Consider the following 45,209-nt stretch of genomic DNA (forward strand, 5'->3'; position numbering starts at 1 on the left):
CGGGTACGCGTGTCGGCCGGTGCGTGCCGCGAATTCCGCGGAACCCGCGGCGCCCGGCGACGGTCGGACTAGCATCTGCGCGACCGCCGCCAAAAGGAGCACCGTGACCGACGAACAGACCCGGCCCTACCCGCCGCAGGCGCCCAGCACGCCTGGTCAGCGGGTCGTCGCGGGCCGCTACCTCCTGCTCGGCGAGCTCGGCCGGGGCGGCATGGGCGTCGTGTGGCGGGCGCAGGACCAGGTCATCGGGCGGCAGGTCGCCGTCAAGGAGCTGCGGCTGCCCGACCCCGAGTCCGCCGCCGTCTTCTCCGAACGCGCCCTGCGCGAGGTGCGCACCGGCGGGCGGCTCAACGACCCGGCCATCGTCACCGTCTACGACGTCGTCACCGACGGCGGAACCACCTTCATCGTCATGGAGCTCGTCGAAGCCCCGAGCCTGGCCGACCTCGTCCGGCAGCGCGGCCCGATGCCCGCCGCGCAGGCCGCGCAGCTGGGGGAGCGGGTGCTCGCCGCGCTGCAGGCCGCCCACGCGGCCGGGATCGTGCACCGGGACGTCAAGCCGGCGAACATCCTCGTCGCGCCGGACGGCCGCGTGAAGCTCACCGACTTCGGCATCGCCCACGCCGTCGACGACCCGCGCCTGACGACCAGCGGCATGATCGTCGGCTCGCCCGCCTTCATGGCGCCCGAGCGCGTCGAGGGCCGGGAAGCGATGCCCGCGTCCGACCTGTGGTCCCTCGGCGCGACGCTGTTCTTCGCCGTCGAAGGCTCGATCCCGTTCGAGCGGGCGACCACCGCCGCGACGCTGCACGCGATCATGACCGAGATCCCGTACCTCACCCGCGGCCAGGGCCCGATCGCCGCGGCCATCCTCGGCCTGCTCGTCACCAACCCGGACGCGCGGCTGACCGCCGCCCAGGCCCAGAACCTGCTGACCACGGCGCAGGGCATCCGGCCCACCCCGCCCCACGGCACGGCGATGCTCGGCGCCCCCGCGCCGCAGCCGCCCGCGAAGAAGACCCACCGCGCGCTGTGGCTCACGGCCGCCGCGGTGCTGGTCGTCGCCGCCCTGATCGGTGGCTTCTTCGCCGGCAAGGCGTACGAGACGCCGGCTGCCGACAAGCAGAAGCTGGCGACCATGACCTACGGCGTCGGCGGGCAGCTGCGCGTGGACATCTCCGACTACAACCGCTGCTACAACGGGCCGGTCCAGGACGGCGCGCTCATCAGCCAGAAGGACAACCAGGCCGAGTGCGACAAGGGCCACACGCTCGAGGTCTACGAGATCGGTGACCTGCTGTCGGTCGAGAACTGGAGCTCCGACGGCGCCAAGATCGCGGCCTACCCGGGCCAGCCCGCCCTCACGGCGAGCGCCGAGGCCGCGTGCGCGACCGCGTTCCGGTCGTCGATCGTGCCCGACGCCAAGCGGCCGGACCTCACCTACCGCGCGCTCGTCCCCACCCAGGCGGAGTGGGAAGCCACGCCGACGGAATCCGGCGAGCAGCCCGCGCGCGAGTTCTACTGCGTGCTGGCCCGGGCCGACGGTGGCCCCATCACCGCCCCGATCGTGACCAAGGTCAAGTAGAAGTTCCGCGACGAACGGCCTGCCCCGGGAAATCCTCCGCACTTGACGCTGCCGACCAGGTCGACGCGGTTTTCGTCGGACCGGCGAGGTACCGTCTCCCCATGTCCAACCCACCTACCGCAGCGCCCGGACGGCCGTTCGGGCGCGTGCTCACCGCGATGGCCACCCCGTTCGACGCCGACGGCGCGCTGGACCTGAAGCGGGCGCAGGAGCTGGCCGAGCACCTCGTGGAGCTGGGGAACGACGGCCTCGTGGTCAACGGCACCACCGGCGAGAGCCCGACCACGAGCGACGCGGAGAAGCAGGACCTGATCCGCGCCGTGGTCGAGGCCGTCGGCGACCGCGCGACCGTCGTGGCCGGCGCGGGCACCAACAACACCGCGCACAGCATCGAGCAGGCCAAGCAGGCCGAAGCAGCGGGGGCGCACGGCCTGCTCGTCGTCACCCCGTACTACTCGCGGCCCAGCCAGGCCGGGCTGTACGCGCACTTCACCACGGTCGCCGACAGCACCGGGCTGCCCGTGCTGCTCTACGACATCCCGCCGCGCTCGGTCGTCCCGATCGAGGTCGACACGCTGCTGCGGCTGGCCGAGCACCCCCGGATCGTCGCGGTCAAGGACGCCAAGGGCGACCTCATCGCCGGCTCCGAGGTCATCGCCAACACCCACCTCGCCTACTACTCCGGCGACGACGGCCTGAACCTGCCGTGGATCTCCGTCGGCGGGGTCGGCGTGGTGAGTGTGATCGGTCACGTCGTCGCGGGCCGGATCCGCGCGATGATCGACGCCTACGAGAACGGCGACACCTCCACCGCGCGCACCAACCACCGCGGCATGCTGCCGGTGCTGCGCGCGATGTCCCGGGTCGGCGGGGTCGCGTTCAGCAAGGCGGCGCTGCGGCTGCGCGGCTTCGACATCGGCGACCCGCGGCTCCCGATCGTCGCGCCGACCACCGAACAGACGGCCCTGATCGCCGGTGATCTTGCCCAGGGCGGCGTGCCGCTGGGCGACACGGCGGCCAAGGACTGGCATGGTGAGCGGGTGGCACAAGCAGATTCGCGAGCGGCCTACATCGCGCCGACCTCGCACACCAGCGTTGGGACCCTGCCTCGGTGAGCTCACTTCCCCCAGGTCCAGGCCCCACCAACGCCCCGCCCGCACTGCCCGAGGGAGCCCTGCGCGTCGTCGCGCTGGGCGGCATCGGCGAGGTCGGGCGCAACATGACCGTCTTCGAGTTCGGCGGCCGCCTGCTCATCGTCGACTGCGGGGTGCTCTTCCCCGAAGACGACCAGCCCGGCGTCGACCTGATCCTGCCCGACTTCCGCGCGATCGAGGACCGCCTCGACGACATCGACGGCCTGGTGCTCACCCACGGGCACGAAGACCACATCGGTGCCGTTCCGTTCCTCTTGCGCCTGCGGCCGGACCTGCCGATCTACGGCTCGAAGTTCACCAACGCCCTGCTCGCGGCCAAGGCCAAGGAGCACCGGCAGCGGCCGAACCTGATCCAGGTCCGCGAGGGCGAGCGCCGCGACGTCGGCGCGTTCAACCTCGAGTTCTTCGCGGTCAACCACTCCATCCCGGACGCGCTGGCGGTGGCGATCCGCACGCCGGCGGGCGTGGTGCTGCACACCGGCGACATCAAGCTCGACCAGCTCCCGCTCGACGGGCGCCTCACCGACCTGGCCGGCTTCTCCCGCCTCGGCGACGAGGGCGTCGACCTGTTCTGCGTCGACTCGACCAACGCCGAGGTCCCCGGGTTCGTCATGCCCGAGCGCGACATCGGCCCGGTGCTCGACGACGTCATCCGGCGCGTGGACCAGCGCGTGATCGTGGCGTGCTTCGCCAGCCACGTCCACCGCGTCCAGCAGGTGCTCGACGCCGCCGAGCGGCACGGCCGCCGGATCGCGTTCGTCGGCCGGTCGATGGTCCGGAACATGGGGATCGCGGCCGAGCTCGGCCTGCTGAACGTGCCGGACGGCCTGCTCGTGGACCTCGACCAGGCGAGCAACCTGCCGGAGAGCAAGGTCCTGTTCGTCTCGACGGGTTCGCAGGGAGAGCCGCTCTCGGCGCTGTCGCGGATGGCGCGCGGCGAGCACCGGCAGATCTCCATCCGCGCGGGCGACACGGTCGTGCTGGCCAGCTCGATGATCCCGGGCAACGAGACAGCGGTGTTCGGCGTGGTGAACGGCCTGACCCGGCTCGGCGCGAACGTCGTCCACCAGGGCAACGCGAAGGTCCACGTGTCCGGCCACGCGTCGGCGGGGGAGCTGCTCTACCTGTACAACGCGGTGCGCCCGAGCAACGTGATGCCGGTCCACGGCGAGTGGAAGCACCTGCGCGCGAACGGCGAGCTGGCGATCCGCACGGGTGTCGCGCCGGAGAACGTGGTCATCGCCGAGGACGGCGTGGTCGTGGACCTGGTCGACGGCAAGGCGTCCCGCACCGGCCGCGTCGAGGTGGGGCACGTGTACGTCGACGGCCTTTCGGTCGGCGACGTCGGCGAGTCGACGCTGTCGGACCGGCTGGTCCTCGGCGAGGGCGGGTTCATCTCGATCAGCGTCGCGGTGGACTCCAGCACCGGCCGCGCGGTCAGCAGCCCCACGGTGTCCGGCCGCGGCTTCTCCGACGACCCGAAGGCGCTCGCCGCCGTCGTGCCGCTGGTGGAGATGGAGCTGGCGCGCACGGAGGCCGAGGGCATCACCGACACGCACCGGATCGCGCAGGCGGTCCGCCGCGTGGTGGGCCGCTGGGTGGCCGACACGTACCGCCGCCGCCCGATGATCGTCCCGACGGTCATCCCGGTCTAGACCTGATCCGTCCGTGTGGGCCGCATCGAGGGACTTCCTCGGTGCGGCCCGCACGGTTTGTTAGGCCGTCCGGCGCACGTGTGGGTGGTTCGCTGCGGGATAACCTTGATCCCACCCCGCCTCGCGCAGAGAGGCCGCGCCGATGGGACGTCATTCGGACGGTAGACGACGCAGGCTGCTCGTGCCCGCCCTCGCGACCGGTCTCGTGCTCCTGTTCGGAGCCGCCGCGTGGGCGACGGTGACGACCGTGCGTGCCCGGCCGTCGTGCGAGCAGCCCGCGAAGGTGCTCGTCACCGCGTCGCCGGACATCGCGCCGGCGCTGTCGCTCGTCGCGCGCGGTCTGAACCTGCAGTGCGGCAGCGTCGAAATCCAGACGCGCGAAGCGACGCAGGCGGCCGAGCGGCTCGCCATCTCGGACGGCGGCCCGCGCCCGCAGATCTGGGTGCCGGACTCCACGCTGGCGCTGCGCCGCGCCCGCCAGCTCGGCGCCGCCGACGTCCCCGAAACCGGGGCGTCGGTGGCGAGCTCGCCGGTGGTGCTCGCGGTCGCCGCGGACGTCGTCAAGGGCCTCGGCTGGCCCGAGCGGGTGCCCTCCTGGGCCGACGTGCTGGCCGCGCCCGGAACCGTCCCGGGGATGTCCGACCCGGCCCGTGACGCGGTCGGCACGCTGGCGCTGTTCGGGCTGCGGGACAGCACCCAGGCGGCCCCCGAGCCCTCGGCCGCGTACGTGGCGACGCTGCGGCGCTTCTCGGCCAACACGCTCGGCGCGGAGACGGAGCTGATCGCCCGGCTGCCGGGCTCGAGCGACGGCGGCGGCACGGCCGCGGTGACGGCGTTCCCCGCGTCGGAGAACTCCCTGCTGCGCCACAACGTCGAGGACTCGAAGTCCCCGCTCGTCGCCGTCTACTCGACGGCGGTGCCCACCTTGGACTACCCGTTCGCGCAGCTGGGCGGGATCACCCCGCAGCAGCAGCCGATCGTCGAGGCGCTGCGCGAGGCGGTGCTCGGCGACGCGGGAGCGGACGCGATCGCCCGCACCGGCCTGCGCGCGGCGGGCGGCCAGGCCCTGCGCGACCACCCCGACGACCCGAGGGTGCTGCCGCAGGGCATCCGCGCGGCGAACCTCCCGCCCGCGCCGGAGGTCGACGAGCTGCTCAACCAGTGGGCGGGCGTCAACCTGAGCGCGCGGGTGCAGGTGCTGGTCGACGTGTCGGGCTCGATGAACGCGCAGGTGCCGGGAACGGGCCTGGACCGCATGCAGGTGACGATGCAGGCGGCGGCGAAGGCGATGCACCTGTTCAAACCCGCGACCCAGCTGCGGATGCTGGCGTTCTCGACCCGGTTGGACGGCGACAAGGACTACCGCGAGCTGCTCCCGATGGCCTCGGTCGCCCAGCACCTGGCGAGCGGAGCCCTGGAGAAGCTGGACCAGGTGAAGGCCACCCCGGACGGCGGAACAGGGCTCTACGACAGCGTCCTCGACACGTACCGGACGGCCCGCCGGGAGTGGGAGCCGGGCCGGTTGAACCTGGTGATCGTGATGACGGACGGCCGCAACGAGGACCCGCACGGCATTTCCCGCGAGGAGCTGCTGGGCGAGCTGGCCAAGCTGCAGGACCCCCGCCGCCCGATCCCCCTGATCGGCGTGGGCATCGGCCCGGACGCGGACAAGACAGAACTGGACCAGCTGACGGCGGCGACCGGCGGCCAGGCGTTCGTGGCCCCGGACCCGGCGAAGATCACGGACGTGTTTTTCGGGGCCCTGTCCCGGATCGCCGGCGGATGAGGGCGTAGACGCCGAGGATCACCGCGAGACTGACCAAGCTCAGGTACAGCTGCGCCCGCGCGTCGGCGTCCACGAACAGCATCGATGCCACCACCGCGAGCGTCAGCCCCAGTGTGAGCCAGCTCAGCCACGGGTAGCCCCACATCCGCAGCTTCAGCTTCTCCGGCGCCGAGGCTTCGAGAGAACGTCGCATCCGGAGCTGGGAACCGCAGATGATCGCGTACACGAACAGGGCCACCGCGCCCGCCGAATTGATGATGAAGTAGAAGATCTTGTCCGGGGACACGTAACTCATCACCACCGCCACGTACCCGACCGACGTCGAGGCCAGGATGGCCTTCCACGGCACGCCGCGCCCGTTCGTGTCCGCGATCCACGCCGGGGCCCAGCCGTGGCGCCGCAGGGCGAACAGCATCCGGGATGCCGTGTACAGCCCCGAATTCAGCACCGACAGCGCCGCCGTCAGGACCACCGCCGAGACGATCGTCGACGCCGCCGGGACGCCGAACCGGCCGAAGGCCGCCGCGAACGGGCTCGTCTCGCTCGGGATCTCGCGCCACGGCGTGATCATCACCAGCAGGGCCACCGATCCCACGTAGAACACGATCACGCGCCAGACGATCGTCGAAGTCGCCTTGCGGACCGCCGTCTCCGGCTGGTCGGACTCCGCCGCCGCGATCGTAACGATCTCCGCGCCGAAGTACGAAAAGATCACGATGACCACGCCGTGCACCACCGAAAACGGGCCGTTCGCGACGAAGCCGTCGAGGCCGATGTTGCCCACCGAGAAGTGCGCGTCCGGCCACAGCCCGAGCACGAACAGCGTCCCGAGCAGCAGGAACACCACGATGGTGGCGACCTTGACCGACGCCAGCCAGAACTCCGTCTCGCCGAAGGAGCGCGCCGACGCCAGGTTCGTCGCCGTCAGCAGCAGCATCAGCGCCAGCGAGAACACCCACTGCGGCACGCCCGGGATCCAGCCCTGCAGGATCTTCGCGCCCGCGACCGCCTCGAACGCGACCACGCCGACCCAGAAGTACCAGTACAGCCAGCCGATCGTGAAGCCCGCCCAGCCGCCGAGCGCGTCGCGTGCGTACTCCATGAACGAGCCCAGCGACGGCGCCGCCGTCGCCATCTCGCCGAGCATCCGCATCACCAGCACGACGAGCAGCCCGCCGATGGCGTAGGAGAGAACGGCGGCCGGGCCGACGGTGTGGATCACCGCGCCGCTGCCGATGAACAGGCTCGCGCCGATGATGCCGCCGAGGGCGATCATCCGGACGTGCCGCTGCCGCAGGTCGGGCCGCAGCCCGGACTCGGTCGTCAAGGTGCTTCCTCCCCGGGGGAACGTGGATCGCGGAATTTTCTCACCCACGGACCGCCGGGTGCAGGATTTGCGCAAGCTCAGTGGGTGAGGAGCGCCGAGTTCCGCTGCACGACGTAAGCACCGCCCAGCAGGATCGCCGACCCGAGCAGCTGCGGCCAGGCGAGCTGCTCGCCCAGCAGCAGCCACGCCGCGGCCGTCGTGATCACCGGTTCGACCAGCCCGAGCACGCTCGCCACCGAGGCGGGCAGGTGGCGCAGCGACGAAATGCCGCAGACGTACGCGAGGACCGTCGCGACCAGCACCAGCAGGGTCAGCAGCAGCCACACCGGCGGGTGCCAGGCCCCGAACTCGACCGGCACGCCCAGGAGCCCGGCCGGCCACGTCCACGGCGGCGCGACGAAGCTGATCGCGACCGCGCCGATCACCATGCCCCAGGTGACCAGGCCGAGCGGGTCGATGTCGGCCACCGCGCGTTCGCCGAGCAGGAAGTACCCGGCCGAGCACAGCGCCGCGCCGAAGCCGGCCAGCAGGCCGAGCCCGTCGAGCGTGACGCCCTCCCAGACCTGGGCGACCAGCGCGAGCCCGGCCATGGCCAGCGCGATACCGCCCCAGACCGCCCGCGGCAGCCGGTGCCGCCGCACGAACCGCACCCACAGCGCGATGAGCACCGGCGAGACGAACTCCAGCAGGATGGCGATCCCGACCGGGATCCGCCCGGCGGCGACGAAGTAGAGCAGCTGCACGCCGGCCACGCCGAGCAGGCCGTACCCGGCCAGCACGGGCAGCTCCGCCCGGCGCACCCGCAGCTTCCGCGGCGCCACCAGCGCCACCCCGCCGAGCAGCACGGCACCGGCCAGCGCGATCCGCGCCGCGGCGACCTGTTCCGGGGTGATCCCGGCGGACATCGCTGATTTGCCGAGCGTGCCGGAGGTGCTGAAGAACAGCGCGGCGAGCAGGACGTAGACGGTCCCGCGGCCCCGGTGGGCAACGCGGGGCGGCGCGAGGACGGGGAGTTCAGTGGTCACCGTCGCGACTTTAGATGGCCCCGGGGTCACCACCGAAGCTGTTTTTCCGGTTACCCGGGCCGCGGGGGTGCCGAGTCTGTTTCGTTACTTTCGGGTGGCAACCGGGTCTGCGGGTGGACGTCTTCCGGATGTCGCAAGAAACAGGGGGCCCCGCGGTTGATCCGGCGGGGAATGAGTTTCTTCTTAATTCGCACACCTCTTCGTCGTGCGAAGAATCCTGGAGGGAAAAAAATGTTGCGTGTAATTGCTGCTGCCGCGGGTGCTGCCGCCGGTTTCGTGCTGCTGTCGCCGGTCGTGGCGTCGGCTGCGGAAGTGCCCACGGGAAATGTGGCATCGGTGAATGTTGCCGTGTCGGGAAGTACGGTGACGGTCACCGCCACGTGTGTCGCCAGCGGTGTCCCGGCTGAAGCGCAATACTACGCCCGCTCGGGTGACGCGGTGCTCGGCGGTGGGTTCATGGCGACGAACGGAAACAAGCATTCCATCACGTTCAAGGGCGTGCGGCCGGGGGACTACCGCGCTGAGGTCTATTGCGACACGGCCGACAAGGACTTCGCCGCCGTCAATCGGTTCTTCACCGTCGGCAAGCCCGCGCAGCCCGGCAAGCCCGCCCCGTCGACCCAGCCGGCGGTGAAGCCCGCGCCGCAGGTCGGGGTGAAGCCGCAGGGTGCGCCGCAGACCGGTGGTGGCCCGGCCGAGGACGGGTCCGGCGCCGCGCCGCTCGTCGCGGGTGGTGCGGTCGCCCTGGTGGGTGCGGCCGGTGCCGGTGCGTTGGTGTTGCGCCGTCGGCGCGCCCGCGATTGATCTGGCGTAGAAATTCTATTCGCGCACGTATTCATCGTGCGACAAATTCTGGAGGGGAAAATGCTGGGGAGAATTTCTGCTGCTGTCGGTGTGGCCGCCGGGTTGGCGCTGCTGTCGCCGGTAGTGGCGTCGGCCGCGGAAACGCCCACGGGCACGCCGACGTCGATGAAGGTCGCTGTCTCGGGGAGCACGGTGACCATCACGGGGACGTGCGTTGCCAGCGGTGTTCAGGCCGAAGCGGGTTATGGCGTGCACAATGGGCACGAGCCGCTCGACTGGAATGTCATGAAGGCGGACGGGAAGAGCTACTCCCTCACGTTCAAAGGGGTGCGGCCGGGGAACTACGAAGCCGTGATGTTCTGCCAGGAAGGCGGACCCGGCGACCACCCGGGCGGCATCCGGCCCTTCACCGTCGGGAAGCCCGCCAAACCGGCTCCGTCGACCCGACCGGCCCAGCCGGCGGTGAAGCCCGCGCCGCAGGTCGGGGTGAAGCCGCAGGGTGCGCCGCAGACCGGTGGTGGCCCGGCCGACGACGACTCCGGCGCCACGCCGCTCGTCGCGGGCGGTGCGGTTGCCCTCGTGGGTGCGGCCGGTGCCGGGGCCTGGGTGCTGCGCCGCCGCGCGGCCCGACGCTGAACCGAAGTCCGGGTTTCTTGAGGTGGGGGTCCGGGGGCCCCGCGATTTGTTCAATTCGCGCACGTATTCGGCGTGCGATGAATCCTGGGAGGGGAAAGTCATGCGAAGAATTGCTGCCGCCGTGGGTGTGGCTGCCGGGTTGGCGCTGCTGTCGCCGGTCGCGGCTTCGGCTGCGGAAGCGCGGATGATGGGCGACCCGACATCCATGCTGATCACGGTGTCGGGGAGCACGGTGACCATCACGGCGACGTGCGTCAACAGCGGCGTCAAGGCTGAAGTCGGTATCGGCCTGGCCGACGGGCAGGAGCGGATCGACTACCACGTCATGAAGGCGGACGGGAAAAAGCAGTCCTTCACGTTCAACGGGGTGCGGCCGGGGAGATACCACGCCAACCTGTCCTGCATCGAGCACACGGAAGGCTTCGGCGGACTCTTGCGTGCCTTCACCGTCGGGACGCCCGCCAAGCCCAAGTCCGCGCCGCAGGTGGCGGTGAAGCCGCAGGGTGCGCCGCAGACCGGTGGTGGCCCGGCCGACGACGACTCCGGCGCCACGCCGCTCGTCGCGGGCGGGGCGGTCGCCCTGATGGGTGCAGCCGGTGCTTGGGTGCTGCGCCGCCGCGCGGCCCGGCGCTGAACCGGACGTCCGGGTGCCGCCGTTGCGGCGGCACCCGGGCTCCTCACTCCGCGCGCTTCAGCCCGGTGGCGACGTGCGTGGTGATCGTCGCCAGCCGACGGCCCTGCAGGCGCAGGGCGTCGAGCGCGACATCGTCGGGCGCCGCGGACTTGCGGGAAACGAACGAGCCGCCGTACGGGTTGCCGGATTCCTTCAGATGCGGGTCCGTGTAGCCGAGCGGCACCACGATCGCACCCCAGTGGTAGAAGACGTTGTTGATCGCCAGCAGCGTCGACTCGAGGCCGCCGTGGGCGGTGGACGCCGTCGTGAACGACGTTGCCACCTTGTCCGCCAGCTTTCCCTGTGCCCACAGGCCACCCGTGCTGTCCAAATAGGACTTGAGCTGGGCGGCCGGGCCGCCGAAGCGGGTCGGGCTGCCGACGGCGAGCCCGTCGGCCCACTCGAGGTCGGCGAGGGTGGCGAGCTCGTGGTGCGGGCCCGAGTCCACCCACGCCTGCCAGCGTGGGTTCCGCGCGATGGCCTCGGCGGGCACGGTCTCGGGCACGGTCCGCACCCGCACGTCGGCCCCGGTCTCGCGCGCACCCGCGGCGAGCGATTCGGCCAGGCCGGCGGTGTTCCCGGTCGAGCTGTAGTAGACGACGAGTATCCGTATGCTCACGTCGCCGACTCTAGGGCCGCCCGCGGGGGTGTCTCACAGTACGGACGGCGGCTTCCAGGGGCTGACCGTGTCGGTCGGCCGCGTCGGGTCGTGGAACCTGGGCCGGTCGAGTTCGTCGCGGCGCAGCGGGACGAGGCCGTCGGTGATGGCCTGCATGATCTTCGCGTGCGCGCGCACCCCGGCGCCCGGGCGCTGCGTGTCGATGTCCGACAGGTCGACGGGGTCGCCGAAGTGCACGCGGAACCGCGGCCGGCGCAGCGGCGCGCTCAGCCCGGAGCGGGCCAGCGGGATCAGGTCGGCCGGGCCGTTGACGGTCTCGGTACCCCAGTAGACGGCCTCGTGCGCGCCCCACTGGCTGATCGGGATCACCGGCACGCCCGCCGCCAGCGCCAGCCGCGCCGCGCCGGTCTTGCCGCGCTCCGGCCACAGGCCCGGGTCGTGGCTGATCCGGCCCTCCGGGTAGACGATGATCGGCTCGCGCGTGGTCTTCATCGCCTCGACGGCCTCGGCGAACTGCCCGACGGCGGTCCCGGCGTGCTTGCGGTCGACCCGCAGGTGCCCGCTGACCCGCAGCGCCGGCCCGATCACCGGCGCGTCGAGGATGCCGCCGGCCAGCATGAACCGCGGGTTGATGCCGATCCGCTTGCACGCGGCCATCAGCACGAACGCGTCGAACACGCCGATGTGGTTCGCAGCCATCAGCAGCGGCTTGCCCCGCAGCTGCGCGGGCACCCGGCCGGTGACCGTGAGCCGCCCGACGAGGTTCACCAGCCCGCGGTCGATGTTCAGCATGGTCCGCCAGATGGCGGGCGCCCGGCGAGCGGTGTTGTCGGAGTTCAGCGCGACCATGGGGCAGAGCATGGCAGACGCCGATTTCACCCGTTTGCGCACTGGCCGGATCGGTTCACCTCGCCGGGCAAAGCGCCCCAGGGCCGTCTTGGGGCGCTCGAGCCGGTTCACCCGGATGGCCGCTCCACCCCGGATGTGAGGCAGAAGTTCACCCTGGGCCGAGAGTGGCGCGTGGGACGAACCACCACGGCCGGTTACCGTGAACGGTATGGCTGGGTCGGCGACGAGGAAGAGAAGCACGGGAAGCGGCGCGAAGGGGGCGGCGGCGCGTAAGCCGCGTACACCCGCGAAGGCACGCCCGGCCGCTCGCAAACCCGCGCCACGCGCCCGCCGCAAGACGCCCGGGATCTTCGGCAAGGGCGTCCGCGGCACCTGGAACCTGCTGGCCAAGGGCCTGGGCACGCTGGCCCGCACAGTCGGCCGCACCCGCGAGCTCGAGCCGGAACACCGCCGCGACGGGCTCGCGCTGGGCCTGATCGGCCTGGGCATCGTCGCGGCCGTCGGCGTCTGGTGGCGGGCGGCCGGGCCGATCGGCACCGGGGTGGAGATCGCCACCCGGACCGTCCTCGGCGCCGGGGCCGTCACGCTGCCGCTGGTGCTGGTTGTCGTCGCCGTGGCGCTGATGCGGTCCGAGCCGCACCCGGAGACGCGGCCGCGGATGGTGGTCGGCACGATCATGGTCGTCCTGTCCGTGCTCGGGATGCTGCACATCTTCACCGCGCTGCCCGAGACCAACGACGGCCGGATGTACGCCGGCGGCATCGTCGGCGCCTTCTCCGGCGGCCTGCTCACCATGGGCGTGACCACCTGGGTCGCCGTCCCGCTGCTGATCCTCGCCCTGTTCTTCGGCGTGCTCGTGTTCACCGGCACGCCGGTCCGCGAGATCCCGCACCGGCTGCGCAACTGGGGCCTCGACGAGGAGGAGCTCGCCGAAGCCGAGGCGCAGCGCTCGGGCTTCGCCACCGACGAAGAGAAGGTCACCGACGCCGATCCGAAGGCCGCGCGGCTGCGCAAGCCGTCCCGGCGACGTCAGGCCAGCGACGCCGAGCTCGAGCAGCTCGACATCGACGCGATGCTGGCCGAAGCACCGACGCCGATCAAGCCGCCCAAGCCCAAGCCCGCACCCGAGGCCGTCGAGAAGAAGCCGAAGAAGGCCCCGGAACCGCCGCTCGCGGTCACCCGCACGGTCGAGGGCGACTACCAGCTCCCGCCGCCCGACCTGCTGAAGCTCGGCGACGCGCCGAAGTCCCGCAGCAAGGCCAACGACGCCATGATCGAGGCGATCACCGGCGTGCTGGAGCAGTTCAACGTCGACGCGCAGGTCACCGGCTTCACCCGGGGCCCGACGGTCACCCGCTACGAGGTCGAGCTCGGCCCGGGGGTGAAGGTCGAGAAGATCACCGCGCTGACCAAGAACATCGCCTACGCGGTGGCCACCGACAACGTCCGCCTGCTGGCGCCGATCCCCGGCAAGTCCGCGGTCGGCATCGAGGTGCCGAACTCCGACCGCGAGATGGTCCGCCTGGGAGACGTCCTGCGCGCGCCGACCACGGTCAAGGACAACCACCCGATGGTGATCGGCCTCGGCAAGGACATCGAGGGTCACTTCGTCACCGCGAACCTGACGAAGATGCCGCACCTGCTGGTCGCCGGTTCCACCGGTTCCGGTAAGTCGAGCTTCGTCAACTCGATGCTGGTGTCGCTGCTGGCGCGCTCGACGCCGGACGAGTGCCGGATGATCCTGATCGACCCGAAGATGGTCGAGCTGACGCCGTACGAGGGCATCCCGCACCTGATCACGCCCATCATCACCCAGCCGAAGAAGGCGGCCGCCGCGCTGGCCTGGCTGGTGGAGGAGATGGAGCAGCGCTACCAGGACATGCAGGTCAACAAGGTCCGGCACATCGACGACTACAACAAGAAGGTGCGCTCGGGCGAGATCACCGCGCCGCCGGGCTCGGAGCGCGAATACCGGCCGTACCCGTACATCATGGCGATCGTCGACGAGCTCGCCGACCTGATGATGACCGCCCCGCGCGACGTCGAGGACGCGATCGTCCGGATCACCCAGAAGGCGCGTGCGGCGGGCATCCACCTGGTCCTGGCGACGCAGCGGCCGTCGGTGGACGTCGTCACCGGCCTGATCAAGACCAACGTCCCCTCGCGGCTGGCCTTCGCGACGTCGTCGCTGACCGACTCCCGGGTGATCCTGGACCAGCCGGGCGCGGAGAAGCTGATCGGCATGGGTGACGCGCTGTACCTGCCGATGGGCGCGGGCAAGCCGGTCCGCATCCAGGGCGCGTTCGTCGGCGACGAGGAGATCGCCGCGGTCGTCAACTACGCGAAGGAACAGGCGCAGCCGGAGTACCAGGACGGCGTCACGGCGGCGAAGGCGGGCGAGAAGAAGGAGATCGACCCGGACATCGGCGACGACCTCGACGTCCTGCTGCAGGCGGCGGAGCTGATCGTGACGTCCCAGTTCGGTTCGACGTCGATGCTGCAGCGCAAGCTGCGGGTCGGCTTCGCCAAGGCCGGGCGGCTGATGGACCTGCTGGAGAGCCGCGGCGTGGTGGGCCCGTCGGAGGGCTCGAAGGCGCGAGACGTCCTGATCAAGCCGGAAGAGCTGGAGTCGGTCCTCTTCATGATCCGCGGCGGCGGCCCGGTGGACGCCGACGCCGGGGACGACGACGAGTAACTGAGCCCTGGCCGGTGCTTCGAGCCGTTCTGTGCGGTTTACTGGTACAGATCGGCTTGAAGCATCGCCAGGGAGGTGGTCAGGGTGCTGCAGAGCTTTCGTCTGGGCAACCATCGCTCGTTCCGGGACGAGCAGGAATTGCTCCTCATGCCCGCGCTGCCCGGTGACGAGCGGCCGGCGGTGCCGGTGGCCGCCATCTACGGGGCCAACGCTTCCGGCAAGTCGAACCTGTTCAAGGGGATCACCCTGGTGCGATGGGCCGTGCTGAACAGGCACCTCCCGGATGCCACGAACCGGCACGACATCGTGGCCCTGCAAGATCCGTTCCGGCTCGACCGGCAGTCGCCGGACCGGCCGTCGACCTTCGTGTTCGAGCTGATCGCGGAAGGCACCCAGTACACCTACGGGTTCCTCCTGCGGGGAAGCGAGATCCTGGAGGAGTGGCTTTACGCCTACCCCGAAAAGCGGAAACGAGTCGTCTTCGAACGCGATCGGGGCGCGATCAAATTCGGCAGCACGGTGGCTGATCTCAAAGCCAAGCTCGAGGTTCTGGAAGAACTGATCCGCCCGACCGTCTTGTTCTTGAGCGTGTGCGATCGCCTCGAACTGGGGCCGTTGATGCCGGTCTACCGGTGGTTCGAGGCCGGAGTGCTGGCGAGCGGCTTCGACGGCCCGTCGCCCGACCCGGAGTTCGTGCAGTGGAGGGTCGGCGACTACCTGCTGCGAAATCCGGAGGTGCGGGAGCGGATGATCGCGCTTCTCCGGGTGGCCGACGTCGGGATCGTGGACGTGGTGGTGGACCGCCGCCACTCCGGGCGGTTCGATCTGGAGTTGAAGCTGCTGCACGGGGCGGCCCGCGAGCCGTTCGACTTCGGCGACGAGTCGTCCGGAACACGCAATTGGATCGGTCTGCTTCCGATGGTGCTGAGGGCGCTGGACGGCGGTCTCGTCCTGTTCGTCGACGAGATCGACGCCAGCCTGCATCCGCTCCTGACCGCGAAGCTCGTCGGGCTCTTCCAAGATGCCGAGGTCAACACCAAAGGTGCCCAGCTGGTCTTCACCACGCACGACACCAGCTTGCTCGGCACCATGCTCGGCGAGCAGGTACTCGATCGGGATCAGATCTGGTTCGTCGACCGTGGCGCCGAAGGAGAGAGCCGCCTCTACCCGCTCACCGATTTCAAGCCACGGAAGGACCAGAACACGGAACGGCGCTACCTGGCGGGGAGCTACGGTGCCGTGCCCGTATTGGGTGACTTCACGGAGGCGGTCGGCCACGGATGACGCGGCGAGAGAACAGCGGTCGCCGGCGAACCGCCTTCCGCGAACCGAGGTCGTGTCTGCTCGTCGTGTGTGGGGCGGAGGCGACCGAGCCGGCTTACTTCCAGGGCCTCAAGCAGGCCAGGCGCAACCCAGCGGTGACGATCAAGGTGAAGGCGAAGCCTGCCGATCCCTGCACGGTCGTGCGGCACGCGGCCAGCCTGCGAGATACCGCCGCGCACAGCTATGACGAGGTCTGGTGCGTCGTCGACGTCGACGAGTTCGACGTGGCGAAGGCGGTCGTCACGGCTCGCCGGGCGCGGGTCAACCTGGCGGTCTCGAACCCGTGCTTCGAATACTGGCTCCTGCTCCACTTCGAAGCCTGCGCCGCACCTCTGATCTGCTACTCGGACGTGGCCAAGCGGCTTCGCAAGCACGTGCCCGGGTACGACAAGTCGGCGTTGGACTTCGCGGACTACGCAAGCGGCGTCGAAGCAGCCGTCGAGCGGGCCCTGAAGGCAGGCCACGCCCTGACCACCGAACACGAGCACAATCCCGCGACCGGAGTCTGGGCCCTGGTGAAGAAGGTCCTCTGAGCCGGTGCAACCCCGGCCCGGTTCGTTCCGTCCAGAGCACGTGGACCTACAGCGATTCGTAGCCGGACTGTTCGCCTTCGCCGTCGTCACGGTGGGCGCCGGGAGCTCGGTCGCCTCCGGGCAGCCCGCTGCCGCCGGGCCTGCTCCGGCGCCGCCGTCTACCGTGAGTGTTCCGGCCGGGCACGACGTCACCCTGCGGCTGGGGCAGGAGGCCGCCGTGCAGGGGAAGGACCTCACCGTGCGCTACACCCGGGTCGTCGCCGACTCGCGGTGCCGGCCCGGCATGCAGTGCATCTGGCAGGGGGAGGCGACTCTCGCGTTCCTGCTGAAGGAGCCCGGCCGCGGCGAGAGCACCACGGCCGAGCTCCACAGCGGCCTGCGGACCGGCCCGCAGGCGACGTCGTTCGCCGCCAGCCGGATCGAGCTGATCGACGTGAGCGAGGACGGCGGGGAGGCCACCGTCCGGATCAGCTGAGCGTCAGCCGCCGAACTTGCGGACCGCCTGGTAGTACGTCCAGGCCGCGCCCTTGCAGGCGATGTTGGACCCGCAGACGCTCTTCAGGTCCGTGTACAGGTTGTCGTCGATTCTCAGCCGGTTCGCCTCGGTGAACCGGCCCTGCTTCTTGTAGTTGCGGTAGCCGAAGTCGTGCCGGTGGCAGCCCGGCAGGAACTTCCAGCCGAACGGGTTGTCCGGGGCCCACGAGCAGCCGTCGGACGACCAGTCGAGCTGGCCGTTGTAGGGCGCGGAGTTCCGGATCGTCTCGAAGTTCGCGAGCGAGGTGCTGAAGAGGTACTGGTCGGTGACCGCCGGGATGTCGACGGCGGCCGCGGTGCCGGTGCCCAGCAGGGCTCCCGCGCCGACGGAAACGGCCACCGTCACGGTGGCCCCCAGGTTCCGCAATGTCGTGCGCATCGGTGCTTCCCTTGCCGATCGGTGGACAAGTGCCCGATCAGCTTCCGGCAGCGCGGTGGCGCACGTCACCGCCCGAAAGGAGGTTTTCACTCAGAGTTCGAGCAGCATCCGGGAATTGCCCAGGGTGTTCGGCTTGACGTAGGGGAGGTCCAGGAACTCCGCGACGCCGGTGTCGTGCGACCGCCGCATCTCTTCGTAGACCTCGTGCGACACCGGCGTGCCGTCGATCTCCACGAAGCCGTGCCCGGCGAAGAAGCTCGTCTCGAAGGTGAGCACGAACAGCCGTTTGAGACCCAGCTCACGTGCCTCGTCCACCAGCCGGGCGACCAGCACCCGGCCGACCCCCTGGCCGCGGACGGCCTTGTCGACCACGACCGTGCGCAGCTCGGCGATGTCCTCCCAGAGCACGTGCAGCGCGGCCGCGCCGACCACCTCGTCACCTGCTTCGGCGACCCAGAACTCCTGGACGTCCTCGTACAGCGTGACCAGGTCCTTCTCCAGCAGGACGCGGCCCGCGTCCGAGTCGACCAGGGCCTTGATCTTGCGGACGTCGGCGATCCGGGCACGGCGGACGGTCGGGCGGGGCGAGTCGGACAGCACGATCGTCAAGCCTGCCACATCGGCCTGGACGCGCGGCGACACGACCGGGCTACGCCGTCGTCGGGCCGCCCGGGACCGGCGGCTACCCTGAGCGTTGTGCCTTCCCCTGCCACGGACCCAGCCGCCACCCGACGCGTCTCCCTGCTGACCCTGGGCTGCGCCCGCAACGAGGTCGACTCGGAGGAGCTGGCGGGCCGGCTCGCGGCCGGCGGCTGGGAGCTGGCGGCCGACCCCGAAGAGTCCGACGTCGTGGTGGTCAACACCTGCGGCTTCGTCGAATCGGCCAAAAAGGACTCGGTCGACACGCTGCTCGCCGCGTCCGACACGGGCAAGAAGGTCGTCGCCGTCGGCTGCATGGCCGAGCGCTACGGGCACGAGCTCGCCGACAGCCTCCCGGAGGCCGACGCGGTGCTGGGCTTCGACCACTACGCCGACCTCTCGGCCCGGCTCGACGACGTCGTCGCCGGCCGCAAGATCGCCTCGCACACCCCGGGCGACCGCCGCAAGCTGCTGCCGATCAGCCCGGTCGAGCGGCCCGCCGCCGCGGAGGCGGTCGAGGTCCCGGGGCACGCGCAGCACGGTTGGGGCCCGCGGGTGCTGCGCACGCGCCTCGACGACTCGCCGGTGGCCGCGCTGAAGATCGCCTCCGGCTGCGACCGGCGCTGCTCGTTCTGCGCGATCCCGTCGTTCCGCGGCTCCTTCGTCTCGCGGCAGCCCGACGAGATCGTCGCCGAGGCGATGTGGCTGGCCGAAAACGGCGTCAAGGAGCTGTTCCTGGTCAGCGAGAACACGACGTCCTACGGCAAGGACTTCGGCCGCGACGGCGCCACCGCGCTGGAGCGGCTGCTGCCGCGGCTGGCCGAGATCGACGGCATCGAGCGCGTCCGCGTCTCGTACCTGCAGCCGGCCGAGACGCGCCCGCAGCTGGTCAAGGCCATCGCGACCACGCCGGGCGTCGCCGAGTACTTCGACCTGTCCTTCCAGCACTCCAGCGAGCAGGTGCTGCGCCGGATGCGCCGGTTCGGCTCGACCGACTCGTTCCTGGCGCTGTGCGAGCAGATCCGCGAGTACGCGCCCGAGGCCGGCATCCGGACCAACGTGATCGTCGGCTTCCCGGGTGAGACCGAGCACGACCTGAGCGAGCTCGAGCGCTTCCTGACCGGCGCGCGCCTCGACGCCGTGGGCGTCTTCGGCTACTCGGACGAGGACGGCACCGAGGCCGAGACCTTCGACGGCAAGCTCCCCGCCGACGAGGTGGCCGAGCGCGTCACGCGGATCTCCGCGCTGGTCGAGGAGCTGACCGCGCAGCGCGCCGAGGACCGGATCGGCACCTTCGTCGACGTCCTGGTGGAGCTGGACGACGACGGTGAGCTCACCGGCCGCGCGGCGCACCAGGCCCCGGAGGTCGACGGCGAATGCGTGATCCTCGACGCCCCGGAGAAGACGCAGGTGGGTGACTTCCTGCGCGGTGAGGTCGTCGACTCCGCGGGCGTGGACCTGATCGTCCGCGCGGTACCGGACGCCGACCGGTGAGTGCGCTCCCCAGCGACGCCGCCGACGAGGGCCTCACGCACGACGCTCCCGCCCAGGTCCCGGAGCCGACCCCGGTCCCGACCCTGAACGTCGCGAACCTCCTGACGCTGTCGCGCCTGGTGCTGGTGCCGCTGTTCGTGATCGCGCTGTTCGTCGGCGACGGCCACGACACGACCTGGCGCGCGATCGCGACCGGGCTGTTCGCCATCGCCTCGGCCACCGACCAGCTGGACGGCTGGGTGGCCCGCAAGTACGGCCTGATCACCGACTTCGGCAAGATCGCCGACCCGATCGCGGACAAGGCGCTCACCGGCGCCGCGTTGGTCGGGCTGAGCGTGCTGGGCGAGCTCGGCTGGTGGGTCACGATCGTCATCGCGGTCCGCGAAATCGGCGTGACGCTGCTGCGGTTCTGGGTGATCCGGCACGGCGTCATCCCGGCCAGCCGGGGCGGGAAGGCCAAGACGATGGCCCAGATCGCGGCGATCGTGGCGTACCTGCTGCCGCTGCCGGCGGGCGCGGACCCGGTCCGGTGGGCCCTGATGGGGCTGGCCCTGGTGCTGACCGTCGTGACCGGCGTCGACTACCTGGTGCGGGCGGTGCGGCTGCGGGCGGCCGGGCGCCGGGTCACCGGGAGCTGAAGTGGACGAAACGGCCCTGGTCGCGGCCCTGACCGCGCGGGGCGAGACGGTCGCCGCGGCCGAGTCGCTGACCGCCGGGCTCGTCTGCGCCACCCTCGCGCGGGTGCCGGGGGCGAGCGCGGTCCTGCGCGGGGGCCTGGTCGTCTACGCCACCGAGCTGAAGGCGGCGCTGGCGGGCGTCGACCCGGGACTGCTGGCCGAGCACGGCGCCGTCCACCCCGAGGTCGCCGCCCAGCTCGCCGAGGGTGCCCGCGACCGGTGCGGCGCCACCTGGGGCCTCGGGCTCACCGGTGTGGCGGGCCCGTCGGCGCAGGACGGCGTCGCACCCGGCACCGTGTACGTCGGGCTCGCCGGGCCGGGAACGCTTACAGTCCGTACGCTGGGGTTGGACGGCGATCGCGACTTGATCAGGACCGAGTCGGTCTTGGCGGCGTTTGCCCTGCTCGGGGAACATCTGGCGTGAAACACGCGTTCGCCCTTGGCGTACGTGCACACCAACTCCTGCGCCCGGGGCACCGCTCTGGGTAACGTAGGGGGTACTTGTTCGGAAGGGAGGCGCGTGATGACCGTGCTGTTGCGTGAGGCGATCGGTGATCGGCTCCGTCATGCCCGCACCAACCAGCGTCGTACGCTGCGCGACATCTCCCGCGCCGCCAGGGTCAGCCTCGGCTACCTCTCGGAGGTGGAGCGGGGCCAGAAAGAGGCGTCGAGCGAGCTGCTCGCGTCCATCTGCCAGGCCCTGGACCTTCCGCTCGGCGAGCTGCTGCACAACGTGGCGGCGGACGTGTCGGCTCTCGACAACGTCGAGGTCCCACCGGTCGACGAGCGGATCGTGGAGGGCGCACCCCGGGAGAAGCGGGGCGCCGAGGCCTCGGCAGCCGGCATCGAAGGCGGCCGCCTGATGTCCGAGCTGATCGGCAACGACCTGGCTGACCTGCGGGTTTCTCCGGCACCGCGGATGAACACCACCTTGCGCACGACGATCGGCCAGCCCAAGCTGGCCTCCACGATCGCGGCGTAGGTCCAGCGCAGCGGACGGACGGCCCCGGGCAACCCGCCCGGGGCCGTCCGCGTTGTCTACGGGTAGTGATCGGGGGGATCCCTGAATTCCGCCGGGTCGCCTGGAACGGACGTGGCCGACCTGACACGATGGAACCCGACGCCGGGGTCGGAGCGTTGCACATGCAGGGGAGCGACGCCCCACCCCGAGTACCTAGGCCCGTGGGACGCAAGAAGGCAGGCGGAGGAGATGGCCAACCCGTTCGTGAAGTTCTGGAAGTACATGATGGCGGCGTTCTCGTCGAAGATCGACGAGCACGCCGACCCGAAGGTACAGATCCAGCAGGCCATCGAGGAGGCGCAGCGCAACCACCAGGCGCTGACGCAGCAGGCCGCCTCCGTGATCGGCAACCAGCGGCAGCTGGAGATGAAGCTCAACCGGCAGCTCGGCGAGGTCGAGAAGCTGCAGGCCTCCACCCGGCAGGCGCTGGTCCTCGCCGACGAGGCGCGCGCCAAGGGCGACGAGCAGAAGGCCACCGAGTTCGAGAACGCCGCGGAGAGCTTCGCGACGCAGCTCGTCACGGCGGAGCAGAACATCGAGGACCTGAAGACGCTGCACGACCAGTCGCTGCAGGCCGCGGCCCAGGCCAAGAAGGCCGTGGAGCGCAACTCGCAGATGCTGCAGCAGAAGCTGGCCGAGCGCACCAAGCTGCTCTCCCAGCTGGAGCAGGCGAAGATGCAGGAGCAGGTCTCCGCTTCGCTCAACCAGATGAGCCAGCTGGCCGCGCCGGGCAACACGCCGTCGCTGGAAGAGGTCCGCGACAAGATCGAGAAGCGCTACACCACGGCGCTGGGCTCGGCGGAGCTCGCCCAGAACTCGGTCCAGGGGCGCATGATGGAGGTCCAGGCCTCCACCACCCAGCTGGCCGGCCAGTCGCGGCTGCAGCAGATCCGCGCGTCGATGCACGGTGACTCGGTCGCGCAGGTGACCGACGGCGGCAAGGCGGCCCAGCCGGCGAGCAGCTCGGCCGACATCCAGCGCGAGATCCAGGCGCGGGTGCAGGCCGAGCAGGGCAAGAACCCGGCCTGACGACTCCGGAGGGGGCGAGCACCATGGGGCAGCAGGGCAGACGTCGCGACTTCAGCGAGCTGAGTGCGAAGCTGGAGAAGCACATCGAGAAGCTGCCGGACTACGCGGTGCGCGCCCAGGAGAAGCTCCAAAAGGTGCAGAAGTACTTCCCGCCGGCCGACCAGGCCGGCGGGAAGCCCGCACCGCCTCGCCCGAACCCCCTGCTGAGGCCGCCGGTCCGGCGGCCCGACGTGACGGCCTCGCTGTCGTCCATGGCGAACCAGGTCCCGGCGTTCGCCGAGGCCCGGGCCAAGTGGGACCGCTGGAACCACCCGGCCGCCAAGCTCGAACGCCGCAAGCGGCGGACGTCCCGCGCGCTGACGCTGTGGATCATCCTGACGATCCTGTGCGCGGTCGTGACGGTGGCCGCCGCGGTCGGCTGGATCAGCCCGACCGGTGCCGCGATGATGCCGCAGGCGATCACGGCGTTCGCGGGCGCCGTCATCTTCGGCACGTTCAGCGTCCGCTCCGGGATGAAGCTGCGTGAGCTCAAGCGCACCCCGATCCCGGCGGCCCCGGCCGGTCCGCCGCCGTTGCCGCCCGCCCGTTCGGCGGCCCGCGAGCCGATGGAACGGCTCGCCGAATGCGAAGCCTCGCTGGCGGAGCTGCTGCGTCAGCTCTCGGTGCCGTCCTCGCTGGGCACACCCCCGGTCTCGGAGGTGTCCGTGGCGGACGCCCGCCAGACGGCGACCGAAGCGGCCGCCGCGTTGCGCGGCTTGGCGAGCCGCATCCAGGCGATCGAGCGCGGCCGCGACTCGGCGCCCGCCCGCGAGCAGGCCGCCCTCGACGCGGCGGTGGCCAAGCTCCGCGAGCAGCTCGAAGACGGCCTCGAGGGCTACCGCGGCCTGGTCGCCGCGGCCGGCCACACGGTCGCCGCGGCCGACGACGGCCTGGTGACGTCCAAGCAGGCCCTCACCGACGCCACCGACCGCCTCGCCGGCCTCGCCATGGCCCTCCGCGAACTCTCCTGACCGGACCGAAGAAGGCATCACGCGTGCCCCGAGAGGCATCACGCGTGATCCCACGGGCATCACCCCGATGCCCCTCCAGACACACGTGATGCCCCGCTGATCACGCGAGATGCCTCTTCCCGCACGCCGGGCGAGGCGGAATCCGCGTGATCCGGGCCGGATCTCGCGTGCTTGGGCCCGGATCTCGCGTGATCGAGGCCGGATCTCGCGAGTTCCGGCTTCAATCACGCGAGATTCGGGTCTGATCACGCGGATTCGGGGTTTGCTGGGCCATTGGGATCTCAAACTCGGCCGTTCGGGTGCCGCCGAGCGGGCTATCCGGCTGGTCGTCACCGCGCGTGCGTGATCGTGCGTTTCACCCCGGCGTCGCGCCCTGTTCACCTTCCGGTGCCGAAACCCGCGCGTAATCGGAAACTGATGGCTACGGAAACGTCCACGCCCTAACGTTTCTGTCATGCATGCAGAGGTGTCACTCGCCGGGAGGCCCGCCGTGCACTGAGGATCGCCGGCGCCGACCGTACACAGTGGACTTTCTCGACCGCCGAGGAAAGGACGCCCCGTGAACACGCTCCCGCCGGACCCGGACCCCGTGCCGATCACCCCGCCCACTGCCTCCCAGCGCGTCATCGCGGCCTTCGAACGCCTCACCGAGGCCGGCCGCCCCGAACTCTGGACCACCCTCCGCGCCGTCGAAGACGTCCTGGTGGACGCCAAGGCCGTCGACGAACGCGTCAAGGCCGGCGAAGACCTGCCGCTGGCCGGCACGGTCATCGCCGTGCAGGACCTGATCGACGTCGCCGGCCAGCCGTCCGGCCACGGCGTCCCGGAAACGAGCGCCGCGGTCGTCACCCGGCTCACCGCCGCCGGCGCCGTCGTGCTCGGCAAGACCGGCGCCGCCCTGATCTCCGGCGCCTGGGACCGCACCAAGGCCGGTGGCAACGGTGCCGCGGTCGCCGTCGCGCTCGGCGTCGTCGACCTCGCGCTGAGTACCGGGGGCGCGGTCCCGGCGGCGCTGAACGCCGTCGCCGCGGTGAAGCCGACGCGCGGCCTGCTCCCCGCCGCCGACAACGTCTCCGTGTACACGAACGGCCTGGTCGCCGCGCACCGCGCCCTCACCCTGATGACCGGCGGCGACCGGCACTGGCCCGCCGACGTCCGGCTCGGCGCCGGCGAACACCCGCGGATCGCCTACCCCGCCGACCTCCCCCTCGGCGAAGCGGCGAGCCTCGCGCTCAAGACCGTCGTCGCCCGGCTGACCGCCGCCGGCGCCGTGCTCACCCCGATCTCCGTCCCCGAGCAGGGTTTCGACGGCTTCGACGCCCTCCTCGTGCCGACCGTGCCGGAGCACCCGGGGATCGCCGAAGCGCTGGCCGACCCGGCCGGCGTGGGCCACCGCCTGTCCTCGTGCACGGCCTTCGCGAACCTGCTCGACGTGGCCGCGGTGACCGTCCCGGTGCTGCCGGGCGACCGCCGTCCGTTCGGCGTCACCTTCCTGACGCGCGCGTTCGAGGACCAGATCGCGCTCGACCTGGCCACCGTCTGCACGGACGAGCCGATGACGCCCTACCCGGAGCCGGGGGAGGACGTCGTCGTGTTCGGCGCCCACCTGCGCGGCCAGCCGCTCAACGCCGACCTCACCGCGCTCGGCGCCCGCTTCACCGGACCGGTCCGGACCACCGAGGGCTACCGGATGGTGCTGCTGGACACCGAACTGCCCCAGCCGGGTGTCATCGAGGGCAGCACCACCCTCGACGGCGAGCGCTGGCGGCTCTCCCCGGCCGCGTTCGAGCGCTTCGCCGCGACGCTGAAGGAGCCGTTCGTCCTGGAGCGGGTCGTGCTGGACGACGGCACCGCGCCCCTGGCCGTCCGCTGCCTGGCGGCGGAGGGCCCCGGTCTCGACCGCTACGAGTCCTGGCGCGGTTACGTGCGCTTCGCGTCTACCGCCGGGCCGCGAGACCCCGGCTGACGCGGCGCACCAGGCCCGGCCCGTGCAGCGCGAAGCCCGTGTACAGCTGCACGAGCGACGCACCGGCGTCGACGAGCCGGACCGCGTCGTCCGGGCCCATGATCCCGCCGACGCCGATGATCGGCAGGCTCCCGCCGGTGTGGTCGTGCACGAACCGGACGACCTCGGCCGCGCGGGTGGTCAGCGGCCGGCCGGACAGTCCTCCCGCCTGTCCGGCCAGGCCGCTTTCCGCGGGCGCGATGCCGTCGCGCGACAACGTCGTGTTCGTGGCGATGATCCCGGCGACGCCGTGTTCGAGCGCGACCTCCAGCAGCTCGGCCAGCGCGTCTTCGGTCAGGTCGGGCGCGACCTTCACCAGCACCGGCACCGGCGACCCGCCACCGGCGAGCTCGAGCGACGTCGAACGCAGCTCGCCGAGCAGTTCGGCGAGGGCGGTGCGGTCCTGCAGCTGCCGCAGCCCCGGCGTGTTCGGCGAGCTGACGTTGATCGCGAAGTAGTCCGCGTACGGGTGCAGCGCCCGCAGCGAGAACCGGTAGTCCTCGACGGCTTCCTCGAGCGGCGTCACCTTCGACTTGCCGATGCTGATCCCCAGCGGGACGCCCGGTTTCCCGTCGCGGGCGAGCTTGGCCGCGAGCGCTTCGGCGCCGTCGTTGTTGAAGCCCATGCGGTTGATCACCGCGTCGCTGGCCGGCAGGCTGAACAGCCGCGGTTTCGGGTTGCCCGGCTGCGCCAGCCGCGTCACCGTGCCGACCTCGACGAACCCGAAGCCGAGCGCGGCCCACGCCGGCAGCGCGCGGCCGTTCTTGTCCATCCCGGCGGCCAGCCCGACGCGGTTGGGGAACCGCAGGCCCAGCACGCTCACCGGGTCGTCGACGCGCAGGACGGCGCTGGGCGCGAGCTTGCCGAGCCGCGCGAGGACGGCGATCGTGCGCTCGTGCACCAGCTCGGGATCGTGGTAGGACAGCCGGTACAGCGCCGGGCGGACGATCTTGTCGAAGAACACGCCCCCATGCTGCCAAATCGCCGGAGGCCCGCTACCCGGAGCCGCACTTTCCCGTGAAAGCGCGGGTCGCCAGGCGTAGCTTTCCCGTGACGACTACGCCCAGTCGCGGTCCTTCCACTCGTCTTCGAGCATCGCGTAGATCAGCTCGTCGGTCCACTCGCCCTTGACGATCTCGTTCTCCTTGAGGTGCGCCTCCCGGCGCATGCCGAGGCGTTCCATCAGCGCGGCGGACGCGGTGTTCCGGCCGTCGCAGCGGCCGATGATGCGGTGCAGCCCCAGGTCTTCGAAGCCCAGCCGCAGCAGCTCGGTGGTCGCCTCCGCGGCCAGGCCCTTGCCGTGGTGGTCCGGGTGGAAGACGAACCCGATCTCGCCCTGGCGGTGTTCGCTGCTCAGCCACTCGAGGTTGAGGTCGCCGATCAGCTGGCCCGTCGCGGCCAGTTCGACCGCCACGGCCAGGAACTGCCCTTCCTTCGTCAAGGTCGAGCTGTGCACGCGCTTCGCGAGCGCCGCGGCCGATTCGGCCCGGCTGCGCGGGCCCCAGTACAGGTAGCGTGCGACGTCGGCGCGGGACTGGAAGGAGTTCAGCGCGTCGAGGTCCCCGTGCGTGAACGGGCGCAGGATCAACCGCGCCGTGGTGATCGGGTAGTCGGGCCTGAGCATGCATCCAGGCTAGCGAGCGTCAGCCGTCCGGGGGACAGAACACCGAAACGCTGATCGCCGGACGGTCGTCCTGCTACGCCGGATGGCATGAACTGCACAGATGAGCGAAACCGCATCGATCATCACCCATCCGACCACAGTCATGGCCGACCACCTTTCGCGGCAACAGTTACCTGCCGTTCAGAGGGGGGGCGGCCCACTTTTGGCCAGATGGGTGAAGGGGGACCCCCGGGGATGCTCTCGGACGCCGTCAAACGCCTGAGCCCGAGCCGGACTGGTGCTCGGGATCCCCGGGGGCACGGTGACTGCCTGGTATTCGCTATCAGGCACCACGTGAAGCAGGCGATGAGCCGAAGGTGGCTCGGTTGTATCGCTGCTCAAAGTCCTTCACGTGCCATCCGCTAGCGGACAGCCACCTCACGAGTCCTGTTGGAATACAACTTAGGACCACCTCCTTTCTCGTGTACTGCCACGCTAGGTGAAGTCCGCGGTGCCGTGCAACGTCATTTCCGTGATCTCACTCCGCAGACGGGCTTTCCGCCGCTCGTCGCGGAAGGAGCGCACTGCTCAGGGAGCCGGGCCGGTTCGCGGAGAGCGGACGGGGAGGAGCGCGCGGCTCGGCACGTGACCCGGCTCACTGCGGCGGGTACGGGCCCGCCTGGTCCTTCGGGCAGAACCACGTCGGCCGCCGCTGGACGTCGTGGCCCTGCGTCCGGACCAGGAGCTTGCCGCCGCAGCGGAAGCAGCCCTGGCGGGTGCGCTCGTACACCCAGTTCTTGCGGTTGCGGTCGAGGTGGCCGGTGGTGCTCTGCTCGAAGCGCCCGGCGAGGGCGTTGGCCAGCAGCAGCTTGCGGGCCAGCGCCACCGTGCGCTCGGGGTCCACTTCGGACACCGGCGTCCACGGCGTCACCCCGAGCAGGAAGGCGATCTCGCACTTGTAGAGGTTGCCGACACCCGCCAGCACGCGCTGGTCCAGCAGCGCCAGCCCGAGTTCGCGCGCCGGGGCGGCGGCGAGGTTCGCGGCGGCCTGCTTCAGGTGCTCGTCCGTCCACTGTGGATCGAGCAGGTCCGGGCCGAGGTGGGCGACGAGGTCGTGCTCCTTGCTCGTGGCCACGAGTTTCAGGTCGTGCACGCGGAAGCCGATCACCTGGACGTCGGCCGTGGTGAAGATCACGCGGGCGTGGTGGCCGGGGCGCCGCCACTTCGCGCCGGCCGGGTAGACGTCCCACATCCCGTCCATCAGCAGGTGCGAGTGCAGCGTCAGGTCGCCCGAAAAGCGGGTGAACAGGTGCTTGCCCACCGTCCCGACACCGAGCACCTCACGGCCGGCGAGGTCCACAGTGGCCAGTTGCGGTACTCGGAATTCGCCGCGCAGCAACGTCTTCCCGGTCATCGCCTTGGCGAAGCGCTGGGCGACCAGGAAGACGGTGTCACCTTCGGGCACGGCTCACCCCGCGGACTCGGACACCTCGGCCGGGGTGTCCGGAGCCTCGGGCGTCTCCGGGGCCGGGCCTTCGGGCCAGTCCGGGCCTTCGGCGTCCTCGCCGGCGATGCGGTGGCGGCCCGCCCGGTTGGAGCGCAGGATCTTCGCCAGCACCATGTTGAACGTCAGCGCGATCTCCTGCGCGCCCGGCGAGTGCCACTCGTGGATCGGGCTGCACGCGCCCTGGGCCTGCTGCACCGCCAGCCGGTCGGTGATCGCCGTCGGCATCACCAGCGAGCCGAAGTTCTCGCGCAGCTCGGCGATCCGGAACTGGTGCTCGTAGGAACGCGCGCGCAGCTTGTTCACCAGCACGCCGATCGGGCGCAGCTCGGGGTTGAGCTCCTTGCGGATCTTCTCGATCGCCTCCAAGGCCCGGGACGCCCCCGCGACGGCGTACATCGTGGGCTCGGTCACGATGAGCGCGCTGTCCGCGGCGACCAGCGCCGACTTCGTCAGACGGCCCAGCGACGGAGGGCAGTCGAGGATCACCAGCTCGTACGGCGTTTCGCGCAACGGCGTGCGGTGCAGCTCGTCCAGCGCGCGCGAGAAGTTCGCCAGCCGCTCGCTGTCGGCCTCCGGGTCGTTGAGCAGCTCCAGCTCCTCGGCGCCGACGAGGACGTCGACGTCCTCGCTCCAGACGCTCGGCGCGATCGCGCGTTCCAGCATCTCCCGGGTCGGGGTCTCGAGCACGTCCGCGAGGGTGGCGTCGGTGAAAGGCGGGTCGAGCGAGGTGGTGGCGTTGCCCTGCGGGTCGAGGTCGACGACCAGCGTCCGCGTGCCCCTACGCAAGGCGGCGGACGCGATACCGAGAGCGACCGTCGTCTTGCCGACGCCTCCCTTGAGGCTGAGTACGGCGACCGTGTGCACGTTCACCAGCCTACGGGTGCGCGCGAAAGCCGCCGCCGGGCAAGGGCCGTTCACTCGAAGGGAGGAGGCCGGGAGGTGGGCGCGGCTGGGCACTACCCTGTGCGGCATGAAGACGGAGACCGTGGCCGCCCGGGGTTCGGGCGCCGTCCGCCGGGTGCTCGAGGCCGAGATCGAGGCCGCCCGCGCCCGGGGCGCCGAGCACCCCCGTGTCGTCGACGTGGGCGGCGGCAGCGGCGGCTGGGCGGTGCCGTTCGCGGCGGCGGGCTGCCGGGTGACGGTCGTCGAGCCGAGCCCGAACGCGCTGGCCACGCTGCAGCGGCGGGCGGAGGAGGAGGGCGTCTCCGAGCTGATCACGGTGATCGCGGACGACTCCGACGCGCTGGGGCGGTACGTCGAGGCGGGCTCGGCCGACCTCGTGCTGGCGCACGGGCTGCTGGAGATCGTCGACGACCCGGCCGCAGTGCTTGCGGCGCTGGCCACCGCGGTCGCGCCGGGTGGCGCGGTGTCGGTGCTGGTGGCGAACCGGCACGCGGCGGCGTTCCACCGGGCGCTGGCGGGCCGGGTCGGCGAGGCGCGGCAGCTGCTCGAGAGCGCCGACGGGGTCGTCCCGGGCGACACGGTGCTGCGCCGCTTCTCCACCGACGGCCTGCGTGCCGACCTGGAGGCCGCCGGCTTGGAAGTCACGCTGCTGCAGGGCGACCGGGTGATCGCCGACCTGGTCACCGGCGACGTCCGGGACGACGAGCTGGCGGCGTTCGAGCGGGCGGCGGCGGGGACACCGGTGCTGCGGGACATCGCGGGCCGGCTGCACGCGGTGGCGCGCCCGGCTTGATCCGTTCCGGCGGGTTTTCGCCGTCGCGTTGCCCGGTGATCCGAAACTGTCGGTGGTGGCCGGTAGCGTCCTCGGCGTGGGACGAAATGCCGAGTTGCCGGGCGGAATGGGCCGGTTCCGCGTCCGGCCGGGGGAGCCGGTGCCGGACGACACCGGGTGCGGGCTGCTGCACGTCGACATGGACGCGTTCTTCGTGTCGGTGGAGCTGCGGACCCGGCCCGAGCTGGCGGACCAGCCGGTCGTGGTGTCCGGGGGCGGGCCGCGGGCCGTCGTGGCCGCGGCGAACTACCCGGCGCGGAAGTTCGGCGTGCGCTCGGCCATGCCGTTCTCGACGGCGAAGCGGCTGTGCCCGCAGCTGATCAACATCCCGCCGACGTCCGGGCTGTACGGGTCGGTGTCCCGCGGGGTGATGGGGATCTTCCGCGAGCTGACGCCGCTGGTCGAGCCGCTGAGCCTGGACGAGGCGTTCCTGGACGTCAGCGGGGCGTTGCGGCGGCTGGGTGCCACGCCGGCGTCGCTGGGCGCGGAGATCCGCTCGCGGGTCGCGGCCGAGCACGGGATCACCTGTTCGGTGGGGGTGGCGAAGGTCAAGTTCGTCGCGAAGCTGGCGTCGGGGATGGCGAAGCCCGACGGGATGGTCGTGGTGCCGGCGGCGGAGACCCTGGCGTTCCTGCACCCGCTGCCGGTGTCGGCGCTGTGGGGCGTCGGCGCGCGCACCGAGGAGCACCTGCGGCGGCTGGGCCTGGCCACGATCGCCGACGTCGCCGCGTTCCCGCCGGAGCGGCTGAAGAAGTCGCTGGGTGTCGCGGTGGGCGAGCACCTCTACCGGCTCGCCCACGGGGTGGACGAGCGGTCGGTGGTGGTCGATTCGCCGGAGAAGTCGATCGGCGCGGAGCACACCTTCGACGTCGACCTGCACGACCGGGCCGCGCTCGGGCTGGAGCTGCTGCGGCTGTCTTCGCGGGTGGGGGCGACGTTGCGGGAGCGGGGCGTGCGCGGCCGGACGGTCTCGATCAAGGTGCGGTTCGCGGACTTCCGCACGATCACCCGGGCCCGCACGCTGGTTTCGGCGACCGACGTGGCGCGCGAGATCCACGCGGTGGCCGTGGCCCTGCTCACCGAGCACGCCCCGACGGGGGCGGTGCGGCTGATCGGCGTCCGCGTCGAAGGGCTGGACACGGGGGAGGCCGGGGAGCAGCTGGTGTTCGAGTCGCCGGCCCCGCGCTGGCGGGACGCGGAGGTGGCGGCCGACGTGGCGCGCTCGAAGTTCGGCTCGGCGGCGGTGCGGCCGGCGTCCCTGCTGGGGCCCCGGGAGCACGGACGGTGATCTTCCGCTTGGCGGCGTTCCCCCACAACGGCGGTCGAGCGGCAAAACGGTCACGATCAGCGACGGTGACCGTCCGCAACGCCCGCCGAGCGGGATTTACCCCAATTCGATCCCTTCTGGATGCGGGATCGGGTAGTCGTGCGGGCGCGGGCCTCGTATCCTGGACAGTGCCACCCCGCCTGGGGTTGGCTGTTGGGTCCAGGACGTTGCGCGGCCCGGCGCCCGCGACAGCTGTGCCGGAGGAGGAAAGATGCCACTCTCCGAGCATGAGCAGCGGCTGCTCGATCAGATCGAGCGCGAGCTCTATGCCGAGGACCCCAAGTTCGCATCCACGGTGCGTGGCACCCGGTTGCGTCGCCCCGCTCGCCGACGGCGTATTCAGGGCATCGCCCTGTTCGTAGTGGGCGTCGCCCTGCTGGTGCTGGGCGTGGTGGTGCCGCAGTTCCGGGTGGCCGACATCCCGCTGATCAGCGTGCTCGGGTTCCTCGTGATGTTCTTCGGAGTCATGATGGCCGTCACATCGATTCGGCACGGCGCCGACGGAGACGGCAAGGGCGGTGGACCGGGTGCCCGCGGTGGCAAGTCGTCGGGCCGCCGGAGTTCCTTCACCCAGAGGATGGAGGAGCGCTTCCGCCAGCGTTTCGAGGAGCAGTAGCGCCGCAAGACGACGAGATCCGCGTCCCCCCGAACGGAGGGACGCGGATCTTCTTGTGTGCTCATCAACGGAGCCGGCGCCCGTCCAGCCGCTGTGACAGTGGGTGACCCCCACACGGGTGAGCCACCGTGTTTCCGCCAGTGATCAGCCCCCGACCTCGCGTGATCAAGCCCCGATCACGCGAGATGCCCGCCCGCGCAGGCTGATGCCCCGCGGATCACGTGTGATGCCCGCTCAGTCACGGGTGATGCCCCTCCAGACACGCGAGATGCCTCCTCGATCACGCGAGATGCCCGCCTGATCACGGGTGATGCCTCTTGGGGGGCGGGTGGTCAGGTGCGGTTGCGGAAGACTGAGCGCGGGAACAGCTTTCCCTTCCACGAGAGGGGCGCGTTGCGGCGAAGGCTGCGCCGCAGCCCGTCGAAGGCCGGGGGGAGCTCCGGCTGCGGGGTGTCGTCTCCTCCGCCGTACCACGACCTCTCGAGCACGCCGATCACCGTTCGGAGGCCTTCGCGGCCGTCGTCGTCGAGGTGGTGCTTGGCCGCCAGCTTCTGGCCCGCCACGCGGACCGTGTCGCTGCTCGGGATCGGGAGCCCCCGGTCCGCGCACTCCGCGCGCAGCTCCGCCCAGGCCGCGTCGGCCGCGCCCGGCTGCTGCTGGACGATGCGCTGCAAGCGCCGCCGGCGGAGGGTCTCGCGGGCCAGTGCCGGGCCCGCCACCAGGAGCTGCAGGACCAGCACCAGCACCCCGAGCCACCAGGCCACCGTCGCCGCGAGCAGGGTGATCGCGGCGATCCACAGGGCGACCGCCAGCAGCGGCAGCCAGCCGAGCAGTGCCCGGAGCCGGGACGGCGCCGCCACCGGGGCCGGCGCCCGGACGAGCAACGCGCCCTCGCTCCGGTCGGCTTCCGGCGGTCCGGAGGCCGGAGCGCGGGGGCGCCCGCCGCCGGACAAGCGCCGCAGCAGTGCCGCGGCGATCAGTCCCGCTGTGCCGAGCGCGGCGAGCACCAGCGCGATGTCGAACAGCCAGTCGTCGCCGGTCGAACTGTCCTGGGGCGTCTGCGCCGGGAGGTTCGGCTCGTTGTCGCGGGGGGCGCCGGTCGGCGCCGCGCTCGACTGGACCGTGCTCGGCGCCACCTGGGTGTCGTCCGGCTGGTTGCCGTTCTGCGGGCCGGCCTGCAGGTACGACGGGGTGATGCCGCGGCCGTCCGACAGCGGGGTCGGGTCGAACGTCACCCAGCCCTTGTCGCCGAAGTACGCCTCGACCCACGCGTGCGCGTCCTGCGTGGTGATCGACAGGTAGTCGTTGACCTGCACGCCCGGCGTGAAGCCGATCGCCACCCGCGACGGGATGCCCGCCACCCGCAGCATCACGGCCATCGCCGACGCGAACTGCTCGCAGAAGCCGCGCTTGCCTTTGAGGATGAAGTCGGCGAGCGCGTCGGCGTCGTTCGCCGGCGCGGTCTTCGTGTCGTAGACGAACCCCTGCTGCGCCGTGAAGTAACGCCAGATCGCCGAGGCGCGGTCGAAGTCGTTGGACGCGCCGGTGATCAGCTGCTGGGTCTTGGCGCGGACGCGCTCGTCGACCCGGTCGAGCTGGAGGTAGCGCGGCGGCAGGTCGTCGACCCGCGAGGTGACGCGCAACTCGGCGGCCGTCGGTTCCTTCAGCGACGCGTACTCGGTGTACGACGGCGGGGCCTCGCTGCGGGTGGTGAACACCGTGCCGCTGACCTGGTCGTAGAGGTAGCCGTTGGCCGCGCCGTCGATCACGCGCGGCGCGCCGTACACCGGCAGCCAGTTGTCCCGCCAGCTGGTCGGCTCGACGTCGATCCGGCGGGCGGTGCCGGTGCCGTCGTCGCCCGGCGCGGGCGGCAGCTGCGGCCCGACCGGGACACCCTGCTGCGAACGGCCTTCGTCGTGCAGGCCCCAGCCCTTGTTGGGGTAGTAGGTGTCGAGCGTCATCGCGCGCAACAGCCGCCGGTCGGTGCCGAGGCCGCGGACCTTGAACAGCTCGCGGTTGGCGCCCTGGTCGAGCATGCCGCGCAGCTCGGTGAACGGCTGGATGCCGAAGCCGCCGGAGCCCGCGCCGGGGCCGTTCCCGCCCTCGCCGAACGGCATCCGCCCGACGGTGCCGACCCAGGTGATCGCCCCGCCCAGCAGGCCGAGCACGATCGCCGCGCAGACGACCGCGACCGGCGCGGACAGCACGCCCGGCTTGCCGCTGCGCCCGGGCGCCTCGCGGGTGCGCCAGCGCTGGTGCCGGTGGTTGCCGTCGACGGCCAGCAGACCGGCGAACGCCGCCCCGCCGAGCAGGAACGTCCACCACGGCAGCATGTCCTCGCTCAGCGCGGCCGGCACGGCGTAGACGCAGAGCAGCACCAGCCCGGTGGCCGCGGGCGCCGCGGCGGCCACGGTCAGCGTGTCGACGAGGACGGCGACCAGCCCGATCAGGATGGTGACGAGGCACAGGATCGGCTGGCTGCCTTCGACCGGCGGCAGCCCGACGCGGATCTGCTCGGCGGCGGCCGACAGCGTGGTGCCGATCTCGGAAAACGCTTCCGGGCCGGGGATGACCTGCAGGATGCCGTGCGTGGTGAAGGCGCCGGTGATGAGGAAGAGCAGGACGAGCAGCTGCCCGAAGCCGACCAGCACGGTCGGTACCTGGAGCGAGCGCAGCGCCAGCCCGGCGGCCCCGATGAGGAGGACGGCCACGAACAGGTACCCGAACCAGGCGAGCCCGGAGACGACGCTGGTGACCGAGGTCGCGGCGCAGAGGGTGGCGACCCCGGCGGCGACGGGGGCGAGAACGCTGCTGCGCCAGGCGGACAGCCGACGCTCCGGCCGGGGCGCGGGCCGGTCGAACTTCCGCGGCGGTGCGGTGGTGCTCATCGCGAACCCCCGGTCGGGAAGCGGTGGTGGGTGGGGGTGCTCATCGCGGCCCCCCGATCAGCGTGCCGGGCGTTCGTGGCGGGCGGCCGGGGCTGGGCTCGGTGTGCGTTCGCCGCGGGGTGCGGGTCCGCGGGCTGCTTAAGCTTCCGCGGCGGGGCGGTGGTACTCATCGCGAAACCGGTCGGGAAGCTGTGGTGGGCGGGGGTGCTCATCGCGGCCTGGCGCGGGATGCGGGCAGGCGCGGGCGTGGTGGTGCTCATCGCGGCCCTCCGATCAGCGTGCCTCGGCGTGCGCCGCTGCGGCACAGGTCGGCCCAGACCTGCGGCATCGGCGAGCCGGGTCCGGCGATGATCACGCCCCAGCCGGCCGCGCGCAGCAGTGCCGCCGAGTCCTCCGTCGCCGCCGCTCGCTGCTCCGGTGCCGTCACGCCCGCCGACCACGTCGGCGTGTCCAGCAGCACCGCCAGGCTCCTGATGCCGCGGGGGCGGTACTGGGTCAGCTCGTGCACCGCCTCCGTGCTCACGGTGCCGAGCACCGCGATCAGCTCCTGGCCCTCGGCCGGGTCGCCGGCCAGCGTGATGTCGCGCTGGTGCGCCGGCTGCAGCGCCGCCAGCGCGTCGAGCACCACGTGGTCGTAGTGGTCGCCGCCCTCGCCCGGGGTGTCGGCCAGCGTCACACCGTGCTCGGTGACCAGGCGGACGCGGTGACCGGACCGGCGCAGGTGCAGTGCCGCCGACGCCGCGAACGACACCGCCCACTCCAGGCTCGCCGCCGGGCCGCTGCCGTGGTGCGCGGCCGCCCGGTGGTCCAGCAGCACCGTCGTGCCGCCGCGCCACGGGCGTTCCTCGACGCGGACCATGATCTCGTCGCGGCGGGCCGTCGAACGCCAGTGCACCTTCCGCAGGTCGTCGCCCTGCCGGTACTGGCGGACGATCACGTCGGCCTCGCCCTGCCCGGCGTGCAGCCGGACCGTGCCGTCGTCGCCGACGCCGATGCCCGCGCCGCTCGGCAGGCCCCACAGCGGCACCACCCGGGGCACCACGACCAGCCGCGAATGCCCGATCAGCTCGCGCTCGAACTCGCACAGCCCGAACGGGTCGGTGATCGTCGCGCGCAGCGGCCCGACCTGCTGGATCCCGCGCAGCACCGGCTGCAGCGGGTAGCGCAGGGCGACGCGCCGGTCGTGCGGGAGCCGCTCGACGACGAACCGCGGCCGCGAACCCAGCGCGTACGGCACGCCGTCCTCGAGCAGGATCTCGCCGGCGGGCAGCCGTCCGCTGCGCCACAGCTCCAGCTGCACCTCGCCGTTGCCGCCGACCGCGACCCGTTGCGGCCGCAGCGCTCTGGTGGCGCCGATGCGCAGCCGGGTCGCCGAAATGAACGCGGCGACCAGCAGCGGCAGCGCCACCACGAACACCGCGACCCGCAGCAGGTCGCGTTCGTTGAGCACGAACGAGCACACCGCGGCGGCGATCCCCGCGGCCAGGAGGCAGCGGCCGCGGGTGGTCAGGCCGGACAGGGCACGCAGCATGCAGTTCTCTTCCCCTTGTGCGGCAGGACGATCTTTTCGGGGGTTCGGGTGGCGGAGCCCCCGACCTGGGGCGAAGCCCCAGATGTCACTGCTAGGGCCGGGTGCCCTGCGGCACCGGCACCCGGTGCAGCACCGCGCGCACGACGTCGGTCGCCGACCGGCGGGCCGCGTGGGCCTCGGTCGTCAGCACCAGCCGGTGCGCCAGCACCGGGACCGCCACCGTGTGCAGGTCGTCCGGCACGACGTAGTCGCGGCCCGACAGCGCGGCCTGCGCCCGCGCCGCGCGGACGAGGTGCAGCGTCGCCCGCGGGGACGCGCCGAGCCGGATCTCCGGGACCTGCCGGGTCGCCGCGACGACGTCGACGGCGTACCGGCGGACCTCCGGCGCCATGTGCACCGCGCGGACCGTCTCGATCAGGCGGTGCACGGTCTCGCCGTCGGACACCGGCTGCAGGTCTTCGAGCGGGTTGTGGCCGGCGTGCTCGTCGACCATGGCCAGCTCGGCCTGCTGGTCGGGGTAGCCGATGGAGACGCGCGCGGTGAACCGGTCGCGCTGGGCTTCGGGGAGGGCGTACGTGCCCTCCATCTCGATCGGGTTCTGGGTCGCGATGACCATGAACGGCTGCTCGAGGCGGTAGGTCGAGGTGTCGACGGTGACCTGGTGCTCTTCCATGCACTCCAGCAGCGCCGACTGGGTCTTCGGCGAGGCGCGGTTGATCTCGTCGCCCACCACGATGTTCGCGAACACCGGGCCGGGCCGGAACTCGAACTCGCCGCTCTGGCGGTTGTAGATGGACACGCCGGTGACGTCGCTCGGCAGCAGGTCGGGGGTGAACTGGATGCGGCTGACCGTGCAGTCGATCGACCGGGCGAGCGCCTTGGCCAGCGACGTCTTCCCGACGCCGGGCACGTCCTCGACCAGGAGGTGGCCTTCGGCCAGCAGGGTGACCAGCGCGATCCGGATGACGTCCGGCTTGCCGACCAGCACGCGTTCGACGTTGGCGGCGATCCGGCGCGCGGTGTCGTGCAGTTCGTCCAGAGGCACTCTGCCGGGGTGGGCGTGGGCCCGGCCGTTGCCCGAGGGCTCCGCCGGATAAAGCGGCCGCCCGGATGCCTGCTCGCCCGATCCGGGCGCGGCAGACTGGATTCTCGACGTCACTCGACCTCCTGGTGGCGCATGGCCGCGCGCGTTGTGCGCACCGCCGGGCCGAACGGCCCCCTCGCTGCTGTCCGCGCGCAGCGACCAGCCTTCCACCCAGTGTGTCAAACCCGGGCGAACCGGGGGGGCGGAACCCCGCGAGCTCGTCCGGCACCGCGGGGGAGGACAGGGCTGATAACACTGCGCAAGCAGGCACGATACCCCGAACGGGTGGGTATTCACCCGATTCTGGGTGCTCCCGCTGACACCCTGCTCTGTCGTAGGCTTTGAAGTCGCCCGGCTGTGTCCGCTTTCGGAGAGGCGTATCCGCCTATGAGCGAGCTACGAGCCCAGCTGCCGTACGAGGGGCGCGGCTTCGCGGTCGCGCCCGAGCTGGCCACGGACGCGTACGCGAAGCTCGGCCGGCTGCAGGACGTCGTCGGGGAAATGGTCCGCGAGGCCAAGGTGCTGGGCCGGACCGTGCCGCTGGGCGGTGGCTACGCCGGGGAGATCGGCGAGTTCATGGCCGAGTACGGGATCGGCGGGCCGGGCTCGGCGGTGCAGCAGCTGACGGCGTTCGGCAAGGAGCTCGAGACGCTCAAGGAGCGGATCGGCGAGGCGGTGGCGAAGTACCGGCACGCGGACGAGCAGGCGGCCGAAGGCGTGGACTGCACCGGTGGGTGAGCGGCCGGGGGTGCGGTGGCTCGCGCCCGTCCTTCTCCTTCTCCTCGTGTCCGGCGGCTGCGGCCGGACACCGTCCGCCGAGCCTGCCGGTGTGGAGCACCCGTTGGCGACCGCCTCCGCCACGGCCGCACCGCCGCCGGTCGCCTGGACCGGCCTCGCCGCGCTCGACCCTTGCGCGCTGCTCGGCCCGCAGGACCGGTCGGCCGCGGGGATCGGCGTCCTCGGCAAGCCCAAGGAGATCGCCGGCGCCCGCGCGTGCGACTGGAGCGTGCCCGGCACGTTCGGCGTCACGCTGACCCTCAGCGCCACCGACGGCCTGGCCGATCTCGAGGTCGCCAAGAAGAACGTCACCAAGACCACGGTCGGCCGCCACGCCGCGCTGAAGGTCGCGGACAAGAAGGCCGCCGACGGCACCTGCGCCGTTCTCCTCGGCGTCGGCGACGGCGCCAGCGTGCAGATCGACGTCAGCAACACCGGCTTCTCGGACACCCCGCTCGCGTGCCGCCGCGCGGGCACGGTGGCCGGGCTCGTCGAACCCAAGCTGCCCTGACCAGGAGGTGCGCCGTGCCCGAACCCCCCGTCGCCACCGCGCGGTACGAGGCGTACAGCCACGAGGCGATGGCCGCCGAGGTCGAGCGCGGCAACGACCCGGTCGCCGCCGGCGAAGCGGGCGCGCGCTGGGACGGGCTGGCGAAACGGCTGCAGGAGTCCACCGCCGACGTCGCCGCGCTGGTCGCCTCCTCGGACGAACACTGGCGGGGCCAGGCCGGGGACGCGGCGCGCGCGGCGCTGGGCCGGGCCGCGCAGTGGCTCGCGCACTCGGCCGCCGTCTCGGCGTCGGTCGGCCGGGCGGTCGGCGCGCAGGCCGAGGTGGCCGCGCGGGCCCGGGCCGACATGCCGCCGCCGGTGACCTACGACCCGGCGTCGATGATCCGCGACGCGGCGTCCAGCGGGAACGTGCTCGTCCTGGCCGGGCTGGCCGGGGAGATGGCGGCGCGGCGCGCCGAGGCGGAGGCCGCGCGGCAGAAGGCGATCGACGTCCTCCGGACGCGGGACACCGCGCTGCGCGGCCACGTGCCCGCCGAGACGTTCCCCGCCCCGCCGGCGCTGGGGCGGGCTTGATCCGGGTTTCGGCGTCGGCGTTCGACATCCTCTGGACCGACCTCGGCCACGACCGGCCGCCCGAACCGCTGAGCGTCCGCAGCGTCGGCGTGACCGACGCCGAGCGCGCCGAGGTGCGGAAGGCCGTCTACGACAACCTGGCCTCGCGGGGTCTCTACGACGGGTCCCGGCTGGAGCCGGCACTGGCCGCGCGGCTGGAGCTGCTCGCGGAGGGGGACGTGTTCGTCGCGTGCGAGGCGCTGGCGGACATGACGTCGGCGACGCCGTTCCGCGCGGTGACCGCGGCCCGCGGCCGCCGCGGCGTCCTGGCGACCCAGCCCGAGCAGACGATCGGTCTGGATTCGATCCACGAGGGCGAGCTCGGCTCGGCGATCGTCGACGTGCTGCCGGAGCTGTCGGCCGGGCCCGGCTACGGCATCAGCCTCCCGGCTTCGACGCTCGCTTCGGACGTCGGGTCGGGGACGGCGTCGGCGCAGCTCGAGGAGGTCCGGGCGATCCAGGCGCGGCCGGTGTACGCGGCGGGGCAGTTCAGCGTGCGCCGCCGGTCGGCGTCCGGGCGGGTGGCGCGGGTGGGTGGCCTGACGTGGTTCGACACCGACGTCGGGGCCTACTGCGCGACGAAGACCCCGGGCCGGGGTGGGGCGGAGTGGGTGACGGTCAGCCCGGTCGACAGCACCCGCCTCGCGGCCCGCGTCACCGCCCTCCTCACCCCCGAAGACTGAGCCCGGAGGGGCATCACCCGTGTCCGGAAGGGCATCACGTGTGATCGGGGAGGCATCACGCGTGATCGGGAGGTCGGCTCGCGTGATTCGGGGGCCGACACGGCTGGTCGGGTAATGCCCCGCTGATCACGCATGATGCCCCGCTGATCACGGGTGATGCCTCGCTGATCACGGGTGATGCCTCCTCCGTCACGGGTGATGCCTCGCTGGTCACGCGAGGTACCCCACGGGGGCCCACCCGGGTTCCCCACCTTGACCCACCGGTGTCCCCACTCGGCCCCACTGGGCGGGTGGTGGGTTCTTTCGCGGCCGTTATGCGGACGCATGGGGAACAGCTGAGGTTGCTCCGGCCCCCGGTGCGGGGGATCTTGGCCACCGTCCCCCACCACGGCCCCCACCGGCCCCCACCTTGCTGACCTGCGCAAACGGAACACACGACGGAGTGGTCCGTGCTTTTGTCGCGTTGACTGTGGTGAAAAGTGGGGTACGGTGGTGGCCAGTGGGGCGGAAGGGAGGCCCCGTGGCCGTCCGAGGTGGTTCGCCGCCGGAGACGGTAGGGAGGTGGAGGCCGTGTTCCTCGGCACCCACACCCCGAAGCTGGACGACAAAGGGCGGCTCGCGCTGCCCGCGAAGTTCCGTGACGCCTTGGCGGGTGGGCTGATGCTTACCAAGGGGCAGGACCACTGCCTCTTCGTCTTCCCCCGCGCCGAGTTCGAGCAGATGGCGCGCAAGGTCGCCGAGGCCCCGTTCACGAACGAGGCGGTTCGGGCCTACCAGCGCTACCTGTTCGCCGGCACGGACGAGCAACGTCCTGACGGCCAGGGGCGCATCACCATCGCGCCCGAGCTCCGCCGCTACGCGGGGCTCAGCAAGGAGTGCGTGGTGATCGGGGCGATCACCAGGCTGGAGATCTGGGACGCCCAAGCGTGGCAGGCGTACCTGGAGGAGCACGAAGACAGCTACGCGAAGGCTCGAGAGGAAGTACTGCCGGGCGTCTTCTAGGCGTGCGGTCGCGGTGCACCTTCGTCGTCGGGGGACGAGAGGTTCGCCGCCCGCGCGACGGGGAGAAGCCCACCCGGATGCCGTGAGGCCTCTGTCCGCTCAATGGCCCTGGTGCACCTTCCCCGGTACCAGGTCAGCAGCGGGCGGACAGGGACCTGACGGCATCCGCCATATTTCCCCCGGGCCGATCAGGCAAGAGAGGGGGAGGGAACGATGACGGCACCCGAGCACGTCCCGGTGCTGCTCGACCGGATAGTCGAGCTGTTCGCTCCCGTGTTCGCCGACCGCGACGGCGTCCTCGTGGACGCCACGGTCGGCCTCGGCGGGCATTCCGACGCCCTCCTGGAGACCTTCCCGCGGCTGCGGCTCGTCGCGCTGGACCGCGACCCCGCCGCGCTCGAGAAGTCCGCGGAACGGCTGGCCCGCCACGGCGACCGCGTCGACTTCGTGCACACCGTGTACGACGGGCTCCCGGAAGCCCTCGAAGGGCTGAAGATCGCCAAGGCCGACGGCATCCTGTTCGACCTCGGCGTCTCGTCGATGCAGCTGGACCGCGCCGAGCGGGGGTTCGCCTACGCCAAGGATTCGCCGCTCGACATGCGGATGGACCCGACGACCGGGTTCACGGCCGCCGACGTGCTCAACACCTACGCGCCCGGCGAGCTCGTCCGCATCCTGCGGGACTACGGCGAGGAACGGTTCGCGCAGCGGATCGTCAAGAGCATCGTCAAAGCCCGCGAACAGGAACCGTTCACCAACAGCGGGCGGCTGGTCGAACTGCTCTACGACGCCGTCCCCGCCGCCACCCGCCGCACCGGCGGGCACCCGGCCAAGCGCACGTTCCAGGCGCTGCGGATCGAGGTCAACGGCGAGCTGGAGGTCCTCCGCCGCGCCATGCCGGCGGCGCTGGGCGCGCTCGCCGTGGGGGGCCGGATCGTCGTCGAGTCGTACCAGTCCCTGGAGGACCGGCTGGTCAAGCAAGCCCTGGCCGAACTCGCGAAGTCCCGCACCCCGGAGGGGCTCCCGGTGGAGCTGCCGGGACACGGACCGGAGCTGAAGCTCCTGACGCGCGGCGCCGAGAAGGCCGGCGAAGAGGAGATCGAACGGAACCCGCGCGCCGCCTCGGTGCGGCTGCGGGCCGCAGAGAGGATCGGAGAGCCGCGATGACCGCTCCCGCGAAGTCCCGCCGCCGGGCCGCGTCGGCGACGCGGGGCCGCACCGAGGCCGCCCGCACCTCGACGACCGTCGAGCCGGACCAGCAGCCGACGCAGGCCCCGCCCCGGCGCGGGTCGCGCGGCCGCACGTCCGCGGCCGAGCGCGCCTACGCCCGCCGCGCCCAGCGCGCCGACCTGCTGAAGGAGCGCGAGGCGCGCCCGGAGCCGAAGGCCCGGCCCGCCGAGCAGGCCGAGAAGCCGAAGTTCGAGCTGAAGGCGCTGCTGCCGAAGTCGCGCGCGTCGTTCGTGCTGATGATGATGGCGCTGCTGGCCGCCGGCGTGGCGACCACGCTGTGGCTGACCACGCAGGCGATCGCCGACTCCTACCGGCTCGAGCAGCTGCGCACCACCAACGCGAACCTGGCCGAGCAGAAGGAGCAGCTGCAGCGCGACGTCGCCAAGGCCGAGTCGCCGGCTTCGCTGGCCCCCTCCGCCCAGCAGCTGGGCATGGTGCCGGGCGGTGACCCGGCGCGGATCGTCGTCGGCCCGGACGGGAAGACCTCGCTCGTCGGCGAGCCCAAGAAGGCGAAGGCGGACACCCCGGTGGTGCCGGCCGCGCCGCCCGCCGCGCCCGCCGCGGGCACGCAGTCGCAGCAGGGCGCGCCGATCGAGGGCGACCAGCCGGCCGTGCCCGCCGAAGAGCAGCCCCCGGCCCAGCCGGGAGGCGGCCAGTGATGGCTTCCGGCCGCGGTCAGGCCCGGGCCCGCGCCGCGGGCAGCGCGCGGCGGACGTACGCCGCCGGCACCCGCAGCGCGGCCGCGCGACGGGGGAACGGCGGGCACCGCAGCCGGTTCTCCGCCGTGCGCCTGCTGCTGGTCGCCGTGCTGATCGTCGCGGGCGTGAAACTGGTGCAGGTGCAGTGGTTCGACGCCGCGGCGCTCTCCGCCGCGGCCGAGCGGCAGCGCACCCAGACCATCGACATCCCCGCCCAGCGCGGGTCCATTGTGGACCGCAACGGCGCGAAGCTGGCGTTCAGCGTCGAGGTGCGGACGCTGTCGGTGAACCTCAAGGCACTGCGCAAGAGCATGAGCGACTTCGCCGCGAAGAACCCCGGCACGCAGAAGACGTTCGACAGCGAGACCGCCGCGGCCGCGAAGTACATCGCGGGCAAGCTGCCGAACCTGATCAACGAGCAGCAGCTGCTCGACCTGTTCCACAAGCAGGCCTCCTTCACCTACCTGGTGAACAACGTCGAGCCGTCCGTCGCCGCCGACATCGTCAAGCACTTCGCGTGGATCGGCGTCGAAAAGCGCGCGCTGCGGGAGTACCCGGGCGGCAGCCTGGCGGCGAACATCGTGGGCGCCGCGAACTGGCGGTCCGACGACCCGGACGTCTCGAAGCACAACCTGCACGGCCTCGTCGGGCTCGAGCTGCTGCGCGACAACGACCTGGCGGGGACGCCGGGCCGGATGATGGTCAACACGAAGAACGGCAGCGACAACGTCGTCATCCCGGGCACCGAGCGCGACCTGCAGGCCGCCGTCCCGGGCTCGGACCTCGAGCTGACCATCGACTCCGACCTGCAGTACGAGGTGCAGCGGCAGCTGGCGGACTACGTCCAGCAGTCGCACGCCAAGGGCGGGCAAGCGGTCGTGATGGACGCCAAGACCGGCGAGGTCTACGCGCTGGCCAACAACACGACGTTCGACCCCAACGACCAGAGCACCTGGACCACCGACGACATGGCCAACCCGGCGGTCACCACGCCGTTCGAACCCGGGTCGGTCAACAAGATCGTCACCGCGACCGGGGCGATCGACTACGGCATCGCGACGCCGGAGTCGACGCTGCAGGTGCCCGGGGCGCTGCAGATCGCCGACAAGACCGTGCACGACGCCTGGAACCACGGCACCCAGACGTTCACCACCACCGGCGTGTTCGCGAAGTCGTCCAACATCGGCACCCTGCTGCTGGCGCAGAAGATCGGCGAGGAGCGCTACACCGAGCTGCTCAAGAAGTTCGGCCTCGGCCAGCGCACCGGCGTCGGCCTGCCCGGTGAGAGCGCCGGTGTGGTGCCCGCGCGCAGCCAGTGGTCGGCGACCACCTTCGGCAACCTGCCGATCGGGCAGGGCCTGTTGATGACCGTCCTGCAGATGGCGGGGATGTACCAGGCGATCGCGAACGACGGCCTGCGCGTCGAACCCCGGATCGTCAAGGCCAAGGTGAACCCGGACGGCACGACCGTGCCCGAGCCGGCGCCGAAGACGGTCCAGGTGGTCAGCCCGCAGACCGCCAAGACGGTGCGCGACATGATGCGCGCGGTCGCCCAGAACGGCAAGGGCCTGCAGAAGGGCACCGCGCCGACGGCGGCGGTCGAGGGCTACCAGATCTCCGGGAAAACGGGCACCGGCCAGCAGGTCGACCCGCGGACGAAGGCCTACAGCGACCACCTGTACAACATCACCTTCGCCGGCATCCTGCCCGCCGACCACCCGCGGTTCGTCGTCGGGATCCGGCTGGACGCGCCGGACACGACGCTGCCGGTCGGGCACTCCGCCGCGCCGCTGTTCCACACCATCGCGTCGTACGTGACGCAGCGGTACCAGATCCCGTTGTCCGACGGCCCCTCGCCGGAGGTCCCGCTCATCATCGCCCCGTAGCCAGACACAGTAGGTGGTCGCCTGGTCGTGAGTGGTAATTCGGGTTAGAACCCGAATTACCACTCACG

Annotated in this window: 42 protein-coding genes; 29 read left to right on the forward strand and 13 right to left on the reverse strand. The window is 71.7% G+C overall.

All coding sequences use genetic code 11. The features are described 5' to 3' along the window. Nucleotides 1-103: 103 nt before the first annotated feature. The 4 genes from ACWED2_RS36080 (at nucleotide 104) to ACWED2_RS36095 (ending at nucleotide 6,180) form a co-directional block, all read left to right on the forward strand. Complete coding sequence (locus tag ACWED2_RS36080) at nucleotides 104-1,585, forward strand: serine/threonine-protein kinase (RefSeq protein ID WP_449694999.1); 1,482 nt, start codon at nucleotides 104-106, stop codon at nucleotides 1,583-1,585. Nucleotides 1,586-1,686: 101 nt separating this feature from the next. Beyond that, nucleotides 1,687-2,700 carry a 4-hydroxy-tetrahydrodipicolinate synthase gene (dapA, locus tag ACWED2_RS36085; RefSeq protein WP_449695000.1) on the forward strand — a complete coding sequence of 338 codons (1,014 nt, stop codon included), beginning with the start codon at nucleotides 1,687-1,689 and terminating at the stop codon, nucleotides 2,698-2,700. Then, a complete protein-coding gene (locus ACWED2_RS36090; RefSeq protein ID WP_449695001.1) occupies nucleotides 2,697-4,394 on the forward strand; it encodes a ribonuclease J in 1,698 nt (565 codons plus the stop codon). The genes dapA and ACWED2_RS36090 overlap by 4 nt, the downstream gene beginning before the upstream one ends. Nucleotides 4,395-4,536: 142 nt before the next feature. After that, nucleotides 4,537-6,180 (forward strand): VWA domain-containing protein, encoded by a 1,644-nt coding sequence (locus ACWED2_RS36095; RefSeq protein ID WP_449695002.1) that lies wholly within the window; start codon nucleotides 4,537-4,539, stop codon nucleotides 6,178-6,180. Here the strand turns inward: ACWED2_RS36095 and ACWED2_RS36100 are convergent. Beyond that, nucleotides 6,134-7,507: an amino acid permease gene (locus ACWED2_RS36100; RefSeq protein WP_449695003.1), complete on the reverse strand. Its 1,374-nt coding sequence runs from the start codon at nucleotides 7,505-7,507 to the stop codon at nucleotides 6,134-6,136. The two genes, ACWED2_RS36095 and ACWED2_RS36100, sit on opposite strands and share 47 nt — an antisense overlap. Nucleotides 7,508-7,584: 77 nt before the next feature. After that, a complete protein-coding gene (locus ACWED2_RS36105) occupies nucleotides 7,585-8,532 on the reverse strand; it encodes an EamA family transporter (RefSeq protein WP_449695004.1) in 948 nt (315 codons plus the stop codon). Between the two features lie 171 nt (nucleotides 8,533-8,703). Between ACWED2_RS36105 and ACWED2_RS36110 the strand changes: the two genes are divergently transcribed. The 3 genes from ACWED2_RS36110 to ACWED2_RS36120 all read left to right on the forward strand — a co-directional run bounded on the left by ACWED2_RS36110 (nucleotide 8,704) and on the right by ACWED2_RS36120 (nucleotide 10,606). Continuing rightward, nucleotides 8,704-9,336 carry a hypothetical protein gene (locus ACWED2_RS36110; protein WP_449695005.1) on the forward strand — a complete coding sequence of 211 codons (633 nt, stop codon included), beginning with the start codon at nucleotides 8,704-8,706 and terminating at the stop codon, nucleotides 9,334-9,336. A 36-nt stretch (nucleotides 9,337-9,372) separates the two neighbouring features. Beyond that, nucleotides 9,373-9,972, forward strand: coding sequence for a hypothetical protein (locus ACWED2_RS36115; RefSeq protein ID WP_449695006.1), 600 nt, complete (start codon nucleotides 9,373-9,375; stop codon nucleotides 9,970-9,972). Nucleotides 9,973-10,111: 139 nt separating this feature from the next. Next, nucleotides 10,112-10,606, forward strand: coding sequence for a hypothetical protein (locus ACWED2_RS36120; RefSeq protein WP_449695007.1), 495 nt, complete (start codon nucleotides 10,112-10,114; stop codon nucleotides 10,604-10,606). A 43-nt stretch (nucleotides 10,607-10,649) separates the two neighbouring features. Here ACWED2_RS36120 and wrbA read toward each other — a convergent pair whose 3' ends face one another. Further along, nucleotides 10,650-11,264: an NAD(P)H:quinone oxidoreductase gene (gene wrbA / locus ACWED2_RS36125; protein WP_449695008.1), complete on the reverse strand. Its 615-nt coding sequence runs from the start codon at nucleotides 11,262-11,264 to the stop codon at nucleotides 10,650-10,652. Between the two features lie 33 nt (nucleotides 11,265-11,297). Then, complete coding sequence (locus tag ACWED2_RS36130) at nucleotides 11,298-12,113, reverse strand: lysophospholipid acyltransferase family protein (protein WP_449695009.1); 816 nt, start codon at nucleotides 12,111-12,113, stop codon at nucleotides 11,298-11,300. Nucleotides 12,114-12,321: 208 nt separating this feature from the next. Between ACWED2_RS36130 and ACWED2_RS36135 the strand changes: the two genes are divergently transcribed. The 4 genes from ACWED2_RS36135 to ACWED2_RS36150 all read left to right on the forward strand — a co-directional run bounded on the left by ACWED2_RS36135 (nucleotide 12,322) and on the right by ACWED2_RS36150 (nucleotide 17,139). After that, entirely contained in the window at nucleotides 12,322-14,808 is a 2,487-nt protein-coding gene (locus ACWED2_RS36135; protein WP_449695010.1) for a DNA translocase FtsK, read from the forward strand. 84 nt (nucleotides 14,809-14,892) lie between these two features. Further along, entirely contained in the window at nucleotides 14,893-16,092 is a 1,200-nt protein-coding gene (locus tag ACWED2_RS36140; protein WP_449695011.1) for an AAA family ATPase, read from the forward strand. A 65-nt stretch (nucleotides 16,093-16,157) separates the two neighbouring features. Then, nucleotides 16,158-16,664, forward strand: a complete 507-nt coding sequence (locus ACWED2_RS36145) for an RloB family protein (RefSeq protein WP_449695012.1) — start codon at nucleotides 16,158-16,160, stop codon at nucleotides 16,662-16,664. Nucleotides 16,665-16,704: 40 nt separating this feature from the next. Further along, entirely contained in the window at nucleotides 16,705-17,139 is a 435-nt protein-coding gene (locus ACWED2_RS36150; protein WP_449695013.1) for a hypothetical protein, read from the forward strand. Nucleotides 17,140-17,142: 3 nt separating this feature from the next. Here the strand turns inward: ACWED2_RS36150 and ACWED2_RS36155 are convergent, their stop codons facing one another. Both ACWED2_RS36155 and ACWED2_RS36160 read right to left on the reverse strand, forming a co-directional pair. Further along, nucleotides 17,143-17,577, reverse strand: a complete 435-nt coding sequence (locus ACWED2_RS36155; RefSeq protein WP_449695014.1) for a phospholipase — start codon at nucleotides 17,575-17,577, stop codon at nucleotides 17,143-17,145. A 90-nt stretch (nucleotides 17,578-17,667) separates the two neighbouring features. Continuing rightward, nucleotides 17,668-18,177 (reverse strand): amino-acid N-acetyltransferase, encoded by a 510-nt coding sequence (locus ACWED2_RS36160; protein WP_449695041.1) that lies wholly within the window; start codon nucleotides 18,175-18,177, stop codon nucleotides 17,668-17,670. Nucleotides 18,178-18,273: 96 nt separating this feature from the next. On the opposite strand from ACWED2_RS36160, the gene rimO reads away from it, so the two are divergent. From rimO to ACWED2_RS36195, 7 genes are all read left to right on the forward strand, one after another. Continuing rightward, nucleotides 18,274-19,710: a 30S ribosomal protein S12 methylthiotransferase RimO gene (gene rimO / locus ACWED2_RS36165; protein ID WP_449695015.1), complete on the forward strand. Its 1,437-nt coding sequence runs from the start codon at nucleotides 18,274-18,276 to the stop codon at nucleotides 19,708-19,710. Continuing rightward, the gene (gene pgsA, locus ACWED2_RS36170; RefSeq protein WP_449695016.1) at nucleotides 19,707-20,348 is read left to right on the forward strand and encodes a CDP-diacylglycerol--glycerol-3-phosphate 3-phosphatidyltransferase; all 642 of its coding nucleotides are present in this window, start codon (nucleotides 19,707-19,709) and stop codon (nucleotides 20,346-20,348) included. The genes rimO and pgsA overlap by 4 nt, the downstream gene beginning before the upstream one ends. A 1-nt stretch (nucleotide 20,349) precedes the next feature. Further along, nucleotides 20,350-20,811 (forward strand): CinA family protein, encoded by a 462-nt coding sequence (locus ACWED2_RS36175; protein WP_449695017.1) that lies wholly within the window; start codon nucleotides 20,350-20,352, stop codon nucleotides 20,809-20,811. A gap of 99 nt (nucleotides 20,812-20,910) precedes the next feature. After that, entirely contained in the window at nucleotides 20,911-21,369 is a 459-nt protein-coding gene (locus ACWED2_RS36180; protein WP_167454979.1) for a helix-turn-helix domain-containing protein, read from the forward strand. A gap of 228 nt (nucleotides 21,370-21,597) precedes the next feature. Next, entirely contained in the window at nucleotides 21,598-22,437 is an 840-nt protein-coding gene (locus tag ACWED2_RS36185; RefSeq protein WP_449695018.1) for a PspA/IM30 family protein, read from the forward strand. A gap of 23 nt (nucleotides 22,438-22,460) precedes the next feature. Next, entirely contained in the window at nucleotides 22,461-23,447 is a 987-nt protein-coding gene (gene pspM, locus ACWED2_RS36190) for a phage shock envelope stress response protein PspM (protein WP_449695019.1), read from the forward strand. Between the two features lie 559 nt (nucleotides 23,448-24,006). Next, nucleotides 24,007-25,413: an allophanate hydrolase-related protein gene (locus tag ACWED2_RS36195; RefSeq protein ID WP_449695020.1), complete on the forward strand. Its 1,407-nt coding sequence runs from the start codon at nucleotides 24,007-24,009 to the stop codon at nucleotides 25,411-25,413. Here the strand turns inward: ACWED2_RS36195 and ACWED2_RS36200 are convergent. From ACWED2_RS36200 to ACWED2_RS36215, 4 genes are all read right to left on the reverse strand, one after another. Next, the gene (locus tag ACWED2_RS36200) at nucleotides 25,385-26,416 is read right to left on the reverse strand and encodes a quinone-dependent dihydroorotate dehydrogenase (protein ID WP_449695021.1); all 1,032 of its coding nucleotides are present in this window, start codon (nucleotides 26,414-26,416) and stop codon (nucleotides 25,385-25,387) included. The genes ACWED2_RS36195 and ACWED2_RS36200 overlap by 29 nt on opposite strands. A gap of 93 nt (nucleotides 26,417-26,509) precedes the next feature. Continuing rightward, a complete protein-coding gene (locus ACWED2_RS36205) occupies nucleotides 26,510-27,076 on the reverse strand; it encodes a GNAT family N-acetyltransferase (protein ID WP_449695022.1) in 567 nt (188 codons plus the stop codon). Between the two features lie 634 nt (nucleotides 27,077-27,710). Beyond that, nucleotides 27,711-28,520: a DNA-formamidopyrimidine glycosylase family protein gene (locus ACWED2_RS36210; RefSeq protein ID WP_449695023.1), complete on the reverse strand. Its 810-nt coding sequence runs from the start codon at nucleotides 28,518-28,520 to the stop codon at nucleotides 27,711-27,713. A gap of 3 nt (nucleotides 28,521-28,523) precedes the next feature. Then, nucleotides 28,524-29,426, reverse strand: coding sequence for a ParA family protein (locus ACWED2_RS36215; protein ID WP_449695024.1), 903 nt, complete (start codon nucleotides 29,424-29,426; stop codon nucleotides 28,524-28,526). Between the two features lie 106 nt (nucleotides 29,427-29,532). On the opposite strand from ACWED2_RS36215, the gene ACWED2_RS36220 reads away from it, so the two are divergent. The 3 genes from ACWED2_RS36220 (at nucleotide 29,533) to ACWED2_RS36230 (ending at nucleotide 32,240) form a co-directional block, all read left to right on the forward strand. Beyond that, on the forward strand, nucleotides 29,533-30,258 hold the full coding sequence (locus tag ACWED2_RS36220) for a methyltransferase domain-containing protein (RefSeq protein ID WP_449695025.1): 726 nt from the start codon (nucleotides 29,533-29,535) through the stop codon (nucleotides 30,256-30,258). A 106-nt stretch (nucleotides 30,259-30,364) separates the two neighbouring features. Then, entirely contained in the window at nucleotides 30,365-31,585 is a 1,221-nt protein-coding gene (gene dinB, locus ACWED2_RS36225; RefSeq protein WP_449695042.1) for a DNA polymerase IV, read from the forward strand. Nucleotides 31,586-31,835: 250 nt separating this feature from the next. After that, nucleotides 31,836-32,240 (forward strand): DUF3040 domain-containing protein, encoded by a 405-nt coding sequence (locus ACWED2_RS36230; protein ID WP_449695026.1) that lies wholly within the window; start codon nucleotides 31,836-31,838, stop codon nucleotides 32,238-32,240. Between the two features lie 332 nt (nucleotides 32,241-32,572). Here the strand turns inward: ACWED2_RS36230 and ACWED2_RS36235 are convergent, their stop codons facing one another. From ACWED2_RS36235 to ACWED2_RS36245, 3 genes are all read right to left on the reverse strand, one after another. Beyond that, a complete protein-coding gene (locus ACWED2_RS36235; protein WP_449695027.1) occupies nucleotides 32,573-35,128 on the reverse strand; it encodes a transglutaminase family protein in 2,556 nt (851 codons plus the stop codon). Nucleotides 35,129-35,384: 256 nt separating this feature from the next. Next, nucleotides 35,385-36,659, reverse strand: coding sequence for a DUF58 domain-containing protein (locus ACWED2_RS36240; protein ID WP_449695028.1), 1,275 nt, complete (start codon nucleotides 36,657-36,659; stop codon nucleotides 35,385-35,387). 91 nt (nucleotides 36,660-36,750) lie between these two features. After that, entirely contained in the window at nucleotides 36,751-37,704 is a 954-nt protein-coding gene (locus tag ACWED2_RS36245) for an AAA family ATPase (RefSeq protein ID WP_449695029.1), read from the reverse strand. A 426-nt stretch (nucleotides 37,705-38,130) separates the two neighbouring features. Between ACWED2_RS36245 and ACWED2_RS36250 the strand changes: the two genes are divergently transcribed. From ACWED2_RS36250 to ACWED2_RS36285, 8 genes are all read left to right on the forward strand, one after another. Beyond that, a complete protein-coding gene (locus ACWED2_RS36250) occupies nucleotides 38,131-38,481 on the forward strand; it encodes a hypothetical protein (protein WP_449695030.1) in 351 nt (116 codons plus the stop codon). 46 nt (nucleotides 38,482-38,527) lie between these two features. Continuing rightward, a complete protein-coding gene (locus tag ACWED2_RS36255; protein ID WP_449695043.1) occupies nucleotides 38,528-39,031 on the forward strand; it encodes a DUF3558 family protein in 504 nt (167 codons plus the stop codon). A gap of 14 nt (nucleotides 39,032-39,045) precedes the next feature. Next, nucleotides 39,046-39,603: a PPE domain-containing protein gene (locus ACWED2_RS36260; protein WP_449695031.1), complete on the forward strand. Its 558-nt coding sequence runs from the start codon at nucleotides 39,046-39,048 to the stop codon at nucleotides 39,601-39,603. Continuing rightward, nucleotides 39,600-40,325, forward strand: a complete 726-nt coding sequence (locus tag ACWED2_RS36265) for an ESX secretion-associated protein EspG (protein ID WP_449695032.1) — start codon at nucleotides 39,600-39,602, stop codon at nucleotides 40,323-40,325. The genes ACWED2_RS36260 and ACWED2_RS36265 overlap by 4 nt, the downstream gene beginning before the upstream one ends. Before the next feature lie 570 nt (nucleotides 40,326-40,895). Beyond that, nucleotides 40,896-41,327 carry a division/cell wall cluster transcriptional repressor MraZ gene (gene mraZ, locus ACWED2_RS36270; protein WP_093947669.1) on the forward strand — a complete coding sequence of 144 codons (432 nt, stop codon included), beginning with the start codon at nucleotides 40,896-40,898 and terminating at the stop codon, nucleotides 41,325-41,327. A 213-nt stretch (nucleotides 41,328-41,540) separates the two neighbouring features. Beyond that, nucleotides 41,541-42,494, forward strand: coding sequence for a 16S rRNA (cytosine(1402)-N(4))-methyltransferase RsmH (gene rsmH, locus ACWED2_RS36275; protein ID WP_449695033.1), 954 nt, complete (start codon nucleotides 41,541-41,543; stop codon nucleotides 42,492-42,494). Further along, nucleotides 42,491-43,216 carry a hypothetical protein gene (locus ACWED2_RS36280; protein ID WP_449695034.1) on the forward strand — a complete coding sequence of 242 codons (726 nt, stop codon included), beginning with the start codon at nucleotides 42,491-42,493 and terminating at the stop codon, nucleotides 43,214-43,216. The genes rsmH and ACWED2_RS36280 overlap by 4 nt, the downstream gene beginning before the upstream one ends. Then, entirely contained in the window at nucleotides 43,216-45,141 is a 1,926-nt protein-coding gene (locus ACWED2_RS36285) for a peptidoglycan D,D-transpeptidase FtsI family protein (protein WP_449695035.1), read from the forward strand. Before ACWED2_RS36280 ends, ACWED2_RS36285 begins: the two co-directional genes overlap by 1 nt. Nucleotides 45,142-45,209 lie beyond the last annotated feature (68 nt).

This window comes from Amycolatopsis sp. NPDC005003 (genome assembly GCF_053600695.1).

Coding starts and splice junctions, on each gene's coding strand:
- dapA (WP_449695000.1), top strand. CDS start 1,687: ATGTCCAACCCACCTACCGCAGCGCCCGGACGGCCGTTCGGGCGCGTG.
- ACWED2_RS36095 (WP_449695002.1), top strand. CDS start 4,537: ATGGGACGTCATTCGGACGGTAGACGACGCAGGCTGCTCGTGCCCGCC.
- ACWED2_RS36110 (WP_449695005.1), top strand. CDS start 8,704: ATGAGTTTCTTCTTAATTCGCACACCTCTTCGTCGTGCGAAGAATCCT.
- ACWED2_RS36130 (WP_449695009.1), bottom strand. CDS start 12,113: ATGGTCGCGCTGAACTCCGACAACACCGCTCGCCGGGCGCCCGCCATC.
- ACWED2_RS36135 (WP_449695010.1), top strand. CDS start 12,322: ATGGCTGGGTCGGCGACGAGGAAGAGAAGCACGGGAAGCGGCGCGAAG.
- ACWED2_RS36155 (WP_449695014.1), bottom strand. CDS start 17,577: ATGCGCACGACATTGCGGAACCTGGGGGCCACCGTGACGGTGGCCGTT.
- ACWED2_RS36180 (WP_167454979.1), top strand. CDS start 20,911: ATGACCGTGCTGTTGCGTGAGGCGATCGGTGATCGGCTCCGTCATGCC.
- ACWED2_RS36185 (WP_449695018.1), top strand. CDS start 21,598: ATGGCCAACCCGTTCGTGAAGTTCTGGAAGTACATGATGGCGGCGTTC.
- pspM (WP_449695019.1), top strand. CDS start 22,461: ATGGGGCAGCAGGGCAGACGTCGCGACTTCAGCGAGCTGAGTGCGAAG.
- ACWED2_RS36205 (WP_449695022.1), bottom strand. CDS start 27,076: ATGCTCAGGCCCGACTACCCGATCACCACGGCGCGGTTGATCCTGCGC.
- ACWED2_RS36220 (WP_449695025.1), top strand. CDS start 29,533: ATGAAGACGGAGACCGTGGCCGCCCGGGGTTCGGGCGCCGTCCGCCGG.
- dinB (WP_449695042.1), top strand. CDS start 30,365: ATGGGCCGGTTCCGCGTCCGGCCGGGGGAGCCGGTGCCGGACGACACC.
- ACWED2_RS36230 (WP_449695026.1), top strand. CDS start 31,836: ATGCCACTCTCCGAGCATGAGCAGCGGCTGCTCGATCAGATCGAGCGC.
- ACWED2_RS36235 (WP_449695027.1), bottom strand. CDS start 35,128: ATGAGCACCACCGCACCGCCGCGGAAGTTCGACCGGCCCGCGCCCCGG.
- ACWED2_RS36240 (WP_449695028.1), bottom strand. CDS start 36,659: ATGCTGCGTGCCCTGTCCGGCCTGACCACCCGCGGCCGCTGCCTCCTG.
- ACWED2_RS36250 (WP_449695030.1), top strand. CDS start 38,131: ATGAGCGAGCTACGAGCCCAGCTGCCGTACGAGGGGCGCGGCTTCGCG.
- rsmH (WP_449695033.1), top strand. CDS start 41,541: ATGACGGCACCCGAGCACGTCCCGGTGCTGCTCGACCGGATAGTCGAG.
- ACWED2_RS36280 (WP_449695034.1), top strand. CDS start 42,491: ATGACCGCTCCCGCGAAGTCCCGCCGCCGGGCCGCGTCGGCGACGCGG.
- ACWED2_RS36285 (WP_449695035.1), top strand. CDS start 43,216: ATGGCTTCCGGCCGCGGTCAGGCCCGGGCCCGCGCCGCGGGCAGCGCG.